At 64.6% G+C, this 57,671-nt stretch carries 49 protein-coding genes, 1 tRNA gene and 1 riboswitch (1 of these 51 running past the window's edge); of the genes, 16 read left to right on the top strand and 34 right to left on the bottom strand.

The annotated features are described in order from the left end of the window. From cbiM to EII26_RS04140, 5 genes are all read right to left on the bottom strand, one after another. A protein-coding gene (cbiM, locus tag EII26_RS04160; RefSeq protein WP_124887893.1) for a cobalt transporter CbiM crosses the window boundary here: on the bottom strand, window positions 1-140 show its start. Its footprint begins 469 nt before the window's first position; the window shows 140 of its 609 coding nt (coding positions 1-140); it begins with the start codon at window positions 138-140; the stop codon falls past the left edge of the window. 4 nt (window positions 141-144) lie between these two features. Next, window positions 145-630 (bottom strand): hypothetical protein, encoded by a 486-nt coding sequence (locus EII26_RS04155; protein ID WP_124887892.1) that lies wholly within the window; start codon window positions 628-630, stop codon window positions 145-147. 22 nt (window positions 631-652) lie between these two features. Next, on the bottom strand, window positions 653-1,435 hold the full coding sequence (locus EII26_RS04150) for a DUF4198 domain-containing protein (protein WP_124887891.1): 783 nt from the start codon (window positions 1,433-1,435) through the stop codon (window positions 653-655). A gap of 151 nt (window positions 1,436-1,586) precedes the next feature. Then, window positions 1,587-1,750: riboswitch (cobalamin riboswitch) on the bottom strand. Between the two features lie 179 nt (window positions 1,751-1,929). Next, window positions 1,930-2,625 (bottom strand): class I SAM-dependent methyltransferase, encoded by a 696-nt coding sequence (locus EII26_RS04145; protein WP_124887890.1) that lies wholly within the window; start codon window positions 2,623-2,625, stop codon window positions 1,930-1,932. Between the two features lie 90 nt (window positions 2,626-2,715). Further along, window positions 2,716-3,183, bottom strand: a complete 468-nt coding sequence (locus EII26_RS04140; protein WP_124887889.1) for a MarR family winged helix-turn-helix transcriptional regulator — start codon at window positions 3,181-3,183, stop codon at window positions 2,716-2,718. Window positions 3,184-3,306: 123 nt separating this feature from the next. On the opposite strand from EII26_RS04140, the gene EII26_RS04135 reads away from it, so the two are divergent. From EII26_RS04135 to EII26_RS04105, 7 genes are all read left to right on the top strand, one after another. Continuing rightward, complete coding sequence (locus EII26_RS04135; protein ID WP_124887888.1) at window positions 3,307-3,849, top strand: FmdE family protein; 543 nt, start codon at window positions 3,307-3,309, stop codon at window positions 3,847-3,849. A gap of 421 nt (window positions 3,850-4,270) precedes the next feature. Next, window positions 4,271-4,492: a 4Fe-4S binding protein gene (locus EII26_RS04130; protein WP_233572602.1), complete on the top strand. Its 222-nt coding sequence runs from the start codon at window positions 4,271-4,273 to the stop codon at window positions 4,490-4,492. Between the two features lie 2 nt (window positions 4,493-4,494). Beyond that, window positions 4,495-5,544 (top strand): 3-methyl-2-oxobutanoate dehydrogenase subunit beta, encoded by a 1,050-nt coding sequence (locus EII26_RS04125; RefSeq protein WP_124887937.1) that lies wholly within the window; start codon window positions 4,495-4,497, stop codon window positions 5,542-5,544. A gap of 29 nt (window positions 5,545-5,573) precedes the next feature. Then, window positions 5,574-6,350 (top strand): thiamine pyrophosphate-dependent enzyme, encoded by a 777-nt coding sequence (locus EII26_RS04120; protein ID WP_124887886.1) that lies wholly within the window; start codon window positions 5,574-5,576, stop codon window positions 6,348-6,350. Between the two features lie 21 nt (window positions 6,351-6,371). Beyond that, a complete protein-coding gene (locus EII26_RS04115; protein WP_124887885.1) occupies window positions 6,372-6,905 on the top strand; it encodes a 2-oxoacid:acceptor oxidoreductase family protein in 534 nt (177 codons plus the stop codon). Window positions 6,906-6,910: 5 nt separating this feature from the next. Then, window positions 6,911-7,990, top strand: a complete 1,080-nt coding sequence (buk, locus tag EII26_RS04110; protein WP_124887884.1) for a butyrate kinase — start codon at window positions 6,911-6,913, stop codon at window positions 7,988-7,990. Beyond that, the gene (locus EII26_RS04105) at window positions 7,987-8,904 is read left to right on the top strand and encodes a bifunctional enoyl-CoA hydratase/phosphate acetyltransferase (RefSeq protein WP_124887883.1); all 918 of its coding nucleotides are present in this window, start codon (window positions 7,987-7,989) and stop codon (window positions 8,902-8,904) included. The genes buk and EII26_RS04105 overlap by 4 nt, the downstream gene beginning before the upstream one ends. A gap of 45 nt (window positions 8,905-8,949) precedes the next feature. On the opposite strand, the gene EII26_RS04100 is transcribed toward EII26_RS04105, so the two are convergent. Then, window positions 8,950-10,218 carry an MFS transporter gene (locus tag EII26_RS04100; protein WP_158612153.1) on the bottom strand — a complete coding sequence of 423 codons (1,269 nt, stop codon included), beginning with the start codon at window positions 10,216-10,218 and terminating at the stop codon, window positions 8,950-8,952. Window positions 10,219-10,394: 176 nt separating this feature from the next. On the opposite strand from EII26_RS04100, the gene EII26_RS04095 reads away from it, so the two are divergent. From EII26_RS04095 to EII26_RS04075, 5 genes are all read left to right on the top strand, one after another. Continuing rightward, window positions 10,395-10,480 (top strand) — tRNA-Leu (locus EII26_RS04095). 213 nt (window positions 10,481-10,693) lie between these two features. Beyond that, a complete protein-coding gene (locus EII26_RS04090) occupies window positions 10,694-11,857 on the top strand; it encodes an AI-2E family transporter (RefSeq protein WP_124887881.1) in 1,164 nt (387 codons plus the stop codon). Between the two features lie 187 nt (window positions 11,858-12,044). Next, entirely contained in the window at window positions 12,045-14,105 is a 2,061-nt protein-coding gene (locus tag EII26_RS04085) for a sodium-translocating pyrophosphatase (protein ID WP_255415923.1), read from the top strand. Between the two features lie 396 nt (window positions 14,106-14,501). Further along, window positions 14,502-16,232, top strand: coding sequence for a DNA primase (gene dnaG, locus EII26_RS04080; protein WP_124887879.1), 1,731 nt, complete (start codon window positions 14,502-14,504; stop codon window positions 16,230-16,232). A gap of 99 nt (window positions 16,233-16,331) precedes the next feature. Beyond that, window positions 16,332-17,798, top strand: a complete 1,467-nt coding sequence (locus EII26_RS04075) for a diguanylate cyclase domain-containing protein (RefSeq protein ID WP_158612152.1) — start codon at window positions 16,332-16,334, stop codon at window positions 17,796-17,798. Window positions 17,799-17,946: 148 nt separating this feature from the next. Here the strand turns inward: EII26_RS04075 and EII26_RS04070 are convergent, their stop codons facing one another. The 17 genes from EII26_RS04070 to fliD form a co-directional block, all read right to left on the bottom strand. Beyond that, a complete protein-coding gene (locus EII26_RS04070; protein WP_199735061.1) occupies window positions 17,947-19,440 on the bottom strand; it encodes an APC family permease in 1,494 nt (497 codons plus the stop codon). Next, complete coding sequence (hisD, locus tag EII26_RS04065; protein WP_124887877.1) at window positions 19,433-20,731, bottom strand: histidinol dehydrogenase; 1,299 nt, start codon at window positions 20,729-20,731, stop codon at window positions 19,433-19,435. Before hisD ends, EII26_RS04070 begins: the two co-directional genes overlap by 8 nt. 166 nt (window positions 20,732-20,897) lie before the next feature. Then, window positions 20,898-21,275, bottom strand: coding sequence for a peroxiredoxin family protein (locus tag EII26_RS04060; RefSeq protein WP_124887876.1), 378 nt, complete (start codon window positions 21,273-21,275; stop codon window positions 20,898-20,900). Window positions 21,276-21,287: 12 nt separating this feature from the next. After that, entirely contained in the window at window positions 21,288-21,512 is a 225-nt protein-coding gene (locus EII26_RS04055; protein ID WP_124887875.1) for a hypothetical protein, read from the bottom strand. A 381-nt stretch (window positions 21,513-21,893) separates the two neighbouring features. Next, entirely contained in the window at window positions 21,894-24,539 is a 2,646-nt protein-coding gene (gene ppdK, locus EII26_RS04050; RefSeq protein WP_124887874.1) for a pyruvate, phosphate dikinase, read from the bottom strand. Between the two features lie 449 nt (window positions 24,540-24,988). Further along, on the bottom strand, window positions 24,989-27,076 hold the full coding sequence (glyS, locus tag EII26_RS04045) for a glycine--tRNA ligase subunit beta (RefSeq protein ID WP_124887873.1): 2,088 nt from the start codon (window positions 27,074-27,076) through the stop codon (window positions 24,989-24,991). Further along, on the bottom strand, window positions 27,076-27,993 hold the full coding sequence (glyQ, locus tag EII26_RS04040) for a glycine--tRNA ligase subunit alpha (RefSeq protein WP_124887872.1): 918 nt from the start codon (window positions 27,991-27,993) through the stop codon (window positions 27,076-27,078). The genes glyS and glyQ overlap by 1 nt, the downstream gene beginning before the upstream one ends. 288 nt (window positions 27,994-28,281) lie before the next feature. Then, a complete protein-coding gene (recO, locus tag EII26_RS04035) occupies window positions 28,282-29,070 on the bottom strand; it encodes a DNA repair protein RecO (RefSeq protein WP_124887871.1) in 789 nt (262 codons plus the stop codon). Between the two features lie 189 nt (window positions 29,071-29,259). Then, the gene (gene era / locus EII26_RS04030; protein ID WP_233572596.1) at window positions 29,260-30,207 is read right to left on the bottom strand and encodes a GTPase Era; all 948 of its coding nucleotides are present in this window, start codon (window positions 30,205-30,207) and stop codon (window positions 29,260-29,262) included. Further along, complete coding sequence (locus EII26_RS04025; protein WP_233572595.1) at window positions 30,204-30,680, bottom strand: cytidine deaminase; 477 nt, start codon at window positions 30,678-30,680, stop codon at window positions 30,204-30,206. Before EII26_RS04025 ends, era begins: the two co-directional genes overlap by 4 nt. An 18-nt stretch (window positions 30,681-30,698) precedes the next feature. Next, entirely contained in the window at window positions 30,699-31,988 is a 1,290-nt protein-coding gene (locus EII26_RS04020) for a hemolysin family protein (protein ID WP_124887870.1), read from the bottom strand. Next, window positions 31,989-32,489 carry an rRNA maturation RNase YbeY gene (gene ybeY, locus EII26_RS04015; protein WP_158612150.1) on the bottom strand — a complete coding sequence of 167 codons (501 nt, stop codon included), beginning with the start codon at window positions 32,487-32,489 and terminating at the stop codon, window positions 31,989-31,991. A gap of 131 nt (window positions 32,490-32,620) precedes the next feature. Then, on the bottom strand, window positions 32,621-34,861 hold the full coding sequence (locus EII26_RS04010) for an HDIG domain-containing metalloprotein (protein ID WP_158612149.1): 2,241 nt from the start codon (window positions 34,859-34,861) through the stop codon (window positions 32,621-32,623). After that, window positions 34,842-35,843, bottom strand: coding sequence for a PhoH family protein (locus EII26_RS04005; protein WP_124887867.1), 1,002 nt, complete (start codon window positions 35,841-35,843; stop codon window positions 34,842-34,844). Before EII26_RS04005 ends, EII26_RS04010 begins: the two co-directional genes overlap by 20 nt. A 30-nt stretch (window positions 35,844-35,873) precedes the next feature. Continuing rightward, complete coding sequence (locus EII26_RS04000) at window positions 35,874-37,322, bottom strand: pyruvate carboxylase subunit B (protein ID WP_446718750.1); 1,449 nt, start codon at window positions 37,320-37,322, stop codon at window positions 35,874-35,876. Between the two features lie 70 nt (window positions 37,323-37,392). Continuing rightward, the gene (gene mazG, locus EII26_RS03995; protein WP_233572594.1) at window positions 37,393-38,235 is read right to left on the bottom strand and encodes a nucleoside triphosphate pyrophosphohydrolase; all 843 of its coding nucleotides are present in this window, start codon (window positions 38,233-38,235) and stop codon (window positions 37,393-37,395) included. Between the two features lie 170 nt (window positions 38,236-38,405). Next, the gene (gene fliD, locus EII26_RS03990) at window positions 38,406-41,249 is read right to left on the bottom strand and encodes a flagellar filament capping protein FliD (protein WP_158612148.1); all 2,844 of its coding nucleotides are present in this window, start codon (window positions 41,247-41,249) and stop codon (window positions 38,406-38,408) included. A gap of 306 nt (window positions 41,250-41,555) precedes the next feature. On the opposite strand from fliD, the gene EII26_RS03985 reads away from it, so the two are divergent. From EII26_RS03985 to EII26_RS03970, 4 genes are all read left to right on the top strand, one after another. Further along, window positions 41,556-42,143: a hypothetical protein gene (locus EII26_RS03985; RefSeq protein WP_124887864.1), complete on the top strand. Its 588-nt coding sequence runs from the start codon at window positions 41,556-41,558 to the stop codon at window positions 42,141-42,143. Window positions 42,144-42,223: 80 nt separating this feature from the next. Then, window positions 42,224-43,330, top strand: a complete 1,107-nt coding sequence (locus EII26_RS03980) for a lysylphosphatidylglycerol synthase transmembrane domain-containing protein (protein WP_124887863.1) — start codon at window positions 42,224-42,226, stop codon at window positions 43,328-43,330. After that, entirely contained in the window at window positions 43,302-43,862 is a 561-nt protein-coding gene (locus EII26_RS03975; RefSeq protein WP_124887862.1) for a methyltransferase family protein, read from the top strand. Before EII26_RS03980 ends, EII26_RS03975 begins: the two co-directional genes overlap by 29 nt. Before the next feature lie 96 nt (window positions 43,863-43,958). Then, complete coding sequence (locus tag EII26_RS03970) at window positions 43,959-44,546, top strand: hypothetical protein (protein ID WP_124887861.1); 588 nt, start codon at window positions 43,959-43,961, stop codon at window positions 44,544-44,546. Window positions 44,547-44,813: 267 nt separating this feature from the next. On the opposite strand, the gene gap is transcribed toward EII26_RS03970, so the two are convergent. From gap to EII26_RS03915, 11 genes are all read right to left on the bottom strand, one after another. Next, the gene (gap, locus tag EII26_RS03965; protein ID WP_124887860.1) at window positions 44,814-45,827 is read right to left on the bottom strand and encodes a type I glyceraldehyde-3-phosphate dehydrogenase; all 1,014 of its coding nucleotides are present in this window, start codon (window positions 45,825-45,827) and stop codon (window positions 44,814-44,816) included. Between the two features lie 137 nt (window positions 45,828-45,964). Beyond that, window positions 45,965-46,585 carry a chromate transporter gene (locus EII26_RS03960; RefSeq protein ID WP_148092542.1) on the bottom strand — a complete coding sequence of 207 codons (621 nt, stop codon included), beginning with the start codon at window positions 46,583-46,585 and terminating at the stop codon, window positions 45,965-45,967. Then, the gene (locus EII26_RS03955; protein WP_124887858.1) at window positions 46,540-47,103 is read right to left on the bottom strand and encodes a chromate transporter; all 564 of its coding nucleotides are present in this window, start codon (window positions 47,101-47,103) and stop codon (window positions 46,540-46,542) included. Before EII26_RS03955 ends, EII26_RS03960 begins: the two co-directional genes overlap by 46 nt. A 31-nt stretch (window positions 47,104-47,134) precedes the next feature. Beyond that, entirely contained in the window at window positions 47,135-48,745 is a 1,611-nt protein-coding gene (locus tag EII26_RS03950) for a gamma-glutamyltransferase family protein (protein WP_124887857.1), read from the bottom strand. A gap of 162 nt (window positions 48,746-48,907) precedes the next feature. Beyond that, entirely contained in the window at window positions 48,908-49,855 is a 948-nt protein-coding gene (locus EII26_RS03945; protein WP_124887856.1) for an ABC transporter ATP-binding protein, read from the bottom strand. Beyond that, window positions 49,852-50,826, bottom strand: coding sequence for an ABC transporter ATP-binding protein (locus EII26_RS03940; RefSeq protein ID WP_124887855.1), 975 nt, complete (start codon window positions 50,824-50,826; stop codon window positions 49,852-49,854). The genes EII26_RS03945 and EII26_RS03940 overlap by 4 nt, the downstream gene beginning before the upstream one ends. Before the next feature lie 13 nt (window positions 50,827-50,839). After that, on the bottom strand, window positions 50,840-51,727 hold the full coding sequence (locus tag EII26_RS03935) for an ABC transporter permease (protein WP_124887854.1): 888 nt from the start codon (window positions 51,725-51,727) through the stop codon (window positions 50,840-50,842). Window positions 51,728-51,742: 15 nt separating this feature from the next. Then, window positions 51,743-52,675: a nickel ABC transporter permease gene (gene nikB, locus EII26_RS03930; RefSeq protein ID WP_124887853.1), complete on the bottom strand. Its 933-nt coding sequence runs from the start codon at window positions 52,673-52,675 to the stop codon at window positions 51,743-51,745. 158 nt (window positions 52,676-52,833) lie between these two features. Continuing rightward, window positions 52,834-54,321, bottom strand: coding sequence for an ABC transporter substrate-binding protein (locus tag EII26_RS03925; protein ID WP_158612147.1), 1,488 nt, complete (start codon window positions 54,319-54,321; stop codon window positions 52,834-52,836). A gap of 53 nt (window positions 54,322-54,374) precedes the next feature. Then, the gene (locus EII26_RS03920) at window positions 54,375-55,340 is read right to left on the bottom strand and encodes a thioredoxin family protein (RefSeq protein WP_124887851.1); all 966 of its coding nucleotides are present in this window, start codon (window positions 55,338-55,340) and stop codon (window positions 54,375-54,377) included. Window positions 55,341-55,504: 164 nt separating this feature from the next. Continuing rightward, window positions 55,505-57,025 (bottom strand): glutathione ABC transporter substrate-binding protein, encoded by a 1,521-nt coding sequence (locus tag EII26_RS03915; RefSeq protein WP_158612146.1) that lies wholly within the window; start codon window positions 57,023-57,025, stop codon window positions 55,505-55,507. Window positions 57,026-57,671 lie beyond the last annotated feature (646 nt).

Here is a 57,671-nt window from a genome sequence, read left to right as displayed (position 1 = left end):
AAGAATACCGACGAGAAAAAAGCCACGCGCACAATCTTATCGGAATCGAGCTTCTTCAGACCGATCCCGGTGCCGATCCCCGCAATCGCCCAGCCGGCGGCCAGCGCCTGAGTCGAGAGGATGCCCTCGCTGATATGCATGGGCTCAGACCGCCTTCCTGCGGCGCGCCAGGAGGACGAGCGATGCGATGTTGAAGAGCAGGCTGACGCCCAGCCCTGCCCGGAGATAGAGGTCCAGCCCCTCGGGGGCCGCCTTCTTCTCCCGGACGGCCGAACCCGCTCCAGCCGCGGCGGAAGCCCCGGCCTTCATGAGCTCCTCGGTCACGTCGATCTGCGCCTCGGCCCTGTGCCCCTCGTCATCGGTCACGACGACCCGCCACGCCCCGGGCTTGTTGGGGGTAAACGCGAAGCGCCCATCCTCGTCGGTGCGCCCGGACTGGTAGGCGACCTTCTCGTCGGACGGGGAAAAGACCTTGGCCTCCAGGTAGCTCATCAGCTCCCCCGTCGAGTAAAAGAACTCCAGCGAGATCGGCCTCAGCTCGGACTCCTTGTAGCCCACTCCGTGCGCTTCGGCCCCTTTCGACGCGAGAAGGCTCAGGCCGACGATCACCGTCAGCCCGAGCAGCAGCATCCCTTCGAAATTCCTGCGCATCCTACTTCACTTCAAAAATCAGGAAAGACTTGATCGTGACGGAATCGTACTCGCCCTCCTTGCCGGGCAGATCCGTCTTCATGGCACGCACGCCCCACAGGCCCGGGGCCGTGATCTTGATGTGAGCCACCCCCTGAAGAGCCTGGGAGGCGTAGGCGTAGGTCTCCTCGTACTCGGGGGCGAAACCGTCGTACGAAGCCAACACGGGGCCGGAGTACGGTTTTCCGTTGATCAGGATCTTCACGTCGAAGTACTCCCCGACCTTGGCGTCCGCGGGATTGGTCATCGGGATGAGCTCGAGGGCCTGCCCCGTCTCCACGGCGAAGTTCTTGTCGTCCTTCGAGGCGTTGACGATGGCCTTGACGTACTTGTCGTTCTTGGTGGCCTTCATGACCTTGAGCCCCTTCGCCTCGAGGTCCTTGCGGGTCCCGGACTTCCCACCCTCGTTCGTGTTGCACCAGACGCCGCCGTCCTTGTTGGCCAGGATCACCATGGCCCCCTCGTCCGCGACGGGCACCGCGAAGTCGATGCAGAGGTTCTTCTCGTTGGGCTTCAGCTCGGCCTCCTGGAGCTTGCCGTCCTTGAAGAGACCCGCCTTGATGCGCTCGACGCTCTCGACCTCCTCGGGGACGATGAACTTATGCCCCGAATGGATCTCGACCATCAGGGTCTCGCCCTTCTCGGCCGTCATCCTCTGCGGCTTCATCACCAGCTCGTGAGCGAAGGCCGCCGCCGAAACGCCCACAATCAGAAGCGCCAACAGCACAATACGTCCTCGTTTCATCAATTCTCATCCTCCTCAAACGTCTCGTCCAGATCGGACGCCATGCGTCCCCCTCGGGGGGACGCCCCCACACGCAAAGCCCCTCGCCACGAAAAACGGGACGAGGGGCAAGTTAACCGCCGGAAGCTCCGTCTCCATCGCTCGTGGTTGGGATGCTCTCACCCATACGTCAGGCATTCCGGCTTCAGAGGACCTCGTACGTCCGCGTCGCATCCGGCTTCCCGGACCTTCTCGGCCGTACCCGTCCCCCTTCACGGCGGCGGGACCGCGCGGGCTTCACACCCGACTTCCCCCAACGAACGGGTTTTTGCCATATTGTTTCGAAGGAATTTTGTGCCTTCGCGTTGTCTCAATGATAGCACACTTTCCCGAGAAGCCCCGATTGGATTCCCAAACTTTTCGCAAAAAACGGATTCAGCCGGAGCACTTTGCCCCCAGGCGCCGCACGGCTCCAGGCCACGCCGGTCCATCGGCCTTGAATACCGTGATTCCGCTCAACCATCCTTCCGGGGCATTCTCCCCTGGGATTCCTTGACGAAGACCTGCCGCCGCGCGATGGAATTGAGGTAGGCGTCCTCCCTCAGGGTCAGCCCCCGTTCGAGGCAGAGCCGGGGATAGACGTTGTTCCAGTTGTCCCGGTTCCGCTCGCCCCAGCGGCAAAGCGGGTACCAGACGATTCCCCAGAGGCCGAACCGCGGCCGGCTCCAGTCCACCAGCAAAAAAGTTCCCCCCGGCCTCAGCACCCGCGCCGTCTCGGACAAGGCACCGCGCCGTACCGCAGGGGGCGTCTCGTGCAGCGCCATCGAGGTCATCACCAGGTCGAAGTGCCCGTCGGGGAAGGGAAGCTCGTCCATGGACGCCTTCAAAAACTCCACCGGGCAGGCGAAGCCGCCGGCTCCGGAACGCGCGCACGCCAGCTGATCGTCCGAGATGTCGATGCCGAAGATCGAGGCATCGGCAGGCGCGTCCTTCGCCAGCGCGTAGCTCAGCCCCCCGGGGCCGCACCCCAGATCGAGCGCACGCTCCCCCGGCCCCAGCCTCAGGCCCCCGATCCCCTTGAGATAGAATCGCTCCTTGATCCCGAAGAGTCCGGCCAGCAACCGATAGTTCTCCCCACCGAAGATTCCCTTGAAGGCCCTGCCCCTGCCACGGAAATCCCGTCCTTCGTTCTTTCCGCCGTTTCCCGTCATGTGCAACTCCTTCCCTTCCTCAATGTATAGAGGCTATACAAAAAATAAAAAGACGCCCCTTCCGTCCGGAACGACCCCGAACCCCTCACGTCAGGCTTTGGCGGTCTCCTCCAAAACGGCGTCCAGCCCTCCCAGAAACTCGCGGAGAAACTCCCTTCCTCCCTCGGGGGCCCCCAGCAGAAGCCCCTCGACGAGCCGGTCGAAGTCGGCGTGGAGCGCCTCGTGGAAGAGGTAGGCCCTCTCCCCCCCGGCCGTCAGCCTCAGGACGCGGCGGACACGGTTCTCCTCGTCCCGCTCCTTGACGAGCATTCCCTTTTCCTCCAGCTTCATGACGATCTGGGATACGGCGCCCCGGGTCACCCCCAGCCTCTCCGCCAGAGCGGTCATGTGCAGGTCCGGATTCTCCTTCACGCACTTGATCATGTGGATCTCCGCCGCAAAGAGCGGCGTATCGGTACCGTAGCGGTGCACCTTCTCCTGCACATCCGCCAGCTTCAGCATGACGTTCAACAGCCGATAACTGATCTTGTCCCTGTCCGTTTCGTTGATGATCTTCATGCCACCATTGTATAGCGCCTGTACAATATTGACAAGAAGCCCAGGCGGACGACGGAAGGGGCCCGGATCCTTCCGGGGCGTGTTATCATGAAGCGGAAAATTTTTTGGAGGGGATGAAGGGGCATGCGACACGAGATCGACTTTTACTGGAACGAATCGGTGGCCTTTCACGGGCATGCCTGTCCGGGCCTGGCCCTGGGCTGCCGGGTAGCCTTCGACGCCGCCAGGATGCTGGGCGTGGACGAGCGGTGCGGGGACGAGGAGGGCGTCTGCATCGCGGAGACGGACGCCTGCGGAATCGACGCGATTCAGTCCGTTTGGGGCTGTACGATGGGCAAGGGCAACCTGCTGCTGAAGCCGAGGGGGAAACAGGCCTTCACGTTCTACCGGAGGGGAGAGCCCGAGGGGATCCGCATCTATTGGAACGCCCCCCGCTCCGACGAGCGCACTCGGGAGGAGAGGATCGAACACTACCTGAAGGGGCCGGCGGAAGAGCTCTACCGAACCGCCCGAGTCGCCGTTCCCGCACCCGCGGCGGCACGCATCAGCCCATCCCTGTCCTGCTCCGCCTGCGGCGAGCGGACGGCCGAGCCGATGGTGCGCCTTCTGGAGGGCCACCCCTACTGTCTGGACTGCTTCGAGGATCCCTCCCGGATCCTGCGTTAGCCCCGGCCGACACGAAATCCCCCCGAAGGACGCCGGGACAAGAATAGCGTCGAAGGGATAAGGGGCACTTCCCGCCCCTTCCCTCCGCTACGGTGTGGCCGTCCTCTGCCCGGACGTTCGAGCCTCATAGGCCGCGTGGACCGCGCCCCCGATCGCACGCGCGACCGTTGGCACCAAAACAGTGCCCTGCGATAACGGAGGGACCTCCGGGATCGACTGCTCCGGGGGGACCTCCAAAATTTTTGTGCGGTTTCGATTGACTCTCCCCCTCTTATTGATTATAGTCCACTCACGACTTCGATCTCAAAACGACGTCCGAGGCTTCGAGCCGGTCCTCCCCTCCTGGGAGAATCGGGCCGTTGTTGCCGGCCGTTCGTCTCGGTCACTTTTTTATCACGGAGCGGAGGGAAAGCAATTGAAGGTGGAAGTCCGGGCATCCCGATGCAAACAATGCGAGCTGTGCATTCATTCCTGTCCCCGAAAAGCGATCCGGCAGGCCACCCGCCTCAATGAACAGGGGTATCGTCCCGTCGAGATCGACGATGCGCTCTGCATCGGCTGCGGCATCTGTTACATGACCTGCCCCGACGGCGTCTATCACGTTCTCGGGAGCGTCGGGAGCGAAGGAGGATCCAGGCCGTGAAGATGATGAAGGGCAACATCGCAATCGCCGAGGCCGCAGTCCGGGCGGGGGTTCGCCTCTACGCGGGCTACCCCATCACCCCCTCTTCGGAGATCATGGAATACCTGTCCTGGCGCCTGCCGGAGGTGGGCGGGGCCTTCATACAGGCGGAGAGCGAATTGGCGGGGATCAACATGGTCATAGGCGGCGCAAGCTGCGGCGTGCGTGCGCTCACGGCCTCCTCCGGCCCCGGCATCAGCCTGAAGCAGGAGGGGATCTCCACGCTGTCGGACGAGGAACTTTCCGCCGTGGTCATCAACGTGGTGCGCTACGGCAACGGGCTCGGCACCCTTTACTCCTCGCAATGCGATTACAACCGGGAGACCCGGGGCGGCGGCAACGGGGACTACCGATGCATCGTCCTCTGCCCGTCCACCATCCCCGAGGCGGTGGAACATGTCTTCCTGGCCTACGAGCTCGCCGAAAAATATCGGGTGGTCTCCGAGATCATGACCGAGGGAGCGCTGGGGCAGATGATGGAACCCGTGGAGCTGCCGGATTTCCTCGAGCCCAAACGGACCCCCTGGGGCTTCGACGGAAAGTACACCTACAAGAAAATAGGCATTTTCGACAGAAACTCCCGCAAGGAAGCCGTGGAGCTGAACAAAAAATACGACGCCATCATGCGGGATGAGCAGCGATGGCAGGACGAATCCCTGGAGGATGCGGATTACGTCCTCGTGGCCTATGGCCTGCCGGGCAGAAGCACGTGGGGGGCCGTGCGTCAGCTCAGGGCGGAGGGACACAAAGTGGGCTTCATCCGCCCCATCACCGCGTGGCCATTCCCGGAAAACGCCTTCAAAAAGATCAATCCCGGGGTGAAGGGGCTGATCTCGGTGGAGGCCAACGCCACCGGCCAGCTGGTGGACGACGTCGCTCTCTACGCCAAGAAGGTTCTGGAGAACAACGTTCCCGTCTATGCGATGACCTACGTCTACGACGTCCCGGCCATGAAGTCCATCAAGGCGGATTTTCACAAGGTCGCCTCGGGCACGGCGACGCGGCGTTACTGATGTGCAGCGACAAGGGGGATTGAACGAGGATGCCTGTCGAGAGAAAGGTACCCGCCATCGTGGACAAGCCGATGAATTTTTGTCCCGGATGCGGCCATGGAATCGCCATTCGCCTGATTGCCGAGTGTCTGGAGGAACTGGGCCAGGACAACAACGTCATCTTCGCCATAGGAGTGGGCTGTTCCTCCAACCTGGGAGGCGGCCTGACCGCCGACCGTCTCCACTGCTCGCACGGCAGGGCCGGAGCCGTCGCAACGGGGATGAAACGGGTGAACCCGCATAACGTCGTCATCACCTACCAGGGCGACGGCGACGCTTACAGCATCGGCCTCGCGGAGAGCATCAACGCGGCCTACCGCAACGAAAAGATCACCGTCGTCACGGTCAACAACACCAATTTCGGCATGACGGGAGGCCAAATGAGCTGGACGACGCTCGAGGGGCAGAGGACTTCCACCTCCACACTCGGCAGAGACTGCGGCCGGACCGGCTACCCCATTCGTTTTCCGGAGATGCTCGCCAACGAGTTCAACATCGCCTACGCCGCACGGGGCAGCGTCAGCAGCCCCGCCAACATCGGCAGGCTGAAGGGATACATCAGGAAGGCCCTTCAGGCTCAGATCGCCGGGGAGGGGTATTCCATCGTGGAGGTGCTCTCCCCTTGTCCCATCAACTGGGGACTGGCGCCCTACGCCGCCATGAAGCACATCGACGACGTCGTCATGAAGGTCTATCCTCTGGGAGAATTCCCCATCAAGGCCAGGGCCCGGGACGACCGGCCTCCTCTCGGGCCCGTTCCCGCCTGAGGACAAGGGAGGTTTTTCGGCATGAAGGAAATCGTCTTCGCGGGATACGGCGGACAAGGGGTTTTGACCGCCGGATTGATCCTCTCGGACATCGCGGTAACGAACGGCGAGAACGCGACGTGGATGCCCTCCTACGGATCGGCGATGCGGGGCGGCACCGCCAACTGCACCGTCAAGTACGGCAAGGAATACATCTACAACCCCTCTCAGGAGGAACCCGACCTCCTGCTGGCGATGAACGATCCGTCCCTGCAGAAGTTCCTGGGCATCGTGGCTCCGGGAGGCGTCGTCCTGATCTCCGAGCTCGTGACCCCCTGCCCGTCCCCGAGGGAGGACGTCCGCATCGTTCAGGTTCCCTGCATGAGGCTGGCGGACGAGATCGGCCACACGAAGGGCGCGAACATCGTGATGGTCGGGGCCATCATCAGGCTCATGGGGGATTTCACCAGGGAACAGGGGCTTTCCGGAATGAACAAGATGTTCGAGGCCAAGGGTAAGGACAAATACTCCGCCCTGAACGCTCGGGCGTTCGAGGCCGGATACGCGGCGATCTGATCCCCATGAGAGTTCTGGTCGTCAACCCCGGCGGAAGTTCGACGAAGATAGCGGTCTTCGACGAGGAAAAGAGAATATACGGCACCACCATCGACCACGACGGGGCGGAGCTCCGGCAGTTCCGCTCCGTTTTCGGCCAGCTCGGCTACCGTCGGGGCCTGATCGAAAATGCGCTGCGGTCGGCGGACATCGCCCTGGAGTCCCTCGATGCCGTGGCAGGAAGGGGCGGCCTGCTGAGGGAGCTGCCGGGCGGAGTCTACGCGGTGAACGACCAGATGGTCGAGGACGTCAGGAACGCCATCAGGGGTGAACACGCGTCGAACCTCGGATGCGTTCTAGCCCGGGACATCGCCGGAGCCGTCGGGATCCCCGCCTTCGTCGTGGATCCCGTCTCGGTGGACGAGTTCGAGGACATATCGAGGATCACCGGCATCGAGGACCTGCAATATTGCAGCTGGATGCACGCGCTCAACCAAAAGGCGGTCGCCCGCAGGGTGGCCGGGCGTCTGGGCGGCAGGTACGAGGACTTCAACTTCATCGTCGCGCACCTGGGCTCCGGAGTCTCCATAGCGCCGCACCTGCGGGGACGGATGGTGGACGGCAGCGGAGGAAGGACCAACGGCCCCTTCGCCACGGATCGCAGTGGAGGGCTTCCCGCCTACGGGCTGATCGAGCTCTGCTACTCGGGCCGGTACTCCCGGCAGGAGATGGTGGACAAGGTCAGTAGCTTCGGCGGCATGTACGACTACCTGGGGACCAAGGACCTCCGCGAGATCGAGGCCCGCATAGACCGGGGGGACGAGAAGGCGCGGCTGGTCCTGGAGGCCTTCGTCTATCAGGTCTCCAAGGAGATCGCCGGCTATGGCGCGACCCTGGCCGGCAAGGTCGACCGAATCGTCCTGACCGGGGGCATGGCCCATTCGGGCCGCGTGGTCGATGGCATCGTCGCCCGGGTCGGCTACCTCGCCCCCCTGGAGATCGTGCCCGGCGAGATGGAGATGGAGGCCCTCGCCGACGGGGCGCTGCGCGTCCTGAAGGGCCTGGAGACGGCCAAGGACTACGGCCCGGGAGGAGAGGAACGATGAACGGAACGGAACGGCCCTTCAAAGATTTCGGCTCGATCGTGGAAAGGGCAAGGGCAATGCCCCCCCTCTCCGTCTGCGTGGCCGCGGCGGAGGATCGGGAGGTGCTCGAGGCCTTGAACAAGGCCACCGCCCTGGGTATCGTCGAACCCGTTCTGGTCGGCGACGCCCCAAAAATCCGTTCCATCGCCGAGGATATCGGCCTGTCCGGCTGCAAAATCGTGGACAGCCCCAGTCCGGAGGCCTCCGCGGCCGAGGCCGTCGAACGGGTGCGGCGGGGTGAGGCGAGGCTGCTCATGAAGGGAATGGTCAACACCAGCGTCTTCATGCGGGCAATATTGAATCGCGAGAGGGGACTGCGAACCGGAAACCTGATCAGCCTCCTGGCGGTGTACGAGCTTCCTGGGCACCCGAAGCTGATCTTCGGGACGGACAGCGGCATCAACACGGCCCCGAACCTGGAACAGAAGAGGAACATCCTCTCAAACGCCCTCCACGCCCTCCGCAGCATGGGGCTGGAACGGCCCAAAGTGGCAATTCTGGCCGCCAACGAGGCGGTGGACCCCAAGATCCCCGCCACCGCCGACGCAAAAGCGCTGTCGGATCTGGCAAGGGAGGGGGCCTTTCCTCCCTGTATCGTCGAGGGCCCCCTGGCGCTCGACGTGATCTTCGACAGGAAGGCCGCCGAGCACAAAAACATAGACAGCCGCGTCTCCGGCGACGTGGATCTGCTGCTCTTCCCCAACATCGAGACGGGAAACGCACTGGGAAAATCCTGGCTTCACTTCAACAGGGCCAAATGGGCCGGCATCGTCCTGGGGGCGGCGGCCCCCGTCATCCTCGGCTCCCGATCCGACACGGCCGAGATCAAGCTCAACTCGATCGCCATGGGGAGCCTCGCCGCAAGAGCGATCTAGGCGGCGCTTCCCCGCCGGCGCAACAGGGCCAATGGCCCGGCGACCTCAACGCTCCCCTTCGGAACAAGGGGAGGCCGCCCCGCCACCCGCCTCCAGCCGTCGGAGCCGCAGGACCAACAGGACGGCGCCCCCGAGCGCAAGCGCCCCCAGCAGGGTCAGCATCAGAAAGGTGCTTCCATAGCCCCCTCCGGCCCTTTCCTGAAGGGCGCTCGCGATCACGGGGCCCAGCAGGGCCGCCGGGATCAGCGCGCAGTTGACGAGGCTGAGATTGGCCGCATAATGTTCCGTCCCCCAGAAGGCGGCGGCGGCAGGAGCGGAGATCGACGGCCCTCCCCCATAGCTCAGCCCCACCAGGGACAGCCCCAGGAACATCGGCGCCGCCATCCGGATCTCGAGCGCCAGGGACAGGGAGACTCCCGCTCCGAGCAGGACGACGGAGTTCAGGACGAACGCCGCCCGGCTTCCCAGCCGATCGAAGGCCCATCCGAAGAACAGCCGGCCGAAACCGTTGAAGAGGGAGACGACCAGGCCCATACCCGACGCCAGCCCAAAATGGACGGCTATGGGCGCCGCGCTGTTGATGACCAGGAGCCCGCCGGCGTTGGTGAAGATCAGCCACAAGCAGAGCATCCAGAACAGGGGGCGCCTCAGCACCCGGGACGGGGGAACGTCCGGGACCGCAGCCGTTTCCGTCCCCGCCAGAGCCCGCAGTCCCTGGAGCGCCCCGGGCCCGGGCCGCTTGACGAAGAGCGCATCGAGGGCGAGTATGGCCGCCATGACCAGGGCGCTCCCCAGAAAGGTCGAGGAAAGGCCCACGGATCGGATCGAAGCATCCAGAGCACCGCCCAGAACCAGCCCCCCCACCCCGAAGCCCATGAGCAGGGTGCCCGAGGCGAGGCCAGGGTGATCCGGAAACCAGCGTATGACCGTACTCATGGTCGCGTTGTAGCCGATTCCGACGCCGAACCCGCCGAGGATCCCGTAGAGGACGCACAGAGCGATCAGGGCGATGTCCGGCCGGCCCGGCCTCAAACTGAGGGCGCTTCCCGTGAACCCCACGAACAGCAGCGCCGCCGAGAGGGCAAAGAGCCTTCCGCTGCCCCAGCGGGAGAAGGTCCTTCCGGAGAATACGCTGCCCCCGCAAAAGGCGATGATGGATAGGGTGAAGGGCAGAGAAAGCCGGGTGGCGCTCCATCCCGGAAAGAGCCGGGACAGGGGCTCCCGGAAGATCGACCAGGCGTAGATCGTCCCGAGGAACAAAAGCGAGATCGTCGAAAGGGCAAGACAGCCCCAGCGCGCGGCGCATTTTTTCATTGACGCAGAACCTCCGTTTTTCACACGTCGTCGCCCCCCGGTCCCGGCCGGGCCGGCATTTCGGCGCTCCTCCGCCCTCATTCTCCCCGCGTCAAGCGCCTCCCCCCATTCATTCTCCCGCAGCTCGCCGCCCTTGACAACATCAGAGCCCATGGCTACAATGTTTCCGTTCCCAGGCCGGGATGGCGGAATGGTAGACGCAGCGGACTCAAAATCCGCCGAGGGCAACCTCGTGGGAGTTCGAGTCTCCCCCCCGGCACCATTATAACGACGACGGCGGCAACGCCTTGAATTTCCAAAGCGGTTTAGAGGGCATCGATTTTTGGGGACGGCTGGGGGCCGTCCTTTTTTTACCTCTCCCCCCTTCAGGAGCACCGAATCCTCATCGGTATTTTATGCTCGTTCGGTCTATGGGGCCAAATGCAGCGAACTCGGCGCGGCGGACACCATCCAAGAATGTGGGGAGGGGCGATCTTTGGACACGTTCAGAAGACCCGATGCGGTACAGAGGATCAAGGGCTGGATTCTGCCGTTCTTCCTCCTGTTTCTGATCCTGGCCTCCCTGGCCTATATGACGATAGCCTCGCTCTTTCGCCCCATCGTCTGGGCGATGCTGCTGGCCTTCATCTCCTACCCCCTGTATAAGGCGCTGTGGTTTCGTTTTTTTCCGAAACGCCGGAGCCTCGCTGCCTTGGTGATGACGCTTTCGGTCCTTGCGCTGCTGGTCGTCCCCGCGATCTCCGCCGCATTCCTGATCGCCCGCGAGGCCATCGGGTTCTTCGGCAAGATCGCGAACCTCGTCGCGGCGCTCGAGCCGGCGAAGGGGATCTCCGTCAACGACCTGCTGCCCGACGTCGTCGTGAGACACCTCGTTCCGCTTTTCGATCAATATCCCTTTCTGAGGGAGGGCATGCGGCAGACCGTGAGCTGGGTGACCTCCACGACGGTCCGGGTCTCCCAGGAATTTCTGGGCAACCTGGTCACGCTGCTCTACCACCAGATCATCATCTTCATCGTGTACTTCTTCATTTTGCGGGACGGCTACTGCATCGTGAACTATTTCCGGAACATCGTGCCGCTGATGAACGACGAGCGGGAAGCCTTCATGCTGCGGGCCAATACCGTGCTGCGGGCCGTCGTCTTCGGGGTCATCGTCACGGCGGGGGTGCAGGGGCTTCTGGGCGCCCTCGGCTGGTGGTTCGTCGGCCTGCCGAGCCCCCTGCTGGCCGGGGCCGTGATGGCGCTGCTCGCCATGATTCCTTTTGTCGGGACCCCCATGGTATGGATTCCCGGGGCCCTTTACCTTTTCCTCTCCAACGACCTCAAAGGGGCGGTCATCCTTGCCGTATGGGGCCTGGGCGTCGTCAGCACCGTGGACAACTTCCTGAAGCCCTACTTCATCTCGGGAAAGGCTAACATGAGCCAACTTCTCGTCTTTCTGGGCGCCTTCGGGGGGCTGGCCACGTGGGGCTTTCTCGGGATCTTCCTCGGCCCCCTCATCCTGAGCCTCTTCGTCTTTTTCCTGGACACCTATCGCAATGCGTGGGAGCTCTACCAGCAGCAAGGGAACAAGGCCGTCCCCGGCGATGCGCATCCCGGGGAGAGCGGGACGGGATCCTCTCCGGCCGAGACGGCCTGAAACAAGGGTTGACCGGAAAATCTCACGCATTCTCTCTCCAAAATCCCGTTTTATAAGCTATAATCGAGGTGGATTTCCAACTTCAGGACGGGCCGAGCGGAACCCCTTTGCCTTATGGGGTTTTATGCGGTTTTCAGAGCTGAAGCCGAGAAATTCTATCCAAAATACCACGGGGAGGTCTTGCACTGTGTGGCTGATTCTTGTGTTGGTAACCCTTGTTTTCGGCGTCGTGGCGGGCGGATACGCCTGGATGGTGTTTTTGAGGCTCAGAGAGGGAACGATCGACAACGAGCGGATCGTCGAACTCTCGGGCATCATTCATAAGGGGGCCATGGCCTTTCTGAAGAAGGAATACACGTGGCTGGCCCCCTTCGTAGGCGTCGTCGCGCTGTTGCTGTGGTGGATGCTCGGGTTCGGATCGGCCTTCGCCTTCGTACTGGGCGCGCTCTGCAGCGCCGCAGCCGGCTACGTCGGCATGTACGTGGCGACGCACGCCAACGGCCGCACGACCTTCGCCGCGACGAAGGACGCCGGATCCGCCCTGGAGACCGCCTTCTCCGGCGGGAGCATCGTGGGCATGGTCGTGGTGGGACTGGGTCTTGTGGGCCTGGCCGTCTCCTATCTCTTCCTGAGCGTCGAGACCTTGACGGCCTTCGGCATGGGAGCCAGCAGCATCGCCCTCTTCGCCCGCGTGGGCGGCGGCATCTACACCAAGGCCGCGGACGTCGGCGCCGACCTCGTGGGCAAGGTCGAGGCCGGGATCCCCGAGGACGATCCCCGGAATCCCGCGGTCATCGCGGACAACGTCGGCGACAACGTCGGCGACATTGCGGGCATGGGCGCGGACCTCTTCGAGTCCTACGTCAACTCCATCATCGCGGCCATGGCGATCGGTTTGGTCTTCTCCTTCACCCCCGGCGGCAAGGCCCTGGGACTCTGGGGCGTCGGCTTCCCCCTCTTCCTCGCGGCGTGGGGGATCGTGGCCTCCATCGTCGGCTGCATGATGATCTCCAAGAAGGTCCCCTTCGCCTCCTACGTCATGGATTTCGCACGTAAGATTCCGGGGCTGGACAAGGTGCTGGAGCGCATCGACGGCGGCGACGCGGCCTACGCGCTGCGCGCCGGGACCTTCGCGGCGGGCAGCATGATGATCGCCGGAACCTTCGTCCTGAGCATCCTGTTCTTCTGGACGAAGTCGATGCACGTGTTCCTGTCCGTCACCTCGGGCGTCCTGGCCGGGGTTCTGATCGGCTACGTCACCGAGGTCTACACCTCCGGCGACTACCGCTTCGTCAAGAACGTCTCCGCCTCCTCCGAGACGGGCCCCGCGACCGTCATCCTCTCCGGACTGTCCCTGGGCATGCAGTCGGTCGGCATCCCCGTCCTCCTGATCTGCCTCTCCACCCTGATCAGCTTCCATCTTGCCGGCATGTTCGGCGTGGCCTGCGCCGCAGTGGGCATGCTCTCCATCACGGGCATCGCGCTGAGCGTTGACGCCTACGGCCCCATCTCCGACAACGCGGGCGGCATCGCCGAGATGAGCGAACTGCCGGGCGAGGTGCGCAAGATCACCGACAAGCTCGACGCCATCGGCAACACCACCGCAGCCATGGGCAAGGGACTGGCCATCGGCTCCGCGGCTTTGACCGCTCTGGCCCTCTTCGTCGCCTACTCACAGGCGGCCCAGGTCAAGGCCATCGACATCATGAACCCCAAGGTCATCGTGGGCCTGCTGCTCGGCGGAATGCTGCCCTTCCTGTTCTGCTCCCTCTCCATCGAGGCCGTGAGCCGCGCAGCGCAGTCCATGATCGAGGAGGTGCGCCGCCAGTTCCGGGAGATTCCGGGCATCATGGAGGGGACCGGCAAGCCGGAGTACGAGAAGTGCGTGGCGATCTCCACCCACGCCGCGCTCATCGAGATGATCGCCCCCGGCCTTCTGGCCGTGCTCTCCCCCGTACTCGTGGGCTTCGTCCTGGGCAAGGAGGCCCTGGGCGGCCTTCTGGGCGGAGCCATCGTCTCGGGCGTCATGATGGCGCTCTTCATGGCGAACTCCGGCGGCGCGTGGGACAACGCCAAGAAATACATCGAGGAGGGCAACCACGGCGGAAAGGGCTCCCCGAACCACGCAGCCGCGGTTGTGGGCGACACGGTGGGCGATCCATTCAAGGACACGGCCGGGCCGAGCCTGAACATCCTCATCAAGCTGATGACGGTGGTCGCTCTCGTCCTCGCCCCCCTGTTCCGGTAAGCAGGCGACCGGCTCCTTTGGGCCGACAGGCCCAAAGTGCCGTGTCGTTCGCTTATGCCGAACGGCGATACAGTTATCGCCGTTTGGCGAAGCAGGCAAATTGCCGAGCGAAGCAGGCAACCGCAGAACCCCGCGCCTCCAGCCCATTGTTCGGAGGTCTTCGCCGTTTGGCGAAGCAGGCAAATTGCCGGGCGAAGCAGGCGACCGCAGAACTCCGTGCCTCCAGCCCGTTGTTCGGAGGCCTTCGCCGTTTGGCGAAGCAGGCAAATTGCCAAACGCCGTAGCGGGCGCTCGTCTCTTAAGCGGAACAGATAGGCAGCCGCACTTCGGGATTGTTATAATGCGGGGGGAGGGCTTTACAGCCTTCCCCCCACTTTTTATGGAAGGGAACCGGCCGTGCAGAACGACGACGTCAAGAGGATCAAGGAAAGACTGGACATCCTGGAGGTCATCGGGGATCGGGTGAGGCTCCACCGTGCCGGGCGCGGGTATCTGGGGCTCTGCCCCTTCCACGACGAGAAGACCCCGTCCTTCCACGTCTCGCAGGAGCGCCAGAACTACCATTGCTTTGGGTGCGGGCGCGGCGGGGACGTGTTCACCTTCGTCATGGAGACGGAGGGGCTGGAGTTTCGCCAGGCCCTGGAGCTCCTGGCCGACCGGGCCGGAGTCGCCCTGACCCGCCCCGAGGGCAGGAGGCGGACCTCGGGAAACCTGTACGAGGTCATGGACCTGGCGGAAAAATTTTTCCGATCTCTCCTGACCGCGCCCGAGGGGACGGCGGTGCGCGCCTACCTGACGCGCCGCGGGCTCTCGCTGGACGACGCCGCAAGGTTCGGCCTGGGCTGGAGCGCCAACTCCTGGGACTCCCTGTCGCGGCATCTGAGGGGAGCGGGCGTGACGGACCGCGAGGCACTCGACGCGGGACTCGTACTGGAAGGACAGCGGGGGGGGGTGTACGATCGCTTCCGGGGTCGCATGACCTTTCCCATCCGCGACGTCGCGGGCCGTGTCATCGCCTTCGGAGGGCGCCTGGTGGACGGCGAGGGGGCCAAATACATCAACAGCCCCGAGGGGGCGATCTACAGCAAGCGCCGAAACCTCTACCTGCTGCACGAGGCCCGGGGCTCCATCCGGGAGAGGGGACGCTCCATCCTGGTGGAGGGCTATATGGACGCCATCAGGCTTCACCTGAACGGATACACGGAGACCGTCGCCTCGCTGGGCACCTCCCTGACGGAGGAACAGGCCCGGCTTCTCAAGAGGTTCGGCGACCGCTGCTATATCTGTTACGACAGCGACACCGCGGGCCAGGAGGCGACGCTGCGCGGCATGTACACCCTTCAGGGGCTGGGACTGGACGTCCAGGTCATCTCCATCCCTACGGGGAAGGACCCCGACGACCTGCTCTCCTCCCCCGACGGCCGAGCGACCTTCGAACGGGCGCTCGAGGAGGCACGCCCCCTGGTGCTTCAACACCTTGCTGCGGTGCAGCCGCTACTGGAGCGCCCGGAGACGCGGCGCGCGGGCGTGGAGTCCCTGTTCGGCGGACTGGCCCAGCTCCAGCCCTCCACGATAGCCCCCAACGCACCTCAGTTGGCCGGGGCCCTGGGTTTCTATCCCCACGAGTTCTGGCGCGAGCTGGAGGCGTTCCGACGCGGACGCAGGCCGGAGGAGAGGCGAGGAGCTGCGGAGGGCGGCAACGAAAACGCGGCCCATGAGAACCCCGATCCCGAACCTCTGGAGGCCGCTCTTTGCGCCCTTCTCTGGCGCGGCGAGGATTATCGCTGCTCCAGCCGGCCGGAGGACATGCTGGAGCTTCTGTCCGACGAACGGGTCAAGGAGGTCGTGCTGGCGATCCTCATGGAGTCCACGGCGACCCTCGAGGCCCGGTGGCTGTCCATTGGCGACCGTTTCCCTCTGGCCCTGATCGCCCGGGGGGACGCCTTCTGCGACGAGCTGGAGCACTCCGACTCGGAGCCCTGGGCCGTAGTCTGCTCGGGGCTCCGACGGAGGCGCGACGAGTCGCGCCTCCGCTTCCTGGACGCGAAGATGAAGCGGCGCGAAGCCACCCTGGAGGAGCTGGCCGAGATGCAGAGGCTGGCCGCCGAACTGAAACGAAGGCGATGATACGGAGTTCGAGGGATCGATTCCAAGGGGATGTGGGAGTATACTAGGCGCATTTGCCTCAGACGGCCCATATTTTCAAAGGACGGGGAGCTCGAAAACTTGACGTTCATAAAAGCCCTGCGCTTCAGAAGTCTCCGATTCAAGTTCGTCATCTTGCTGCTTTTCTTCAGCGTTCTGACGGTCGCTTCGATTTTCGGGATCATGCGGAAGGTCCTCATGCAAATGGAGGAAACCCTGATCGCGAACAGGCTGGTTGCAGACATCAACTACATCGAGGACCTGATCGGCAGCGGAGACTGGAATATCAAATCCGACGCGATCTATCGGGGCGATACCCCGATCGGCGACGGGACGGAGGCGATGGCGAATTTCAGGCCCTTCCTGGAGCACGAACGCAAGACGGGCACGTTTTCCTACGTCTTCATCAAGCGCAACGGCGAAGGGCTCGGCTATGTCGAAGGAACGGCCACGCAAAAAGGCTACCGCCAGGGACATTATCTGCGGGTCGCCGGCAGCACGAAGGACCCCAACGGGCAGTCCATCGTCGGCACCTACATCGACAAACAAGTGGCGGACGCTCTCGACGAAAAAGGCTTTTACGAGGGCGAGGCGAACGTCGCCGGAGGCATGATCTATTGCCGCTACAACGCGCTGAGGGACAAGGACGGCAATATCGTGGGGGCAATCGTCGTCGGCCGCAACATCTCCGAGCTGCAGCGTCACGTCCGGGAGATCGTAAGAATGATGTCCATCGGCATGACCGCGGCCATTCTCCTTCTCGGCGGCATTCTGTTTCTCTCCGCCAACCGCTGGATCTCCATGATCAACAAAATCGTGAACTATTTGAAGATCATCGAGGAGGGCAGCATCCCGGACGAACCGCTCGTCTCCCGTTCCAGGGACGAGATGGGGATGCTGGTCACGGAGATCAATCACATGGTCGACTCCCTGAGGGAAAAGGAGATTCTGCGCAGGAACTCCGAGATCGACCAGCTTACGGGCCTGGCCAACCGTTTCGGCCTGAACCGCCACTTCGAGGAGGTCTTCGAGGACTGCTACAAAAACGGCAGTCCCCTCGCGGTGGGCATCATGGACATCGACTTCTTCAAGCCCTTCAACGACAACTACGGCCATCGGGCCGGCGACGAATGCATCGCCATGCTGGCCGGGATTCTCAAGGACGTCGAGCGGAAGACCAAGGCCTTCTGCGCACGCTTCGGCGGCGACGAATTTCTCATCGTCTGCAACGGCCTCGGCCGTGACGCGCTGGAGGCGATCGCAAAGGAGATCAAGGACAGGGTCCTTGAAAAACGTGTGCCGCACGCCTATTCGCAGGTGTCGGATATCGTAACGCTCTCGCAGGGATACTGCTGCGGCGTTCCGACTCAATACAAAAAGCTGAACGACTACATTTACATGGCGGACAGCGCGATGTACGAGGTGAAGAAAAGCACGAAGAACAACTTCAAGCTCGCGGAGATGCCCGACGCGTTTCGTCCGAACCTGTCGGGGCGGGACGGCGGTCGCTCCTGTTGTCCCCAGTGTCCTTGGCCTCAGAGCCAATAGAGAAGCGACACGAGCTATGGACCACGGCATCCGCTCCGGGATTCCGAGCTTACCAAAAGGGTGGCGGGCTCACTCCTTAGGGCCTCGTGCATCGTGCTTCGGCCGCTCCCCGAACCGGCGGCCGACGAAGGACTGAAAAGGTCCCAATCTACCCCATCAGATACGGAATCCCGTAAAGGGCCAGGGCCACCGTGGCCGCCGCGGCCGTCGCGAGGCACCAGCGTCTGTACTCCCGGTCCATGGCCCGCCTTTCCGCCGCATCCGGCTCCTCCTCGGACAGGACCCCGGAGGTCAGGGGCTCGTCCCCCGCACGGCCGTACCGGTCCTGGCAGAGCTTGAAGACGACGAGGCCGAGAACGCACCATAGGGTGCCGGTCCAGAACGCCTCCCGGTTCAGCTGGGTCATCATGACGATGTAGATCACGGCACTGGCCGGCGCCCCGACCGCTATCGCGGGCGCCCTGTAGGGACGCCTGAGGTGGGGGTGCCTCACCCGAAGCCCCATGGACGCGACGATGCCGATCACGTAGTAGAAAAGATCGGCGAAGAGGCTCAGCGAGGCAATGTAGACGATCGATCCGGTCGCGATCAGCGCTATCGAGAGCAGCCCCAGGGCCACGATCGCCACCCAGGGCGTGCGGTATCCGGGGTGCACCGCAGCGAAGAACCGGGGCACGGCTCCGTCGCGGGCCATGGTGAAGAGGTAGCGCGGGGGGACGGCGATGCTGGCATTCAGCGTCGAAAAATCGCCCCCGAAGGCGATGCCGAGGGCCAGGGTCAGAAGGGGGATGCCGACAAACCCCGCGATGGACATGGCATCGGCATAGGGTGCCTCCGCCGTGGAGAGCTCGATCAGCCTCTCCGTGGGGACGATCCCGACCATGAACCACTGGAAAAGGGCGTTCACCGCAAACACGATGAAGGGCGCCAGAAAGAGGGCGCGCGGGATGTTGATCTGCGGGTACCGGATCTCCTCGCCCATGGCGCAGCAGGTCTCGAAGCCGGCGAAGCACCACCAGATCATGGCTACGGCCCCGATGAAGGACGCGGGGCGGAAGTCGACGTAATCGGGCAGTTTGGCGAAGTAGGGCAGGCGGACGTTGGGGATCATCATCAGGAACCAGACGAGGGCCACGCCCCAGAAAAAGAACATGAAGCCGTTCTGGAGGCGTCCCGTTATCTCGACGCCGCGGACGTTCGTCACGATGAAGACCGCCACCACCAGACAGGCGACCGCGATGTCGCTCAGGGGCAGCTCCCACCCCAGAGCCCGGAACGCCGTCTTCAGGTAGAAGCTGAAGGCCAGGGCCTCGCCGCTGGTGACGGCCACCAACGAGATGATGAAGTTCCAGGCGGCCAGCATCCCCATCGGCTTGCTCAGCCCGAGCGAGGCATACTTGTAGGTTCCCCCCGCATAGGGCAGGGCCGCGCCCATCTCGGCATAGAGCAGCGCGGGATAGACGCTGACGAGCATGGCGACGAGCGTCGGCAGGATGACCGCCGCCCCCATGAGCCCCACGACGTTGGCCCCGACGGTGAAAAGCCCCACCCCGATGACCGTTCCGACGGTGATCGTCACCGCCTCCCTCATCCCGAACGAACGCTTCAGCCGTGCCCCGGCCCTCTCCATGCCGCTACCCATTCTTCGATCCCTCCCTCGAGCTTCCGAACCGTTCCAGACGCCCCTCCGCCGCCAAAGCGTGGGCGGCCAGCCCCTCGCCCCAGGCAAGACGGGAGACCAGGGGCGCCAGGGCCTCCATTCCCTCGCGCGTCAGCCTCTGGTGGGTGCAGACCTTCAGAAACGTCCCCACCCAGACCCCGCCCGTGTAGCGGGCGGCCCGCTGCGTGGGAAGGGTGTGGTTGGTCCCGGAGGCGTAATCCCCGAAGACCTCCGCCGTGTAGGGCCCCACAAAGAGCGATCCGTAATTGTAAAGAGCCTCCGTCAGCGCCTCGGCGTTCTCCGTCTGGACCTCCAGGTGCTCCGGCGCCCGCTCGTTAGCGATGGCGACGGCCTCTTCAAGGGAGTCCGCGAGGACGATCTCCCCGCAGTCCTCCCAGGAACGGCGGGCGATCTCCGCCGTCCCGAGCTCCTCCAGACGGCGCTCCACGGCCGACGCCACCCGCTCCGCCAGCCCCCGGTCCGTCGTCACCAGGACGCCCCTGGCCGTCCGGTCGTGTTCGCACTGGGCCAGCAGGTCCATCGCGATCAGCTCGGCATCGGCGGAGCGGTCCGCGAGGATCAGCACCTCGCTGGGCCCCGCGACGAAGTCGATCCCCACCCGGCCGTAGCATTGGCGCTTCGCCTCCGCGACGTAGCGGTTGCCCGGCCCCACGACGAGATCCACGGACGGAATCTGCGGCGTGCCCCAGGCGAAGGCCGCGACCGCCTGGGCCCCTCCAAGGGCATAGACCTCGTCCACCCCGGCGATGTCCATGGCGACCAGGGTCCTCGGGTGGATCGCGTCGGTTTCCCTCACGACGGGCGAGCAGGCAGCAACGCGCCGAACCCCGGCGACCTTCGCGGGGATCGCCAGCATCAGGGCCGTGGAATACAGCGGGTAGGAACCGCCCGGAACGTAGCAGCAGCACGAACGTACGGGAATCACGCGATGTCCCAGGAACACTCCGGGCACGGGGGATACGTCCCGGAGCTCCTGCAGCGTGCCCCTCTGGGCCTCGGCAAAAGCGCGGATGTTCCGCGCCGCCCGACGGATGTCCTCCAGATCCTCCTCCGGGACCTCGCGATAGGCCGCCTCGACCTCCGCCCCCGAAACGCGCAGCGCCCGTCGGGAATTGCCCCCCAGCTCCGCCTCGAGGCGAGCCAGGGCCTCGTCCCCATGACGGCGCACGTCCTCGACGATCGCCGCCACCCGCTCCCGCAGCCCCGCATCCAGCTCCTCGGGGGAAGCAGCCCCCGCCTTGAAGACCTCCATTGCCGATCGCCTCCTTCCGAGGGAGGATTTTATCACGGTAACTCGCTAAATCATAGTATTGAAACGCGATGAAAAGACGACCGCCCCTCCCTCTCGGAAGAACGGTCGTCCAAGGCATTCCCCGGTCTGCGAACGGGCGCAGGTGCGCGACTGGCCCGCCGGCGCGTCAGTCGAGGGCCGCCAGCAGCTCCTCGGGATCGGGCCTCTGGGTGTAGTCCGACTCCGTCCACGCGTAGAGGACCTTTCGGTTCTCGTCCGTCACGAATACCGCGGTGACGGGGAGCTCCCAGCTCTCGTCCCCGTCGTACTCCGGAAGGCTCAGGCCCCGGGACATGTAGATCTCCCGTACCGCGGGCTCGATCTCGAAAAGCAGGTCGAGCCTGCGGGCATAGGCGTTGTGGAGGTCGCTCAGGATCGGAAATCCGAGGCCCAGCCTCCCGGCCAGGGCGGCGGTCTGCGCCTCCGTCATCGGAGAGAGGGCGACCACCTCCGTATCCTTGGCGTGGAACGCCTCGAGGGCGGCGTTATAGTCCTGCAACTGCAGGACGCAGTATCCTCACCACGCGCCCCTGAAAAAGACCAGCACCAGCCGCTTGAATTCCCTTTGGGCCTTCTCTGCCCCCTTCATCGGAAGGGGGGGCAGGAGGTCCCCGACCTTCGGCACCCTGCGCACCGCCGCGGCCACGGTCTCCTTGAAATGCCCCATGACCTGCCGCTGCTCCTCGGTGAAGCGCGAGGGCATGGCCGCTCGATGCTTGTCCAGCTTCTCCTTGAGACTCATCTTGCAACCTCCTCTGCACGCGAGATTCCGGCGTTCCAATTCGGCCGGTTCCCTACGTTGCGTATGATACCATCTCCGGCCCGGAGCCTCACTTCGCTCGGTACCTGATGAAGAAACCAGCCGAACTAGACAGTTCTCCCCTTCGGGAAATCGCTGGCGGCCTGGCCCTACCCCGGCATAAGTGAGACAGTAAATCCTTGATTTGCGTTGCCGGACGCAGGGGTTTCATCAGGAGCTTCAGCGGTCATCCCATCGGGGAAGGCGAGCAATTGCCGCTTGGATCAATGCGATTCGCCGTCAAAACTACGGCATCATTCCCTAAAAATCACGAGAGGAGGCCGCCCCTGAGCGGCCTCCTCCTTCGCGAAGGACAGGCGTGGCCTACTTCAGCGTACCCATCGCGGCGTGGGCCGCGGCTACGCGAGCCACGGGCACGCGGAAGGGCGAGCAGCTCACGTAGTTCATGTCGATGGAGTGGCAGAAGGCGATCGAGGACGGGTTGCCGCCGTGCTCCCCGCAGATCCCGACCGACAGTTTCGGATCGACGCTCCGGCCCCTCTCCACCGCGATCCGCATCAAGCCGCCAACCCCGTCCCGATCCAGCTCGCTGAAGGGGTTCTCCTTGAACACGCCCTTGTCGATGTACTGGAACAGGAACTTGCCCTCGGCGTCGTCGCGCGAATAGCCGAAGGTCGTCTGGGTCAGGTCGTTGGTCCCGAAGCTGAAGAACTGCGCGTACTCGGCCAGCTGGTCGGCCACGATGGCTGCGCGCGGAACCTCGATCATCGTCCCGACGAGGTAGGAGAACTTCACCCCGGAGGCCTTCATGACCTCGCCGGCGATGCGGTCCGCCATCTCGCGGAAGAACTTCATCTCCGCCCGGGTTCCCACCAGCGGGATCATCACCTCCGGGCTCACCTTGACGCCGGCCTTCGTCAGCTCCGCCACGGCCTCGAAGATGGCGTTGATCTGCATCTCGTAGATCTCGGGGTAGACCATGCCCAGGCGGCAGCCGCGGAAACCGAGCATCGGGTTGGCCTCGTGCAGCTGGTACGCCTTGTTGAGGGTCCGGCGCAGCTTCTCGGCCTCGGGCGAGGCCCCGCCGCCCTTCTGCTCCAAATCTCCCAGCTCCTCCAGCAGGGCCGACTCCTTGGGAAGAAATTCGTGCAGGGGCGGATCGAGCAGGCGGACGATGACCGGGTACCCGTCCATCGCCTTGAAGATCCCGACGAAATCGTCCTTCTGCATGACCTTCAATTTGTCCAGGGCCGCGACGCGCTCCTCCAGGGTCTCGGCCACGACCAGGCGCTGCATCACCGGCAGCCGATCCGTGGCCATGAACATGTGCTCGGTGCGGCAGAGGCCGATCCCCCTGGCCCCGAACTCGCGGGCGCGGCGCGCGTCCTCCGGCGTGTCCGCGTTGGCCCAGACCTCCTGCTCGGCCGCCTCGTCGGCCCAGGAGAGCAGCTTCTTGAAATCCTCGGAGAAGGTCGCCTCGATCAGCGGAACCTGCCCCACGAGGATGCGGCCCGAAGAGCCGTCGACCGTCACGTAGTCGCCCTTCCGGAACGTCTTTCCCCGGCTGGTGAGGGTCTCGGCGTCCAGGTCGATCGCCATCTCCTCGCAGCCGCAGACCGCCGGTTTGCCCATGCCGCGCGCGACGACCGCGGCGTGGCTGGTCATACCTCCACGGCTCGTGACGACGGCACCGGCCGCAAAAAGCCCGTGAATGTCGTCCGGGCAGGTCTCCGGCCGCGCCAGGATGACGGGCTTGCCCTGATGCGCCCAGTCCTCGGCCTCGTCGGCAGTGAAGACCAGCATCCCCACGCTGGCGCCCGGCGAGGCGGGCAGGCCCGCCGCCAGAACCTCCTGCGGCGCGTTCTTGTCCACCTGACGGTGCAGCAGCTGCTCCACCTGCTCGGGCGTCACGCGGGACACGGCCGTTCTGGTGTCGATCAGCCCCTCGTCCACCATGTCCATGGCGATCTTCACCGCCGCCGCCGCGGTCCTCTTGCCCGTGCGGGTCTGGAGCAGGAAAAGCTTGCCGCGCTCGATGGTGAACTCGATGTCCTGCATCTCCCTGTAGGACTTCTCCAGCTGGCTCGTCAGCCGGCAGAGCTCCTTGTAGATCTCGGGCATGGCGCCCTCCAGCTGGCTGATCGGCATGGGGGTGCGGATGCCCGCGACGACATCTTCACCTTGCGCGTTAATGAGGAACTCGCCGTACAGCTTGTTCTCGCCGTCGGACGGGTTGCGCGTGAAGCAGACGCCCGTGCCGCAGTCGTCGCCCAGGTTGCCGAAGATCATGGAGATGACGTTGACCGCCGTGCCCAGGTCGTCCGGGATCTTGTTGATCTTGCGGTAGGTGACGGCGCGCGGGATGTTCCAGCTCTTGAACACGGCCTCGATGGCCCTGCGGAGCTGCTCCCAAGGATCGGTCGGGAAGTCCCGTCCGGTGGCGTCCCTGTAGATCTTCTTGAACTCGGCCACCAGCTTCTCGAGCGCCTCGGCCGGGATCTCGAAGTCCTGGGAGACCCCAAGCCCCTTCTTGCAGGCCGTGAGGGCGTGCTCGAACCGATCGGAGTCCACCTCGTCCACGACGCCGCCGAACATCTGGATGAAACGGCGGTAGCTGTCGAACGCGAAGCGGCGGTTGCCGGAGACGGAGGCCAGCCCCTCGACGGTGTCGTCGTTCAGCCCCAGGTTGAGGATCGTCTCCATCATACCCGGCATGGAGATGGGCGCGCCCGAGCGCACCGAGACCAAGAGCGGATTTTTTTTGTCGTCGAACCCCTTGCCGGTGTCCTTCTCCAACTCCTTGATGGAGCTTTTGACCCCATCCCAGACCGCATCCATGATCCCGGGGTCCTCCATGTACCTGCGGCAGACCTCGGTCGTCAGGATGAAGCCGGGCGGCACGGGAAGTCCGCTCTGCACCATCTGGCAGAGATTGGCCCCCTTGCCCCCCAGAAGCAGCTTCTGATCGCCCTTTCCTTCCTTCAAGCTGTAGATGAACTTCTCCGCCATGCAACCCACTCCTCACCTGAAAAATGTTCGAGGGAACGCCCCCGTGCCTTGATGCCCCTTAAAAAACACGCGCACCCCCCATTGCTCGCCGGATCCGATTCTCCGGCGCGCCCAGGTTCGCGGCCTTCGGTATACTATAGCGTTTTTCAAAACCATGTTCAATTGGGTTTTCCAGGGATTGTCGCGAAACTCATCCATAGTTCGGCCGAGCTGCTCGCCAGCCTCCGCCCTCATCCCGCCGCAGGAACCCTACGCCGCCGACGGAAAAGCGAACGTCCGTCCTCTCCGAAAACCGGTCTCAGCCTCCATCGTTCGCACCAACAGGCCCTATGATCCCGCCAAAACGGACGGCCCCCGCCAGAGGGACCGTCCGTCGTTTTCCCGCTCCGCTGCGGTCCTCGGAGGGCGCCGGCCGACAGGAAGCGCGACGCTCCGTCGGAGATCGGCCCCTACTTCTGGGCCTGGCCCTTGAGGGCCCCCAGGTCTCCGACCCGCTCGAAGAGCGCGTTGCAGCGTTTAAGAAGCGCCAGCCGGTTGGCCCTCACCCTCTCGTCGGGATCCATGACCATGACGTCCTCAAAGAAGGCGCTCACCACCGGCGAGAGCTCCGCCAGCAGCTCCATCAGGGCCTGCCAGTCCCGGGCCTCCAGTGCAGCTCCGACCATGGGCTCCAGCCTCGCGACCTCGTCGTGCAGCGCCCGCTCCGCCGGTTTGTCCAGCAGTGCGGCATCCACGACGCCCTCGGCATCCGGGGCCTTGTTCAGGATGTTGCGCACGCGCACCGCCGAGGTCATGAGCCCCGAGAACCAGTGCTCGTCCTTCACCCCGTTCAGCGCCTCCATCAGACGCAGGGCCTGGAGGGGCCGATGCCCTGCCACCGAGAGCGCCAGGGTGGCAAGCTCGTGCTCGTACCCCTTCTCCTTGAGCTGCATCAGCAGGCGGAGCTCGAGAAACGCCAGAATCCGCTCGACCGTCAGCTGGTCCACCAGGTTCAGCAGGGCGGCTTCCCGCACCACCTCCCCCAGATCCAGGTCCAGGCAGCGGCCCCACAGGATCTCGTTGATGCAGCGGGCCGCCCGGCGCAGGCCGTAGGGATCCTGCGAGCCCGTGGGCTCGAGGCCCGCCTTGTGGCAGTTCACGACGATGTGGACGCGCTCCGCGAGCCCCAGAATCGCCCCCACGTCGTCCGTGGGAAGGGTGTCCGAGGCCGATCGCGGCAGATACTGCTCGTAGAGGGCCAGGGCCACCCTCGGGTCCTCGCCGTCGTGGCGCGCATACTCGCGGCCCATCACCCCCTGGAGCTCGGTGAACTCGTAGACCATGCGGGTCACCAGGTCCGCCTTGGACAGGTAGGCGGCGCGATCCACCAGCCTCGCCAGATCGTCCTTGCCCAGCCGGGAACAGATCCAGAGCGCCAGCTTCTGGGTCTGCATCACCTTGTCGTACACGGACCCCAGCTTCTCCTGGTACGTGACGTTCTTCAGGCGCTCGACGTTCGAGGCCAGCGACCGCTTACGGTCCTCCGCCCAGAAGAAGGCGGCGTCCTCGAGACGCGCCCTCAGGACCCGTTCGTTCCCCTCACGAATCCGCCGCATGTCCGAGGCCCGGTTGTTGCTGACCCCGATGAACACGTTGGCCAGCGCATTGCCCTTGTCCCTGCTGCGGACCGCAAAGTACTTCTGGTTCTTCTTCATGGAGGTGATCAACACCTCCTCGGGGATCTCCAGATAGCGCTCGTCGAACGACCCGATGAAGGGCACCGGGAACTCCACCAGAAAGAGGTTCTCCTCCAGCAGCTCGGGGTCCATCTCCACCTCGAGGTCCCCCTCGAAATCCTGCTTCAGAAGGGATATGGCCGCCTCCAGCTTCTGGCGGCGCTTCTCCTGGTCCAGGATCACGTTGTTGTCGTAGAGCCGCTCCAGAAACTCCCCCGCGTTCCTGACCTCGATGACCTTCTGGCCCATGAAGCGGTGCCCGCTGGTCGTGCGGCCGCTCCGCACGTCGCCGTACTCGAAGGGGACGACGGCGTCATCGGCCAGGGCCAGAATCCAGCGGATGGGCCGGGCAAAGCGCACGCCCGGGTCGGACCAGTACATGCTCTTGGGGAACGACAGCCCCTCGACGAGCCCCCGAAGGAGATCGGGCAGCACGTCCAGCGTGCGCCGGCTCTCCTCGTGCACCTCGGCGGCCACGTATCGGACGCCGTCCACCTCGAGCTCGCAGAGCGCATTGACATCGACGCCCTTGCTCTTCGCGAAGCCCAGCGCGGCACGCGTCGGGTTCCCCTCGGAATCATAGGCCGACGAGAGGGGGGGGCCCTTCAGGACCTCCGTCGAGGAATTCTGCGTCTCGTCCAGCTCCCGAACGCTCAGGACAAGACGCCGCGGCGTCGCGTAGGTCCGGACGTCCTTGAAGCCGAGCCGGTTCGCGGAGAGCGCGGAACGCGCCAGCCGCTCCAGCGAGTCCAGGGCCTCGGGAAGGAAACGGGACGGGATCTCCTCCGTACCGATCTCCAGGATCACGTTTCTCAGCGCCATCACGCATTCCTCCCCTCAGCGTGCCCGCCGGCACGGGCGGGGCCGCCGAACTTTCCCATGAACGGGAATCCCATCTCCTCGCGCTGCTGCCGGTAGGCCGCCGCGCAGCGGCTGGCCAGCGCCCGGATCCGGCCAATGTACCCGGTCCGCTCCGTGACGCTGACGGCTCCGCGCGCGTCCAGCAGGTTGAACGTGTGCGAACTCTTGAGGACATAGTCGTAGGCGGGGAGGACGAACCCCTTGTCCAGGATGCGGCAGGCCTCGGCCTCGTACATCGCAAAGAGCTGAAAGAGCATCGCCGTGTCGGCGATCTCGAAGTTGTAGTGGGAGTTCTCGATCTCCCCCTTCAGGTCCAAGTCCCCGTAGGTCGCGGTGTCCGACCAGGCGAGGTCGTAGACGTTGTCCACCTTCTGGACGTACATGGCGATGCGCTCGGTACCGTAGGTCAGCTCCGCCGGAACGGCCTCCATGTCGATCCCGCCCAGCTGCTGGAAGTAGGTGAACTGCGTGATCTCCATGCCGTCGAGCCAGACCTCCCAGCCCAGCCCCCAGGCCCCGATCGAGGGGTTCTCCCAGTCGTCCTCCACGAAGCGGATGTCGTGCTCCGAAGGATCGATCCCCAGGCTGACCAGGCTCTGGATGTAGAGGTCCAGGATGTTGGCCGGAGCGGGTTTGATGATGACCTGGTACTGATAGTAGTGCTGCAGACGGTTGGGGTTCTGCCCGTACCGTCCGTCGGTGGGCCGGCGCGAGGGCTCCACGTAGGCGGCGCGCCAAGGCTCGGGGCCGAGGACCCGAAGCGCCGTCGCGGGGTTCATCGTCCCCGCCCCCACCTCGATGTCGTAGGGCTGCTGCACCACGCACCCCTGCTGTGCCCAGAAGTGCTCGAGCCTGAAATAGATCTCCTGGAAATTCAACTTCCCATCCCCCTTTAAGCAGACGGCCAGCTCTCTGTGGCCATTTAGGCCACAGATGCTGTGCCGGTACGGCAAGCCGTAAACCTTCGGTCCGCTACGTCGATGCGCGGCACAGTTGCCGCGTGTCGACGCATTGACGATTAGATTAAAGAAAAAACTAAAATCCCTCGCCCCGTCCCCAGAACGTCGAAGCGAAACCCATAAGCAGACGGCCAGCTCCGATGCCGCCCCTAAACGACCCGCTCAACTCGTTCCTCGTTGGCGGTCTGCCTATCGTCTACGAACGAATCAGCCTTTGAAATCCGAGCTCCGTATATCCTGCGAAAGGAGCCCTTGCACGCAACGGGACGCCAGGGCGAACGTGCCCCGTACACCATCGAGCTCCCCCAGTTTCCCATGCCGTTCGACCCCAGCCACGTCCGTGCCCGCGACCCGCCGCAAAAGCGCCAGATCCTCCCCGGAGAACCGGGGCCGATCCCCTTGAGGCCCGCAGCCCGCACAGATCAGCCCCTCGCCAGTCCAGGACGCCTCGCCGAGGGCTGCACCGCAGTGCGCACACCGCGCCAAGTCGGGCGCCAGTCCCCAGGCCGAGAGCCAGCGCCAGAGGAAACGCCATTCCGCCGCATCCGGAGGCACCCCCGGCGCCGCCAGCAGGCGCATATTCCAGTAGAGGTTGGCCAGCAGGTCGTCCGCGGGGTGTTCCGCCATCAGATGCCGGACCAGGAGCCGCGACCAACGGACTGCCGCACGAAGCGGATCCGGCCGCCTCCTGAGAGGGATCATCCCGTCCACGACGTCCACCGCACTCAGGTAGACCCCGCCGCCCCGTCCACGGTGAAGCCGAAAGGAACCCCAGACGAGCGGCTCCGTCCCACCTCCGAAGCGCACGCGCCCTGCGGCCGCCCCCCGGGCAAAGACGCGGACCAGGCCCATCCCCTTCAGGAAAAGCGTGAGCGACAGGTCCCCCTCTCCCCACGCGGACCGGGTAAGCACCACCCCCGAAGCCGCTTCAAGCCCCTGGCGCGACATGCCCCACCCCAAGGCCCGGACACCGTCCCGAACCCCGCCAACGGGCATTCGGCAGGTTGTGGGCTGCGGCCTTCGGCAGGGGCTTTGCCCCGGCTCCACCCCTCCGACATAACCCCGGCGCCCAACGGGCGTCCGGCGGGCTGTGGGGTGCGGTCATCGGCAGGGGCTTTGCCCCGGCTCCACTCCTCCGACATAACCCCGGCGCCCAACGGGCGTCCGGCGGGCTGTAGGCTGCGGTCATCGGCAGGGGCTTTGCCCCTGGTAACCCAGACGGCGCAGGACGGGATCCGACTGCCGCCAGTTCGGGGAGACCTTGACCCACAGGTCCAGGTAGACCGGTTGCCCTGTGAGCGCCTCGATCTCGAGCCTGGCGCTCTGACCGATGCGCTTGAGCATCGATCCCGAAGCCCCGATCAGGATGGCCTTTTGCCCCGCCGTCTCCACGATCAGGGACGCCCGGATGTAGAGCCGCTTCCTGTCGGGGTACTCCTCCGGGCTCTTGTACTCGTCGATCTCCACCGCCACACAGTGGGGCACCTCGTCCCTCAGCAACGCCAGAACGCGGCCGCGGATCGTCTCGGCCGCCATGAAGCGCTCCGTGCCGTCGATCAGGATATCGGGATCGTACCAAGGCACTCCCTCGGGCAGGAGCGGAAGCAGCAGCTCGATCAGGGCGTCGAGATTGCGCCTCTTCCTGGCGGAGACGACAATGCGTCCGGCGAAACGAAGCCGGTCCCCATACAGTTCGAGGGCCCCGCGAGGATCGTGCTCGTCGGCCTTGTTCACCACCAGGACGACCGGACGGGAAACAACGGAGAGGACCCTCAAAACCTCGGCATCCTCGGGCCTGAGCTTCCGATCCCCCGCCTCGACCAGCCAGCAGACCACGTCGGCCCCCTCCAGGGCGTCCTCGGCGGCCTCCGTGAGGGACCGACCGAGCTTGTCCTTGGGCCGATGCAGACCCGGGGTATCCGTGAAGACGATCTGCGCGCGATCGTCGTTGTAGATGCAGCGGACAGCGTTTCGGGTCGTCTGGGCCTTCGGGGAGACGATCGACACCCGGGCACCCAGCAGCGCGTTGACCAACGAGGACTTCCCCACGTTGGGGCGCCCCGCCAGGGCGACCACGCCGCAGCGCATCGTCCTTCCGGCGCCCTCCGGCGCGCGCCCGAGCTCCTCGCTCAAGGGAGAACCCTCTCCATCGGAAACGAATGGGGCAGGAGCTCGCGGACGCGGAGGACAACGGGCCCCTCGGGCGAGGCCAGCACCACCCTCATGTCGGGGTTGAACTCCATCAGAGTCTGACGGCAGGCCCCGCAGGGCGGACAGGGCTGGGAGAAGTCCTCACCTCGTGCCCCCACGACGGCAACGGCCACGGGCTCCCTGAGCCCTTGGGCGACCATGGCCGAGATCGCGCTGCGCTCGGCGCACATCGACAATCCGTAGGAGGCGTTCTCCACGTTGCAGGCGATCAGGACAGTCCCGTCCGCAAAGAGCAGGGCCGCCCCCACCCGGAACCGGGAGTAGGGCGCGTAGGCCCGGGAGGCCGCCTCGCGGGCCCGGTCCAACAGGTCCCGAGGAGACGCGCCCGGGATATCCCAAGCGTCCTCCGCACCGCGGGGACACCCCGTCCTCATATCGTTCCGTGTCTCGTCCATCGCGTTCCCCTCCCCTCGTCAGTCGTCCCGCGAGGAACCCGCGGGCTCGAGCCTGAGAGCCTTGATGCGGTGGTCCTCCAGGTCGACCACCCGGATCCGCCAGTCGCGGTAGACGAACTCGTCGTCGACCTTGGGAAAGCCTCCAGCCAGCAGGAGCACCAGTCCGGCCAGACTCTCCGCATCCTCGGACTCGAAGGGGCAGTTCAGGGCCTCGCTGAGGTCCTCCAGCCCCGTGGTCCCCCGGACCAGGTAGGCTCCGCCCTCCAGCTCCAGGATGTCCGGGGCCTCCTGATCGTACTCGTCCTGGATCTCCCCTACGATCTCCTCGAGGATATCCTCCATCGTCACCAGCCCCGCGACGCCGCCGTACTCGTCGACGACGACGGCGATGTGGACGTGATCCCGCCGCATGGTCTCCAGCAGCTCCACGGTGCGGATCGTCTCGGGCACGAAGAGCGGCTTGCGCATCAGGCTCCCCACGGTCTGGCCCAGCTCGGCCCCCACGAGGTGCTTCAGGGTATCCTTGACGTAGAGGATCCCCACGATGTTGTCCAGGCTCTCCTCGTAGACCGGCAGCCGGGAGTGCCCGTGCTCGATGAAGACCTCCATGGCCTCGCTCAGGGAGTCCGAGGCCTCTAGGGTCACCATATCCATGCGCGGGACCATGACCTCGTGCACCCGTGTCTCCTCGAAGTCGATGATGCCGTCGATCATCCGCCGCTCCACCGCCTCGAGCGCCCCGCTCTGCTCCCCGATCTTGACCACCTGCTCGATCTCCTCCCGAGTGACGAAGACATGCTGAGGACGCAGATTCAGGCGGAACAGGACCCCGATCAGGGCGACGCACCGCTTCATCAACCAGACGAAAGGCGCGATCAGGAAGCCGAGAAGGCGCAGGACGGGGGTGACGAGGACGAGCACCCCGTCGGCATTGACCATAGCCGCACTCTTCGGCAGGATCTCCCCGAAGATGACGACCAGCACGGTCATGATGGGCACCACGTAGACCAGGGCCCTTTCGCCGAAGACCTGAAGCGCCAGACTGGCCGCCAGCGTGCTGGCCGCGATATTGACGACGTTGTTCGCGACGAGACAGACCGTCAGGGCCTCCTGCACGTCGTCGATCAGCCATTGGAAGAGGGAACGCAGAAACGGACGTTTTTCCTGAAGCAGCATGAGCCTGCTGCGACCGGTCGTCGTGATGGCCGTCTCCGAGGCACTGCAGAAGGCCGAAAGCGCAAACAGGACGACGAACCACAGGCAGTTCTTCAACAGGGGCAACAGGGATTGGGCGGAGAAGGTCTCCATCTAAAGGGCCTCCCGCAGCGCATTCAAAAGACGCCGCTTGATGGCATCCTGACGGGCCCACATGGCCGCCTCCCGCTCCTCGGTGTCGTGGTCCCAGGCCAGCAGATGGAGAAAACCGTGCGCCAGAACAAGGCACAGCACCTCATCGGAGGACAGCCCGCCGTGCAGGCGCCCCAACTCCTCCGGGCAGATCAGGATGTCCCCCAGGGGCAGCAGCTCCGTCATGGCCTCCGGAACGAACCGTCCCTCCTCCTCCCATAGGGGGAACGACAGCACGTCCGTGGCCTCGTCCCGCTCCCGATAATCCCTGTTGACGGCCCGGATCTCCTCGGGCCCCATCAGGGACACCGAGAGCTCCGCCGCCTCATAGCGGGCAGTGTCGGGGCACAGAGAGGACAGCTCGTCCTCGAGAACGCGCGCAAAAGCCTCCCAAGCGGATAACGGAACCGGACTTTGAGGTTCCCCATCCTCGGGGACATCGACATGCAGTTCTAATCTCAAAACCCAAACCCTCCCAGATACCATAAAAATGACTGCGCCGTCCCCGCCGTTCGGGGTTTCTTTACGCAGCAAAGCAACTGACGCCCCCCTTGCCCACGTCCGCCCGGACGGAGCGGGGACACGGCAACCCCTTACGCTTCCCCGGCCCCGCCCTTTGAGGCATCGTCCCCCCCTGCGGGTGCCGCCGACTCGGCCTTTCTCGCCGGCTCAGGCTCACCACGGCGCTCGATCCTCTTGACCTGCCGCGTATGGTGCATGGAGAGCAGGACCTTGAGAAGGGCCTCCTTGATACGGGTGAGGTCCCTCAGCGTAAAGTTGACCTCGTCGAACTGTCCCTCGCCGATCTTGCTGGCGATCACCTGATCGATGACCTTCTTCAGGGCCATGACCGCCTGGCTCCTGCCGGAGTTCCCCTCCCTCGGCGGCGGCGCCTTGGCGTCCGCCTTCAGGAGTTCCCGCCCCAGACTTTCGCTGCGGAGCGCGGCCTCCATGGAGTCCAGGATCATCAGGAGCGCCGTCTCCCGGGAGCGGGGCTTGGGGCCGGGGTAACAGAAATCCGACCACTCGACCCTCTCCTCGTCCGCCTTCCCCTTGGCCTCGGCCTTGGCCTTGTTGTAGAAGTAACGGATGCAGGCGGTGCCGTGATGCTCCGCGATGAAGTCCCGTATCCTCTTGGGCAGGCCGTACTCCCGGGCCATCTCCAGACCATCCCGGACGTGAGACAGGATGGTCAGAGCCGAGAGCGTCGGCGACATCCCGTCGTGGACGTTGAGCCCCCCTCCCTGATTCTCCACGAAGAACTGCGGGCGCCGCAGCTTGCCGATATCGTGATAATACGCCCCCGCCTTCATCAGGTTCTCGTTCATCCCCAGTTCGAGCGCCACGGACTCGGCCAGAGTCGCGATCGCGAGGCAGTGCTGATAGGTCCCCGGCGCGTCCCGCTGGAGCTTGCGCAGCAGGGGGCCGGAGGGATGGCTGAGCTCCCGCAGGCGAAGGATGGAGAGAACGCCGATGTAGCGTTCCACCATGGGAAGCAGGGCCGCGACGAGAAGCGCCACCAGGATGTCCAAAAGCAGGAGCGGCCCCGTCTCCGTCCAAAAGGACCCTACGGGCACGAAAAGGCTGAAGGACTCCCAGGTCAGGGGGACCCCCTGAATCCAGAGGATCACCCGCCGGGTCAGGCTGAGGAAAAGGGCCAGAAGCACCACGCGGCGGCTGAGGGCCTCCCGGGACTCGATGCGGCGCAGAAAAAAGTACCCCGCCATCGAGGCGACGAAGCCCATGGAGAGGAGCAGAAGGAGGTCGTAGACGGAGAGCCCGGCGATGATGAACACCCCGGACGCCGTGCCCGCCAGGGAGGCGTTGAAGGCGAAGGAGCGCGGCATGCAGAGATACGCCAGCATGACGGAGGGAAGAATCCCGGCTCCGGCCATGCGCAGCTGCACGGCGAACATCTGACAGATCCAGGCGACCGAGATGACGAAGACGACGCACTCCCAGGAGGGGCGATCGTCCTCCGCCTCGCGGGCCGGAATCTCGAGCCAAAGCGGCAGGATCAACACCAGGAGGAACACTATGACCACCTGGGTGACGGGAAAGGCGTCCTCCGTGTAGCCCTGAAGCCTCAGCAGGCCGGCCGCCTGAGGGGAGACGAGCTCCCCGCGCTCGACGATGACGTCCCCCAGCTCCAGCTGGCGTTCGATGACCGGTATCCGCCGCTCCGCACTCTGCCTCACGGCCGAGGTCAGCTCGGGATCGAGCCTGTAGCCGGAGTCGCTGACCCGGGTCAGAATCTGGTAGATCAGGTTCGCATCCTCCACCGCGCCGACCTGTTTGCCGATCTCGTCCCAGAGCAGGGCGGCCCCCGCCCCGCTGCCCCCCAGGACATCTCCGGACGCCAGACGCGCGAAATAAGCGTCCCCGACCCTGGCGGCCAGGCCCAAAATACGGTCGCGGTCGGATTCGAGCAGAGCCATCACGGCATCCAGAAGTGGAGCGGGCATATAGGAGAGCACCTGAGGATCCTTGGGATCCCGAACGATCCGAAGCTCCTCGAGGCGTTTCTTCATCCGGTCCCGGGCCGCGACGTCCCGTACCACGACGCCGGCCACCCCCTCCTTCGCCATCTCGCGAAGAGCCCCCGTAGCCGAGTGGTCCTCGTACTTCACGGGGGAGATGACCCGGTAGGTCTGGGGGGAGGGCGAGCCCTGGGCGAAACTGTACCCCTTGTTGCGGATGTAGAGCCACTCCATCATCACAAGGGAAAGCCCCACGGCCAACAGCAGGGCTACGGACAGGACATAAGCCCTTCGGCGCTCCTGGGAGACAGCCCCCAACGGAGCGCGCAGGCGGTCAAGAAATGCGTTTTTCATAACGGTCGTAGGCCTGAACCACCTTCTGAACGATCTCGTGACGGACCACATCGGCCCCCGTGAGATCGTAGAAACCGATCCCCTCGATGCCCTTCAGGATCGTCCTCACGCTGTTGAGCCCCGAGGGGCGCCCCTGCGGGAGGTCCACCTGAGTGATGTCGCCGGTCACCACGGCCTTGGAGCCGAAGCCCAGGCGGGTGAGGAACATCTTCATCTGCTCGGGGGTCGTGTTCTGGGCCTCGTCCAGGATGATGAAGCTGTCGTTGAGCGTCCGTCCGCGCATATAGGCCAGGGGCGCGATCTCGATGACCCCCTTGTCCACGTAGCGGGCGAACCGCTCGGGGGAGAGAAGCTCGTAGAAGGCGTCGTAGAGAGGCCGGACGTAGGGCTCCACCTTCTCCCTGAGATCCCCCGGAAGGTACCCGAGGCTCTCCCCGGCCTCGACCGCCGGACGCACCAGGACGACGCGGTTCACGCGCCCCTCCTTCAGCATGGACACGGCCTCGCAGACCGCCAGATAGGTCTTTCCCGTCCCCGCAGGGCCCACGGCAAAAAGGATGTCGTTGTCCCGCATGGCCTGGATATAGGCCCTCTGCCCGACGGTCTTGGCCCGTATGGGCTTGCCCCGCGCCGTCACGCAGACGACCTCGGAATACAGGGCGTCCAGCTTGATCTCCCGCCCCTCCGCCAGGGCGTCCATGGCATGCCGGACATCGGCGCCCCGCACCTCGTGCCCCCTGGCGGCCACGACCGCAAGCTGACGCAACAGGTGCGCCACGATGCGCACCGGCTCGGCATCGGGCCCCGAGACCCGAACCCCAGCCCCATTCACGGCGAGCGAGACGGGGTAACGCGCCTCTATGACCTCGATATTTTCATCGTGCAGCCCCAGAAGCCGCGCCAGAGCCCCGTCCCCCGCAATTTCAACATCCTCGAAGCTGCGAAGCGGCCCGTTCCTCCGCTCCACCGATTCCTCTCCCATTACGCTCTTATTCTCCTCCGTAGTCCGGTATCAGACGGGGTAGGCCGCCCCCTCCACAAAATCGTCGAACCCCACGTCGCGATGCGTGAGACGCGCGTACTTCCGCGGCAGGAAGTCCTTGGCGACCTGGGGAAACATGATCCACGTCAGCGCGTCCTCGGGCTGAAGGGCCCAAGCGTCCGCGGCCTTCCGGGCCTCCTCCATCTCGGCCGGGATCTTCTCTCCGGGCCGGCAGGTGATGGGCTCCTCGTCCCCGATCGCCAGTTTCTGAACCTCGGGATCCAGGGGCGCCGGGGCGGTCCCGTAGTAGCCCAGGAAATACTGCTTGACCTCCTTGGGGATCACCTTCCAGCGCTGGCCCGTCAGGACGTTCAGCGTGGCCTGCGTCCCGACGATCTGGCTGGTGGGGGTGACCAGGGGCGGATACCCCATGGCCTTGCGCACCACCGGAATCTCGTTCATCACATCCTCCAGCTTGTCCAGGGCTTTCTGCTCCTTCAGCTGGTTCACGAGGTTCGAGTACATGCCGCCCGGGATCTGATAGCGCAGGATGTTGATGTCCACCCCACCGATATCCGGAAGCAGGTCCTTGTATTTGTCGCGGAGCGTCTTGAAGTATTCCTCCACGGGAACCAGCTTGTCCAGGGAGATCCCCGTGTCCAGACCGCCCCCCGCCAGCGCCGCGACCAGGGATTCCGTGGGCGGCTGGCTGGTGCCCATCGAAAAGGGGGAGATGGCCGTGTCGACGATATCCGCCCCCGCCTCGAGCCCCGCATAGTAGGTCATGGAGGCCAGCCCGCTGGTGTAATGGCTGTGAAGCTGGATCGGCAGGTCCGTGCGCGCACGGATGGCGCGAACGAGCCGAACGCAGTCCACGGGGTTCAAAAGCCCCGCCATGTCCTTGATCGCTATCGAATCCGCCCCCATGCCCGCCATTTTCAGGGCCATCTCGGCGAAGGCCTCCAGGGTGTGGACGGGCGAGAGCGTGTAGGAGATGCACAACTGGAGGTGTGCCCCCTCCCGCTTCACCTGGTCGGCCGCGACCTCCATGTTTCTCAGATCGTTCAGGGCGTCGAACACCCGAATGATGTCGATGCCGTTGCCCACGGCGCGTTTCACGAACTCCCGCACCGCGTCGTCCGCGTAGTGCCGATAGCCCACGAGGTTCTGCCCCCGAAGCAGCATCTGCAGCTTCGTGTTTTTTATGCGGGAGCGGATGATCCGCAGCCGCTCCCAGGGGTCCTCGTTCAGGAAGCGCATGCAGCTGTCGAACGTCGCGCCGCCCCACATCTCAAGGGCCCAGTACCCCACCTCGTCCATCTGCTCGAGGACGGGGATCATGTCCTTCGTGCTCATCCTCGTGGCGATGAGGGACTGATGCGCGTCCCTGAGCGCCGTCTCCATGATGCGGGCCCTTCGGCCCGTCTTGCCCACCTCGGGGGCCGCCTGCGGCGCCCCCTCGCCCCTCTTTTCCGTCATTTCCATCCTCCGTCGCTCCTCGATCGCCCCGGGCCGTCGGCCCAAGGCCCCCTCTGTCCGTATTATATAGCTATATGGCCCTCGTCCGGCTCTTGGCGCTCTCCCAGAGAGCGTCGAGCTCCTCGAGGGAACAGTTCTCCAGGCGGACGCCGCGCTCCGCCGCCAGCGCCTCCACGTGACGGAAGCGCCCCGCGAATTTGGAGCAGGCCCGCGACAGGGCCGCATCCGGATTGACGTCCAGATGCCGCGCCAGGTTAACGGTCATGAACAGGAGATCCCCCAGCTCGTCCTCCACGGCGTCGGCATCCCCGCGCACCACGGCCTCCCGCAGCTCGGCGGCCTCCTCGTTCAGCTTGTCGAAGAGAGGCGCGGAGTCGCCCCTGGGCCAGTCGAACCCGACGTGAGCCGCCTTGCCCTGCATCCTGTGGGCCTTCAGAAGCGGCGGCAGGCCCGAGGGCACGCCGGCCAGGACCGAGAGATCCTCCTTCCGCTCCCGGCGCTCCTCCTGTTTGATGCTCTCCCAGTTCTTCAGCACCTCGTCGCTGTCCCTGGCCTCCGTCGTCCCGAACACGTGGGGATGGCGCCGGATCAGCTTGTCGCAGATCGTCCGCACGACGTCCTCCATCCCGAAATCCCCGTGCTCCCGGGCCAGAGAGGCGACGAAGACGACCTGCAGCAGCAGGTCGCCGGACTCCTCCCGCACCTTGTCCATATCCCGATCCGAGATGGCCTCGGCCAGCTCGTAGGCCTCCTCCGTGATGCAGGTCCGCAGGTCCGGCAAGGTCTGCTTCCGGTCCCAGGGACACCCTCCGGGGGCCCTCAGACGCTCGATCAGCTCGACGATCTCGTCGAAATAATGCTTTTTGCCGCCGGCGCATTTCCCGCCGGCCCCGTTCTCTCCGTTTGAAGTCAAGATCGCACCTCCGCGCCGAAACGCAAACGCTCCGGCGCGCATAATCATAGCACAGAAGGGCGTAACGTTCCCCTGAAGAACGCCGGACGGCAGAGCACGACATACGACGAAGGGCGAGCTCCCTGACGGAAGCTCGCCCGGATCGGGACAAGCGGCCGCGCCCCGGAACGCTACTGCTGCGCGCCCCTCCCGGCCCCGCCCTGAAGCTGGGCCGTGACATTCGACAGCCAGCTGGCCTGCTGCATCAGCTTGGCCAGGTTGCGCTCCGCCTCGGAGAAGCGTTTGAAGAGCGTCTCCTTCTTCAGTTGGAGGCGCTGTTCGAAGGACGCCAGGTACTTGTCGATGGACTTGACCTGCAAGTCGATGCCGTCCATCTCCCGCACGACGGAGCCCCTGACGGCCCCCTCTCCGGTCAGGGGGTTGGCGGCGCTGTTCCGGAGCATCCCGTCCGCAAACGTCTGCATGTCCTGCGCGAAGGCGAGCATCACGTCCATCGCCTCCTCGGGGTTCCGCGTCATCGCCTTCATGAAGTCCTGCGAGCTGAACTCGAGCTCGCCGCTCTTTCCGAAGTCCGTGGCGGTGGTCTTGAGCCCGACCTGATAGAGCCCCGTATAGGTGTAGTCCATGCCCACGGCCTTCAGGACGGCGCTGCCGGCCACCCGGACCGGGCGGTCCGTCCCCGCGTCGATCACCAGCCGGCCGTCCGAGACCGACGCCTTGACAAAGGGGGTCGGGTACTCCCGGCCGTCGGGATCGTAGTGCAGCGCACTGGCCTCGCCGTCCTTGGATTTGTCGTTGATCCTCTCCACGATGGACTCGAGCGTGTCCCCCGGCCCGACCGTGATGTCGGCGACGCGGGCTCCCACCGTGATGCGCAGCGTATCGGTGCCCTTCAGCCCGTTCTGCTCCATCGTCCCGTAGATGGAGTCCCTGCTCTTGCGCTGCTTGAAGGTGTGGACGTAGGTCTGAGTGACGGACCGCCGCATCCGGCCCTTGGCGTCGCGCAACATCGAGTTGCCGAAGAGCAGACCCCACTTCATGCGGAAGTCGTCCGAGGGGAGTTTGGCCTTCTTGGACTCGTCCACCGCCTTTTCCGTGGACTTGACGTTGATCCACTTCATCACGTCGTTGTAGCTCTCGGTAAAGGCCTGGATCGCCTTGACGGACGCCTCCAGATCGTGGGACACGTCCAGGGAGACCCGCCCCGGGCCCTTCAGCTCGATCGCCATCCCCTTGATCAGCTCGTTGCCGTAGTCCGCGCCGATCTTGTTGGACGAGCGCGTCACCTTCTCCCCGTCCAGGATCATCTCCGCATCCTCGGCGGCCGTGAAGTGCTCCGCGTCCTTGAGGTCCAGCCCCAGGGCGCTCAGGATCCCGGCCCCGTCGTCCGACAGGGTGAAGGTGTTCTTCGGTGAGGTGTACTCCACCGTGTACTCGTCGCCGTAACGGGGGACATCGCGCGGGACGGGCGGGGTCGAGGGCTGGGACCAGGTGAGGGTGAAATTATCCGCTCCCGGTTGGGATGGGGAAGGCACGACCGAAAAGCTCCCGGCCCCGAACGTAACGGAGTTGCCCCCATAAGCATAAGTGGCATCATCAAGGATGTGACCGTGCGCCGTGATGAACCCCCACTCGCTCATGGTGACCTTATCTGTGTTTGCTCGTTTTTCGTTGTTAAAAGCCTGCACCGTCCCGTCGGCCTTGGTCAGTTCCAGATCGTAGTTTGTACCCGGCGCGGGCGCGCTCCAGGCCGCCTCGGGCCGCCAGCGCACCACGGCCTTGGCGGGGCTGCTTCCGTCGCTGACGATGTCGAAATCCTCGCCCTGCACATAGGTTTTGCCGCCTTGTCGGATGACGGACCTGCCTGAGGCGAAGTCCGCGTAGGCCGACCCCGCAATCACGTCATCGGCGCCGCGGCCGATGTTGAGGGTGAAGGTCTCGCCTCCGTCGGGCACGGTGTACGTCACCGTGTAATCGCTCCCGGCAGCAGGGCGATTGGACGTCAGCCACCGCACGTTCTTTCCGTCCAGGACATAATCGACGTTTTGGGTGTAGGCGACGGTACTGGCGCCCGAACCGCTCGTGATCTTCACGTTCGCGGGGGCCCCGGGGACGAAGGGAAGCGCGGCCTCATCCGTATCGCCGGTTCCGCGCAGGACCTTGTCGTTTTTATAGACGTCGTCCTTCACTGCCTTGTACTTTACCTGGTACGTCGCCCCGGCGGGGACGGTCTGCGGCTCGTGGTCGCGCCAGCGGATCTGGTTTCCGGCCACGATGTCGAAGTCCACGCCGTGCTTCCAGGTCTTGCTGCCGTCCTTGCTCTTGATGACGACCTCTCCAGACGGGTCGACGGCGAGAGCCTCCAGCAGGTCATACGCACCGGAGGAGCGCGTCATCGCAACCTTCCGGGTGTCCTTGCCCAGTCCGGTGGCGTCGCTCTTCAGGATCAGCTTGTTGTCCACCACGGACGCCGTCACGCCCATCGGCGGCCGCTGGGTCTTGAGGGCCGTATTGATGCGCTTGGCCAGGGACTCCAGCGTGTCCACAGCGTTCACCTCGATGCGCAGCTTCCTTCCGCCGATATGGACCCAGAAGGCCGACTGGCTCAACCCGCTCAGGGGGCCGGTAAACGCCCCTCCCAGGTTCCCGGTGAAGGCATTGGAACGCTGAACCTGGCTTTTGGCCAGCTTCAGGACCTCGAGGTCGTAGACGTTGACCGCGGCATCCGCGTTGACCGCAGCCGTCAAAACGCCCTTGTGGGAGCCGCTCCTGTCGGTGCGTTCGATCTCTATCCCCTTCGCCTTGTACGTCGACGGAAGCTTGAGCGGGGACAGGGTGCTGTTCAACTTCTGCAGCGCGATCCGGAACTCCTCGAACAGGCTCTTCTTGCGCTCGAGCGTATCCCGCTTCTCCAACATCACGTACGCGGGTTTCTTGGCCCTCTCGAGGATCTTCGCCATCATCCCGTCCCAGTCGACCCCGGACGCGATACCCGATATGGACATGTCCGCCATACAAAGACCTCCTGTCCTCCGGCGGAGAAAAACGTCGCCCCGCCGTCGATACTCCATTATAACCCGTATTAGTATCGGCATCGGCGGCGGCGGACATGAGCCCGGCGGAGGGAGGCGAAACGTTTTCCGCCGCCTCCCCGTTTCGGGAGGGGTCGTTCCCCTGCGCACGGCCGTTTGTGTGTTAGAATACAAAAAGAAAGTTCCTTAAAAGAGTATGGCACTCGACCTCCCCATCCCGTTGCGGGATGGGGAGCCGTTTGGGAAGGCCAATTCCTCTTTCGAAAACTCGGGACAGGGGGTTCATGGATGAAGGTATGGATCGACGGGCGGGAACACCCCGAGTTGCCCTCCTCGGCGACAGCCCTCGAAATCATGGAGGCCGTCAAGGCGGACGCCGCCCGTTCCGGCCATGTCGTCACGGGGCTTCGCGTCGACGGCGTGGAGATGGACGAGGAGGCGTTTCTCGGTCTGTCGGGCGGATTGGCGGCACATTTCACCCTGGCCCCGGTTCGTCTTCTGGTCCGGGAGTCCCTCGAGGAGGCCCTGGCATACATCCCCCGCCTGAGGAGGGGGATCGAGGATATCGCCGGCCATTTCGAGCAGGGCGAGACGTCCAGGGCTCGGTCCCAACTGTCGGAGGCCATGGACGGCCTGGACTGGACGCTGAAAATCTACGAACGCTGCACGGCCCTGACCGCGGAGCTCATCCCCGAAGCGGAGGAGCACGCGATACGGGAGGGGCTCCTGAACGCCCTGAACCGCCTTATCGGCCTGATGGGCGAAAAAAGGTATCCGGAGATGGCCCTGGCCCTGCGCCAGGAACTGCTCCCGAACATCGAGGCGCTCGCCGCCAACCTCGGGCGTCTCGCTCAAAGCCGCGCAACCCCACAGTAACCGCCTTTTGAGAAAAGCCGCATCTTCGAAAAATACAAGGACGAGCACTCGCGCTCTCGTCGTTATGGAGGAAGTTCAATTTGTCCCTGCGTAAAGGTCTGATCATCTTCGTCCTGTTGGCCTTCGGGGCCAACGCCGTCATCATCGCCAAAAGCGTGGACCACGATACGGTGCGCTCCCTGCTCTCGGCGAACAAGCTCATGCTCCTGGGAGCCCTCGGGGTCGTATTCTTCTCCTGGCTCTGCGACGCGGGGCGATTCTGCGCGCTCTCCTACGCGGCCCAGGAACGGGTTCCCCTCTCCATGGGACTCGTGCTCACCTGGCTGAACTACTTCGGCAGCGCGGTCACCCCCATGCAGAGCGGAGGCGGCCCCTTTCAGGTCTACGTCCTCTACAAAAGGGGCGTCCCGATCGGCAAGGGCATCGCCATCACCCTGATCCGCACGATGCTGACCGTACTGATCCTCAGCATCGTCGTCCCTACGGCCCTCTTCCTGGACCCCTCCATCCTGAAGGCCAGCCCCTTTCTCAAGGGGCTCGTCTTCTACGTCTTCATCGTCATCAGCTGCACGTGGATGTTCATCCTCTTCACCATCCTCCGCCCGAACGCCCTCAAGCGGCTGGGCAAGATCACGATCCTCTGGATGAAGAGGCTCAACCTGGTGAAGTCCAACCGCCGCGTGATCGGGTGCTTTCAGTGGCTGGACCGCGAGGTGGACAACTACATCCTGAACTTCAAACTGGCTTTCGACTCCGGAAAGGGCTGGATGCTGCTGGCCGTGGCGCTCTCCATCCTGCACCTGCTCTCGGTCTTCACCGTCCTGCCCATCCTGATGAGCTCCGTCGGACTTCCCTACAGCTATACCCAGACCCTGGCGACCCAGGCCGTGTTCATGTTCGTGCTCTACTTCGTTCCCACCCCCGGCGCCAGCGGCGTCGCCGAGAGCGGCGGCGCGCTGCTCTTCGGCACCCTGATGCCCTGGAACATGGCGGGGATCATGGCCATCATCTGGCGTTTCTTCACGGAGTACATCTCCATCTTCATGGGGGTCGTCGTCGTGGTCCGCATGCTGGGGTGGGGCGTCTCCGAGGACCTCTATCAGGGGGCTTCGCCCGAGGCGGAGGCCGTCAAGGACGAGATCAAGCGGGACCGGTCCGATGCAGGAGCTTCGCCGAAAAGTCTTTAAGCTGCGGGGAGGCATCTGGACGCTTCTCTTCGTCCTCATCCTCCTTCTCGCCCGCCCGACGGTACGTTCCTTCCTGCTGGGGCTGCCCTTCGTCCTGCTGGGCCAGTCCTGGAGGTTCTGGGCCGTGGGCTGCATCGGCCGCTACCGCGGCGAGGCCGTCGGCGCCGAGCGTCTGGCCACCTGGGGCCCCTACGCCTTCATGCGCAACCCCCTCTACTTCGGGAACGGCCTTATCGGACTGGGCTGGGGACTGATGTCCGGTCCCTGGGCCACCGTGCTGTTCCTCGGTTCCTTCATCGTCGTCTACGGGCTGCTCATCGTCCCCCACGAGGAGTCCTTTCTGCTCGAGAGGTTCGGGGACGAATACCGGGCGTACCGGCGAAGGACGGGGGCCTTTCTCCCCAAAGGCTGGCCGGGCGGGCGTATCGCCGGCCCCTTTGCCGCGGGCGTCCTGTGGACCAGCGAACGCCACACGCTCCTGTCCACCGTGGTCGGCACCCTTCTCATAGCCGCCAAGGGATTTCTTTCCTAGACACGTATTTTGATGCAGGCCCCCTCAGCCGAGCTGTGCTATACTTCGTAGTCAAGCCCAAGGTCGAATAGAGTCCGGGTTGTCTGGAGGTAAGTCATGAATCCCGAAAATAAGGACCCCAAAAAGGAACTGACCGTAAAGGACCTGTTGTCGGCCATATCCGAGACGGCGTATCCGCAGTATATCCTCGAGGCTCTGAGCCGCGTGCAGAAATGGATGCTCGACACGATGAACGCCCCGGCGGAACGGGGCATGGACCCCGTCACGGCGATGTTCGAGGACAACGGCGAGGTGGACATCGAACGGCTTTTCGAGCGGCTGGAGAGCCTGGAGCAGTACGTCGACCTGATCCCCAACACGCGGCGTCCCGAGGGCAGGCCCGACGTCATCGTCGTCAGCATGACCCCGCCGGACTACGAGAGCGGCCTGAGGACCGCGATCGACTACGCCGCGCTCTTCAACCGCAGCCATTGCAAGCGCGTGTGGATCATCAGCGACACCTTCATCTTCGAGGACACGATGCGCTACGCCGCGCATGTGGACGCCCTGGCCAGCCAGGGCATCATCCTGCGCTTCGTCCTGGTCACTCCCTGGGGCTGGGTCGAGATCCCGCTGAGCGGAGCGACGGCCTCGAGCCAGCAGTTTCTGTGGCGCAATCCCCTGAGGGGCGGCACGGGGAACTGAACGTATCGCGGATCCCAGAGGGGCCGGAAGGGCGCGATCCTTCCGGCCTTTTGCATGATCTGCCGCCAGGGGCGACGACCGGGCGACGCTCGAGGCGGTAAGGCACACGAAAAAAGCAAGGAAAACATCAAGCGTTTGCCCATCCTTTTGCTCCTCCCGCCGGCCGCCATACGAGACGCCTCTGCGTGACGGAGAAAAGCCACAGAACGTGAGAGCGGCCCCGAGGGCCGCTCTCGATTGTTCCAGGAAAGATGTTCCCGGAGGGGGCTAAGCCTTGCTGCCCATGTAGGCGGCCAGTTCGAGCATCCGGTTGGAGTAGCCGAACTCGTTGTCGTACCAGAGCATCAGCTTGACCAGCTTGCCCTCCAGGACCTTGGTGGAGGGGGCGTCCACGATGCTGGAATGCGGGTTGCTGATGATGTCGACGGAGACGATCTCATCCTCGCAGAACTCCACGATGCCCTTCAGCGGTCCCTCGGCGGCCTTCTTGAGCGTCCCGTTGACCTCCTCGAGGGTCACGGACTTCTTGAGCAGGTAATTGGCGTCCGTCAGCGAGCCGTCGATCGTGGGCACGCGGACGGCGATCATGTCCATCTTGCCCTTGAGGTCCGGGAAGAGGGGAACCATCGCCTTGGCCGCGCCCGTGGAGGCCGGAACCAGCGATACTGCGGCCGCGCGTCCCTTGCGCCCGCCGCCCTTCTGCGGCGTGTCGACCAGGAACTGGGTGGAGGTGTAGGCATGGATGGTCGTCGCCAGCAGGTTCTCGATCCCGAACGTCTCGTGCATGACCTTCGTGACCGCGGCCAGGGAGTTCGTGGTGCAGGAGGCGTTGGAGACGACGATGTCGGCCTTGGGGTCGAAGTCCTTCTCGTTCACCCCCAGGACGATCGTCCGGTCCACGCCCTCCGCGGGAGCGCTGATGATGACGTGCCTGGCCCCGGCCTCCACGTGCTTCATCGCATCGGGCTTTTTGGTGAAGCGCCCCGTGCACTCCATCACGATGTCGACGCCCAGCTTCTTCCACGGCAGGGCCGCAGGATCCCTCTCCGCGAACATCGGGATGCGGACCCCATCCAGCGTCAGGCTTTCCGAATCCGCCTTGACCTCGAAGGGAGCCTTGCCGTGCGTGGAGTCGTACTTCACGTAATACGCCATGTCCTCCGGCGGGATCAGATCGTTCAGCGCAACGATCTCGACGTCCTTGAACCTGCGCTCCAGCCAGCAGCGCAACACGATGCGTCCGATGCGCCCCAATCCGTTGATAGCCACCTTCGTCGCCATAAACAACACCTCCAGTGAAAATTGATTGAGCCTTACGCGTTCCAATTATCCCACAAAAAACGCCGTCGGCATAGAAGTCCGCCCCACCCCGACCGGAACGCGGAAGGACCGAACGCGCCCCGAAGGGGTCCGAGGGCCTAGGGCAGGAGCCCCTTCAGACACAGCCCCGCCACGGCCGAGGCCAAGATCAGGAGCTGCGGATACGCTTTGAAGATGCGCAGCCGGGACAGGGCGAAGCAGACCGCAACCAGTCCCGCCGGAAGCAGCCCGGGCAGGAGCGCCCGCAGGGAGGAGACGTCCCGGGGGATCAGCGGACGGGCCAGCGTGTAGAACGCGACCAGGAGCAGGCCCGCCACAGCCGGACGCAGTGCCCTCTGAAAGGCCTCGATGTGCCTCCGCATCCCCTCCGAGGCCAGGGCGATCAGCCCCAGCAGGAGCGCGATCACCAGCACCGGTGTGCCCACGAGGGCTACGCTGGCCCAAAGCGAGCCCCAAAAACCCGCCAGACGGTACCCCACGAAGGTCGCGGAGTTCAGGGCCACGGGGCCCGGAGTCATCTGGGCCAGGGAGATGGTCTGGGCGAACATCGTCTCCGTGAGCCAGGGCCGCACCACGACCAGCTCGTGGTGGATGAACGGGATCGTCGCGAGCCCTCCGCCGAAGGCCCCCATCGCGACCTTGGCGAAGACCGCGACCAGCATCGCCAGGGTGCTCATGACGGGCTCCCCGATCCGGCCCCGGAGCCCGCTTTCAGCCAACCCCCGGCGATGGAGACCAGCGCCCCCGCCCCCAGAGCGAGGAAGGGATGGACGTCCCAGACGATCAGCAGGGCCGCCGTCACGACGAAGGCCGCTATCTGGGGCAGGCCGACGAACACCGAGGCCTTGATCATCTTCCACAGGGCGTTCCAGACCACCACCACGACCCCCGCGGAGGCGCCCGCGAAGAAGGCGATCATCCAGGGGTTCGAGAGATGATTCAGGATGAGCGAGGAGAGGAAGAGGATGCTCAGGAACGGGGCCAGCGACGTTCCGAGAACGGCGACGCACGCCCCCGGCCATCCCGCCAGGGCTTTGCCCGCCACAAAGGAGAGGTTCGTCGCGATAGGGCCGGGCACGGCCGTCGCCAGGACGATCATGTCCGCGATCTCCTCGTCCGTGAACTCGCCCGTGGCGCGCACCTCGGACTCGATGACCCCCAGCATGACGATCCCGCCCCCGATGGTGAAGGCTCCGATCCTGAAAAAGCGCGTAAAGATGGACCAAAGACGCTGCATGAAAAAACAGGACTCCTTTCGAAAAACGGCCTCACCAGGCGGCGACGCATCCGTCCGTCCGCGGCTCGGTCCCCCCGGCCAGGGTGCCGTGAACCGTCCTCGCGATGATCTCTCCCCGCCCGAACGGCGTCGGGTCGTACATCATCCGGATGTCGTGCCCCCGGTCGGCCAGGCCTCTGGCGACGTCGACGGATACCCCCCGCTCCACCTGAACGCCAAGCCCCTCCGTCCACTGCCAGCGCGGCGCGTCCAGGGCCTCCTGCGGATTCATCCCGAAGTCGACCAGGTTCGAGACCACCTGGAGATGTCCCTGAGGCTGCATGAAGCCCCCCATGACCCCAAAGGGCCCCACGGGGCGGCCGCCCCTCGACAAAAAGCCCGGGATGATCGTGTGATAGGGCTTCTTTCCGGGGGCCAGGCAGTTCGGAGACCGGGGATCCAGGCTGAAGTTGTTGCCGCGGTTGTGGAGGGCGATGCCCGTCTCCGGGACCACCAGCCCCGAACCGAAGCCCATGTAGTTGCTCTGGATCATGGAGACCATGTTCCCCTCCCCGTCGGCCGCGGCCAGGTAGACCGTGCCTCCCCGCGCCGGGCTCCCCGGGACGGGGTCGAGCGCAGCGGCCCCGATCAGCCTGCGCCGCTCGGCCGCATAGCCCTCGGAGAGCAGGTCGCCGGCCGTGCAGGTCATGTAGCGAGGGTCGGCGACATAGGCCAGCGCATCCGCAAAGGCCAGTTTCATCGCCTCGATCTGGAGGTGGTAGACATCCGGCCTCTCGCGGTCGGCCGGCAGGTCGAACCCCTTGAGCAGGTTCAGGGCCATGAGAGCCGCGATGCCGTGCCCGTTCGGGGGGATCTCCCAGACGTCGTAGCCCCGGTAGTTCACGGACAGGGGCTCGACCCACTCGGGCCGATAGGCGGCCAGGTCCGTGGCCCGAAGCCAGCCGCCGCACCGCGCCGAGAAGGCGTCGATCCGTTCGGCGATATCGCCCTCGTAAAAGGCCCTCGCCCCGCTCTCCGCGATCTGGGCGAGGGTTCGCGCGTGGTCCAAAGAGCGCCAGACCTCCCCGGGCTCTGGCGCACGCCCCTCGGGGCAGAAGGTTTCGAACCAGTTCCGAAACTCCTCGCCGCGGCACTGATCGGAGTATTTTCTGAAGGCATTCCGCCACATCCGCGCCGCGACCGGGGAAACGGCGTACCCCTCCGATGCGCAGGCGACGGCCGGGGCCAGCACCTGTGCCAGAGGGAGCCTGCCGAACCGCCCCACCAATTCCGCCCACCCGCCGGGGGCCCCCGGGACCGTGACGGGCACCCAGCCGTACTTCGGCATCGCTCCGTGCCCCGCCTCGCGCAGGGCATCGGCGTCCGCCAACGCCGGCGCGGGGCCGCTCGCGTTCAGCCCGTGAAGGCGCCCCTCCGCCCAGACCAGGGCAAAACAGTCCCCCCCTATCCCGTTGGCGGTGGGCTCCACGACGGTCAGGCATGCGGCCGTCGCGACGGCCGCATCCACGGCGTTGCCGCCCTTCTTCAGGATATCCAGTCCCGCCTGAGCGGCCAGCGGCTGCCCGGTGGCGACCATGCCCCGGGAGCCGAACACCACGGTACGGCAGGAGGGATATCGGTAGCGCGTCGCATCGAAGTTCATCTGATGTCCCCTTTTCAAACAAAAATGTCGCACGAAAGGCGGAAGCGCCCCGAGAGGGCTTGGGGCGCTCCGAACCATCCCCGGGCGGGAGGGAACCCCCTCCGCCCGGCACACAATTCGAGAGGGACGGGATTGCGGTCAATCGCGTCCGGTCTCGCACCCTCAGGCGTCCAGGTGACACGCGACGAAGTGGCCTCCGCCGCGGTCCGTCAGAGGGGGTTCCTGTTCCGCACAGAGCGGGAAGGCGTACCGGCAGCGCGTTCGGAACCGGCACCCCGACGGCGGGTCGATCGGGCTCGGAACCCCACCCGTAAGGATAATCCTTTCCCGCGACCGCCGCAAGCGGGGGATGGGCACCGCGGACAGAAGGGCCTGGGAGTAGGGGTGCAGGGTGCTGACGAAGAGATCGCGGGTCGCGGCCAGCTCGACGATCTTCCCCAGGTACATGACCGCCACGCGGTCGCTGAGGTGCCGGATCACCGAGAGGTCGTGGGACACGAAAAGATAGGCCAGCCTCAGACGCTCCTGAAGCTCGCTCAGGAGGTTCAGGATCTGGGCCTGAATCGAGACGTCGAGCGCGGACACCGGCTCGTCGCACACGATGAAGCTGGGATTCAGAGCCAGGGCCCTGGCGATGCCGACGCGCTGGCGCCGTCCGCCGTCCAGCTCGTGAGGGTACTTGTTGTAGAGCCTGGAGCTCAGGCCGACGAAATCCATGAGCTCCTCCACCCGCCGCTCCCGCTCCGCCCGGGTCCCGACCCTGTGGATGTAGAGCGGCTTTCCGATCGTATCCCCCAGCGTCTTGCGGGGATCGAGCGAGGAGAACGGGTCCTGGAAGATGATCTGCATCTCCCTGCGCATGGCCGTCATCTCCGCGCCTTTAAGCGCCAGCACATCCTTGCCCTTGTAGACCACGGAACCCGACGTCGCCTCGGTCAGGCGGACGATGACGCGGCCAGTCGTCGACTTGCCGCACCCGGACTCCCCCACCAGCCCCAGGGTCTCGCCCTCGTTCAGCGAGAAGGACACCCCGTCCACGGCGTGAACGGTCCCCCCCGCCACCTTGAAATACTTCTTCAGGTCGCGTACGACCAGCAACGGCTCGCTCATCCGCGAGTCCCCCCTTCGGCATGGAGATGACAGAGGACGAAATGTCCGTCCCGTTCGCAAGAGGGCGGCGGGACCGTGCGGCAGACCTCGAGGCACTCGGGACACCGCGGATGGAAGGGGCACCCCGAGGGCAGGTTGAACGGGTCCGGCATCAGGCCGAGGATGGGCCGAATGACCGAGTTCTCCTCCTCGATGTCGGGGATGCACTGGAACAGACCCCGGGTGTAGGGATGCTTGGGGCGATCGAAGATCTGTTCCAGCTCCCCCTTCTCGACGATCTCCCCCGCGTACATGACCGCGACGTGATCGCACACCTCCCCGACGACGCCGAGGTCGTGGGTGATCAGCATCATGGCCGTCGACATCTCGTCGCGGAGCTCGCGGATCAGCTCGATGACCTGCGCCTGCACGGTCACGTCGAGGGCCGTCGTGGGCTCGTCCGCGATGATCAGACGGGGGTTGCAGGCCAGGGCCATGGCGATGCCGATGCGCTGGCGCATCCCCCCGCTGAACTCGTGGGGGTACTCGCGGCTTCGGGCGCCCGGGATCTGGACCTTCTCCATCAGGGCCTCGGCCCGCTTCATGGCCTCGGCCGCACCGACGCGCTGATGGGCCGCGATCACCTCCGCAATCTGGAGCCCCACGGTGAGCACGGGGTTGAGCGAGGTCATGGGGTCCTGGAAGATCATGGAGATCTGGTTGCCCCGCACCTGCTTCATGTCCTCCTCGGGGAGCGAATGGAGCGCACGTCCGTCGAAGAAGATCTCGCCGCTCTCGACGATGCCGGGAGGGGACGGGATCAGGCGCATCAGCGAGAGGGCCGTCGTGGTCTTGCCCGCACCGCTCTCCCCGACCAACCCCAGGGTTTCCTTCTCGCCGATCTCGAAGCTGACGCCGTTTACGGCGTGCACGGTCCCCTCGAACGTTCGGTATTTCACACGCAGATCTTTCACGTTCAGCAAAGCGCACATCCGAAAGCCCTCCTCACTGGCGCAGCCGGGGGTCGAGGGCGTCGCGCAGCCCGTCCCCGAAGAGATTCAGGGCCAGGACGACCATGGCGATGACCAGTCCCGGGAAAAAGGTGAGGTGCGGCGCGTTGCGCATGTACTGCCGCCCCAGACTGAGCATGGACCCCCACTCCGCCGTCGGGGGCTGTATGCCGAGCCCCAGGAAGCTCAGGGCGGCTGCGGAGAGGATCGCCGCGGCCACGCCCAGGGTGCTCTGAACGATGATCGGGGCCATGCAGTTGGGCAGGATGTTCTCCGTGATGATTCGGAGGTCGCTGGCCCCGATGGCGCGGGCCGCCTCCACGAACTCCTGGCCGCGCACCGACAGCGCGGAGGCGCGGACGATGCGCGCATAGCGCGGGATCTGGCTGACGCCCACCGCGATCATCAGGTTCAGCAGGTTGGCCCCCAGCGCCCCGACGATGGCGATCGCCAGGATGATCTGCGGAACCGCGAGCAGAACGTCCATCAGCCGCATCAGGAGGTTGTCGATTCGGCCCCCATAGTAGCCCACGACGGCCCCTATGAAGCCGCCGAAGAAAGCCCCGATCCCCACCGCGATGAAACCGACGTAGAGGGATATCCGCGCTCCATAGATGATCCGGCTGAGCTGGTCGCGGCCGAAGTTGTCGGTCCCGAGCGGATGTTTCCAGGAGGGCGGGGCCAGCCTCGGGCCGGAGTTCATCTTATTGGGATCGTACGGCGCCAGATAGGGCGCGAAGATCGCCATCAAGGTCAGCAAAAGGATGACGACGAGGCCCAGCACGGCCCCCTTGTTGCTGCGGAGACGGCGCCACAGCTCGCCCAGCCGGCTCTGCCGGCTCTCCCGAACGCGGCCCGGAGAGGCCGTTTGAACGTTTCCCATGGTTCACAGCACCTCCTAGCCCGCCCGGTACTGGGCCTTGATCCTGGGGTCCAGCAGGGCGTAGATCAGATCGACCCCGAGGTTGACGAGGCTCAGACAGAACGCGAAAAACAGGACGCCCCCCTGGACGACGGGGTAGTCGTGGAAGCGGATCGCGTCGATGATCAGCCGCCCCACCCCGGGGATCGAGAAGATCGTCTCCGTGATCACGACCCCGCCCAGCATGTTGCCGAAGTAGAGCCCTGCGACCGTCACGACGGGGATCAGCACGTTGCTGAGGATGTGGCGCGACAGGATGAGCCGCCAGGCCAGTCCCTTGGCCTTCGCCGTCCGGACGTAGTCCTGGCGGATGACCTCCAGCATGCTCGAACGCGTCATGCGCGCGATGACCGCCATGGTGTTCGTGCCCAAGACGATCGTCGGCATGATGAGCTGTTTCCAGGACCCGTACCCGGAGGACGGCAGCACCGGGAGCATGATGGAGAACGTCAGCATCAGCATCAGCCCCAGCCAGAAGCCCGGCAGCGAGAAGCCCAGAAGGGCCACGAAGTTGCAGAGGGTGTCGATCCAGGTGTTCTGCCGAAGGGCCGCGGCGATGCCCAGGGGAATGCCCATCGCTACCGCCAGCAACATGCTCCAGGAGGCCAGTTCGAGCGTGGGCTTGAACCGGTCGACGATCTCCTCCAGCACGGGGTTGTTGGTGCGGATCGAGCGGCCGAAATCCCCGCGCACCGCTCGGGCCATAAAGGACAGGTACTGGACCGTCAGGGGTTCGTTCAGGCCGAGCTGAGCCCGCAGCTCCTCGAGGTCCTGCGCCGTCGCGCTCGGCCCCAGCATGGTCTCGGCGGGATCGCCGGGGGCAAGGTGAATGATCGAGAAGATCAGGAGTGAGACCCCGATCAACACCGGTATCAGAAACAAAATTCGCCTCGAAATATAACGCAGCATGTGCTCGCTTCTCCCTTTAGGAATCAAACGCAGGGGCCGGACCCGGGAAATCCCGAAGTTGGGCCGACGCCCCCTGCGGCTCTGTCGGACGGACCGTACTCGGATCCGGGGTCCGAACGGGATGGAGGAACGCCAATCGCCGGTGGCCGGGTTTTCCCCTAGGGCTCCATGGAAACGTTGAACAGGCGGTAGACCTGGTTGGGATAGATCTCAAACCCGTTGACCTTCGGGCTGGAACCGCACAGGAGCTTTCGGGAGTGCATCAGGACGATGGGCACCTCCTCGTTGAAGTAGCGCTGGGCCTCTCGGTATATGGCCTTGCGCTTCTCGGGGTCCAGCGTCCGGCGCCCCTCGGCCATCAGCTCGTCGAACTTGGAATCGGCCCAATGGGCGCGGTTCGAGGAACCGATGTTCTTGGAATCGTAAAGGTAGGAGAGCGCGCCGTCCGCGTCGCCCGTTCCGCTCCAGCCCAGGGTGAACATGCCGTCCACCCCTTTGCGGGTCTCGGCCAGATACGCGCCCCACTCCAGGGACACGACCTCCGCCTCGATTCCCACCTCGGCGAAAAAGGCCTGAAACTGCTCCGCAGTCGCTCGGGACTGGCTCTGCGTGCTGGAATAAAGCTTCGTCTTGAAGCCGTTGGGGTAGCCCGCCTCCACGAGGAGCGCCTTGGCCTTCTCCACGTCGTAGGGATACGGGTCCTCGGGGAGCGTCTCGTCGAAGCCCCAGATCTGCTCGGTCATGGGACCGCGGCTCTTCACCGCCATGCCGAAATAGATGGCATCGATCAGCGCATCGACGTCCACGGCATAGTTCAGCGCCTGGCGCACCCGCTTGTCCTGGAAGGGCGTCGCCTGCGCGTTGAACGCGTAGTAGTTCGAGGTGATGCTCGGCTTCTCGTAGACCTTGAACCTGCCCTCGGCCTTGATCCGGGCGTAATCCTGAGCCGGGAGGTCGATGCAGATGTCCACACCGCCGGACTCCAGCTCGATGACCCGGGTGGCCTCCTCCGGAATGCCGCGGAAGACCATTCGATCGACCTTCGGCATCCCCTCGAAGTACTTGTCGAACTTCTTCAGCTCCACCCGATCCCCCGGACGCCAGACGTCCAGCATGAACGGCCCCGTGCCGACGGGATGCCTGCCGTAGTCCTCCCCGGCCTCCCGGACCGCCTTCTCGTTCAGCATGCACATCTCGTAGCGGCCCAGGTTCGATATCAGAGGCGCATAGGGAGCCTTCGTCACGATCCTGACGGTGTACCTGTCCACAACCTCGACCTTGTCGACCTCCCGGATATGGGTCACGCCGGGAGAGGCCGTCTTGGGGTCCAGCATCCGCTCCAGGGTGAATTTCACGTCGTCGGCGGTGAACTCCTCGCCGTTGTGGAACAGCACGCCTTTGCGCAGATGGAAGAGCCAGGTGAGGTCATCCGGATTCTCCCAGGATTCCGCCAGGTCGCCCTTGAACTCCATGTTCGGGTCCGGCTGCACCAGCGCGTTGTAAACCTGCCTCATGACGTTGGCCGAATACGCGTCCGCCGCTTTGTGAGGATCCAGGGTGCTGATGTCGGACATCTGCGCCACCCTCAGCACCACCTCCGCGGACGCCGCCCCCGCGAACGCCGCCCAGGCAACGACCGTGCACAAACAAACCGCCCCTCGCAAAATTCGCATCGAAACCCTTCCTTTCCCGCTCGAGTTTACGAAGGTCCCGCATCCACGAACTGCCGAACCTCCAGGGTATACCCCTCCGGATCGTTGATCAGAAAACGCCGAAAGGGGACTTTCTCCTGATACATGAACGCATAATCTCCCACCGGAACTCCCTGGGCCCTCAGGGAATCGTGCCAGCCGATCGCGTCGTCGGTCACCAACGTGACCGCCACCGAATCCGGATGCTCCACCGAGGCGTCGCTCCGCCCCCATTCGGCCCTAGGCCCCCGGACGATCCCCAGCAAAGAGCTGTCCGAAACGCGGTAAAGGCGCAGGGTCTCGCTGGCCTGCAGAAGCTCGAGCTTCAGATGGCGTTCGTAAAAATCGGCCGCACGTCGGGGGTCCGGATAGGGGAGATACACAATTTGAGACGAGAATCCCAACGACGCGCTCCGAACCCCCTCCCCAGCCCGGCCAAAAGGACTATCGCTTTGCAGCAGGGCCAGAAGCTCCTTCTCCAAATCGGGCCCATACGCCTCCCCCGATCGATAGGCCTGCGTGACCGCCCTCCTGGACGAAGCGTCCCCGGCGGCCTCCCAATCCTCGTCGACCCGCCTCGGGTGCCCGACGAAGGCCCCCTTCAGGAGCACTCCGCCGTTCGTAAAGGGCAGCACCGTGGGAACACGCGTGACCCCGGTGGCGGCAAGCACCAGTTTCAAATGGTCCTCTCTCCTGAAGAAGACGACGCGGATTCTCGGGTTCCTGTCCTCCATGCGCTTCAGAAACGGCGCCAGAAACAGGCAATCGGGACACCCCACCTTGGAGAACACGGCCAAGACGATCGACCCCGCAAACTTCCCGACCGCCTCCCCGAAAACCGCGGACTCCCTCGGGGTCCGGGCCTGTTCCAGCAAAATGCGCCCGGACTCCTCGTCCCAGAGCTCGACGTACCGTTCGAAGGAGACGCCCGACGAGAGATCGAGACGCATTTCCTCCGTTTTGTCCGTATCCATTTCCCGCAATTCCCCCTCACTCGCCGCAAACGGCAATCGGGTTCCAAAGAAGGGCCCCGACCTCGCCCCCGCGGCATCCCACAGCCCTTTTCGGGCTCCAGACACCGGGACCGGGAGGAGGTTCGGGGCCTTTTCGCCTTTTTCTATCGAGAACGTCGAGCTCCCTACTTCTCCAGGGATACGTTGAACAGCCTGTAGACGTTGTTGGGGTAGATCTCGAACCCCTTGACCTTCGGGCTCGACGCACACAGATTCTTACGGGAGAGCATCAGGACGATGGGGACCTCCTCGTTGAAGTAGCGCTGAGCCTCCTTGTAGACCGCCTTGCGCTTCTCGGGGTCCAGCGTCCGGCGCCCCTCGGCCAGGAATTCGTCGAACTTGGGATCGTTCCAGCGGGCGCGGTTCGAGGAGCCGATGTTCTTGGAATCGTAGAGGTACGTCAGTGCGCCGTCGGCGTCGCCCGTCCCGCTCCAGCCCAGGGTGAACATGCCGTCGACGCCCTTGCGGGTCTCGGCCAGATACGCGCCCCACTCCAGGGACACGACCTCCGCCTCGATGCCGACTTCGGCGAAGAATCCCTGGAACAGCTCCGCCGTGGAGCGGGAGGCCGTCTGAGTGCTGGCATAGAGCTTCATTTTGAAGCCGTTGGGATATCCCGCCTCGGCGAGGAGCGCCTTGGCCTTCTCGACGTCATAGGGGTACGGATCCTCGGGAAGCGTCTCGTCGAAGCCCCAGACCCGCTCGGACATCGGTCCGCGGCTCTTCACGGCCTTTCCGAAGTAGATCGAGTCGATGATGACGTCCACGTCCACGGCGTAGTTCAGAGCCTGGCGCACCCGCTTGTCCTGGAAGGGCGTGGCCTCCACGTTGAAGGCGTAGTAGTTCGAGGGCACCGACGGCTTCTCGTAGACCGTGAACTTGCCCTCGGACTGAAGGCGGTCGAAATCCTGCGCGGGGAAATCGATGCAGAGATCCACGCCGCCCGACTCCAGCTCGATGACCCGCGTGGCGTCCTCGGGGATGCCCCGGAAGACGATCCGGTCCACCTTGGGCTCGCCCTCGAAGTATTTATCGAACTTTTTCACCTCGACCCGATCGCCGGGGCGCCAGATGTCCAGCATGAACGGCCCCGTGCCGACGGGCTTCTTGTTGTACTCCTCCCCCGCCTCCTTGACGGCCTTCTCGTTCAGCATGCACATCTCGTAGCGGCCGAGGCTGGAGAGCAGGGGCGCGAAGGGGGTCTTCGTCACGATCTTCACGGTGTATCTGTCCACGACCTCGACCTTCTCGATCTCCCGGATGTGCGTCACCCCGGGGGATGCCGTCGCAGGGTCCAGCATGCGGTCGAAGGTGAACTTGACGTCGTCGGCGGTGAACTCCTCGCCGTTATGGAACAGGACGCCCTTGCGCAGGTGGAAGATCCACGTGAGGTCGTCCGGGTTCTCCCAGGACTCCGCCAGATCCCCCTTGAACTCCATGTTGGCGTCCGGCTGGATCAGGGCGTTGTAGACCTGCCTCAGCACCGTGCCCGAGTAGACGTCCGTAATCTTGTGCGGGTCCAGGCCGCTGATATCCGACAACAAAGCCACCCTCAGGACGGTCTCCGCCCCGGCAAGCCCCGCCCCTGCGGTCAGCAGAACCGCCGAGGCAAACAAAACCCCACATACCTTTTTCCACCGCTGCATACCCTCATCACCTTTCAAAATATAAATATTGTGACACCGTTGCACCCAAGGCCCCGCCAAGCCGCAAAACGGACGGCAGGCCATCGGCAACGCTCGAAAAACCTATTCTGAATCCAATCCGGAACTTTCAGGAAGGTACTGATTGAATCGGCGGTGCCTCGGGACGGGACGGACCGAACGAAAAAACGCCTCCCGATGGATTGACACATAAAAACACAGCCGATCGATACCAGAATCGCGGTAAGAGTATAGCAGATTCCTTGTTTTCTTGCCAAGCAAAATGAGCCATGGAAAATAGGGAGGCATCGCATGGCCCCAAAGCTTCGGTCCCGTCCGGCGACGCCGGACGGGACCGAACCCAGGAACAGATTCACGTTGTGGAACCAAACGTCCGCAGGCGTCGCCCTCGCGGCATAAGCGGACAACCAGCGAGTGCAACGAGCTGCGTTGGTCGCTTAGACACGGGGCGACGTAAGCGGACCGAAGGTCTGATAAAAAAACTAAGCGACCCGCTCAACTCGCTCCCGCTCGTTGGCGGTCTGCTTATACGGCTTGCCGTACCGACACACCCCACGAGGCTCACGCCTCGTGGAAGGCGGTCCTTCGGCGATGTGACACGCAGAAAGTCGCTGGGGGCGATCAGGGC

Origin of the sequence: Fretibacterium sp. OH1220_COT-178 (assembly GCF_003860125.1) — a bacterium.
Classification (GTDB): Bacteria; Synergistota; Synergistia; order Synergistales; family Aminobacteriaceae; genus CAJPSE01.
This window is presented reverse-complemented; position numbering and strand designations above follow the sequence as displayed.

Excerpts from the sequence above, each read along its gene's own strand:
- EII26_RS04025 (WP_233572595.1), bottom strand. The coding sequence starts at position 30,680 with ATGGACGAGACACGGAACGATATGAGGACGGGGTGTCCCCGCGGTGCG.
- EII26_RS03915 (WP_158612146.1), bottom strand. The coding sequence starts at position 57,025 with ATGCAGCGGTGGAAAAAGGTATGTGGGGTTTTGTTTGCCTCGGCGGTT.
- EII26_RS04000 (WP_446718750.1), bottom strand. The coding sequence starts at position 37,322 with ATGACGGAAAAGAGGGGCGAGGGGGCGCCGCAGGCGGCCCCCGAGGTG.
- EII26_RS04070 (WP_199735061.1), bottom strand. The coding sequence starts at position 19,440 with ATGGGTAGCGGCATGGAGAGGGCCGGGGCACGGCTGAAGCGTTCGTTC.
- EII26_RS04100 (WP_158612153.1), bottom strand. The coding sequence starts at position 10,218 with ATGAAAAAATGCGCCGCGCGCTGGGGCTGTCTTGCCCTTTCGACGATC.
- EII26_RS04155 (WP_124887892.1), bottom strand. The coding sequence starts at position 630 with ATGCTGCTGCTCGGGCTGACGGTGATCGTCGGCCTGAGCCTTCTCGCG.
- EII26_RS04140 (WP_124887889.1), bottom strand. The coding sequence starts at position 3,183 with ATGAAGATCATCAACGAAACGGACAGGGACAAGATCAGTTATCGGCTG.
- fliD (WP_158612148.1), bottom strand. The coding sequence starts at position 41,249 with ATGGCGGACATGTCCATATCGGGTATCGCGTCCGGGGTCGACTGGGAC.
- gap (WP_124887860.1), bottom strand. The coding sequence starts at position 45,827 with ATGGCGACGAAGGTGGCTATCAACGGATTGGGGCGCATCGGACGCATC.
- glyS (WP_124887873.1), bottom strand. The coding sequence starts at position 27,076 with ATGGCGCTGAGAAACGTGATCCTGGAGATCGGTACGGAGGAGATCCCG.
- EII26_RS04120 (WP_124887886.1), top strand. The coding sequence starts at position 5,574 with ATGCCTGTCGAGAGAAAGGTACCCGCCATCGTGGACAAGCCGATGAAT.
- buk (WP_124887884.1), top strand. The coding sequence starts at position 6,911 with ATGAGAGTTCTGGTCGTCAACCCCGGCGGAAGTTCGACGAAGATAGCG.
- EII26_RS04010 (WP_158612149.1), bottom strand. The coding sequence starts at position 34,861 with ATGAAAAACGCATTTCTTGACCGCCTGCGCGCTCCGTTGGGGGCTGTC.
- EII26_RS04005 (WP_124887867.1), bottom strand. The coding sequence starts at position 35,843 with ATGGGAGAGGAATCGGTGGAGCGGAGGAACGGGCCGCTTCGCAGCTTC.
- EII26_RS04055 (WP_124887875.1), bottom strand. The coding sequence starts at position 21,512 with ATGAGTCTCAAGGAGAAGCTGGACAAGCATCGAGCGGCCATGCCCTCG.
- EII26_RS03955 (WP_124887858.1), bottom strand. The coding sequence starts at position 47,103 with ATGCAGCGTCTTTGGTCCATCTTTACGCGCTTTTTCAGGATCGGAGCC.
- EII26_RS04145 (WP_124887890.1), bottom strand. The coding sequence starts at position 2,625 with ATGACGGGAAACGGCGGAAAGAACGAAGGACGGGATTTCCGTGGCAGG.
- EII26_RS03950 (WP_124887857.1), bottom strand. The coding sequence starts at position 48,745 with ATGAACTTCGATGCGACGCGCTACCGATATCCCTCCTGCCGTACCGTG.
- EII26_RS03920 (WP_124887851.1), bottom strand. The coding sequence starts at position 55,340 with ATGGATACGGACAAAACGGAGGAAATGCGTCTCGATCTCTCGTCGGGC.
- EII26_RS03985 (WP_124887864.1), top strand. The coding sequence starts at position 41,556 with ATGAAGGTATGGATCGACGGGCGGGAACACCCCGAGTTGCCCTCCTCG.
- EII26_RS03970 (WP_124887861.1), top strand. The coding sequence starts at position 43,959 with ATGAATCCCGAAAATAAGGACCCCAAAAAGGAACTGACCGTAAAGGAC.
- EII26_RS04150 (WP_124887891.1), bottom strand. The coding sequence starts at position 1,435 with ATGAAACGAGGACGTATTGTGCTGTTGGCGCTTCTGATTGTGGGCGTT.
- recO (WP_124887871.1), bottom strand. The coding sequence starts at position 29,070 with ATGCCCGTTGGCGGGGTTCGGGACGGTGTCCGGGCCTTGGGGTGGGGC.
- EII26_RS04115 (WP_124887885.1), top strand. The coding sequence starts at position 6,372 with ATGAAGGAAATCGTCTTCGCGGGATACGGCGGACAAGGGGTTTTGACC.
- EII26_RS03975 (WP_124887862.1), top strand. The coding sequence starts at position 43,302 with ATGCAGGAGCTTCGCCGAAAAGTCTTTAAGCTGCGGGGAGGCATCTGG.
- EII26_RS04020 (WP_124887870.1), bottom strand. The coding sequence starts at position 31,988 with ATGGAGACCTTCTCCGCCCAATCCCTGTTGCCCCTGTTGAAGAACTGC.
- hisD (WP_124887877.1), bottom strand. The coding sequence starts at position 20,731 with ATGGAGGTCTTCAAGGCGGGGGCTGCTTCCCCCGAGGAGCTGGATGCG.
- EII26_RS04125 (WP_124887937.1), top strand. The coding sequence starts at position 4,495 with ATGATGAAGGGCAACATCGCAATCGCCGAGGCCGCAGTCCGGGCGGGG.
- nikB (WP_124887853.1), bottom strand. The coding sequence starts at position 52,675 with ATGCTGCGTTATATTTCGAGGCGAATTTTGTTTCTGATACCGGTGTTG.
- EII26_RS03940 (WP_124887855.1), bottom strand. The coding sequence starts at position 50,826 with ATGTGCGCTTTGCTGAACGTGAAAGATCTGCGTGTGAAATACCGAACG.
- EII26_RS04105 (WP_124887883.1), top strand. The coding sequence starts at position 7,987 with ATGAACGGAACGGAACGGCCCTTCAAAGATTTCGGCTCGATCGTGGAA.
- EII26_RS04135 (WP_124887888.1), top strand. The coding sequence starts at position 3,307 with ATGCGACACGAGATCGACTTTTACTGGAACGAATCGGTGGCCTTTCAC.
- EII26_RS03935 (WP_124887854.1), bottom strand. The coding sequence starts at position 51,727 with ATGGGAAACGTTCAAACGGCCTCTCCGGGCCGCGTTCGGGAGAGCCGG.
- ppdK (WP_124887874.1), bottom strand. The coding sequence starts at position 24,539 with ATGGCGGAGAAGTTCATCTACAGCTTGAAGGAAGGAAAGGGCGATCAG.
- EII26_RS03945 (WP_124887856.1), bottom strand. The coding sequence starts at position 49,855 with ATGAGCGAGCCGTTGCTGGTCGTACGCGACCTGAAGAAGTATTTCAAG.